Raw genomic sequence first — 56849 nt, 5'->3', positions numbered from 1 at the left:
GCGCTTTGATCGGTCTTGTTTTGCCGCGTGACAGGCCGGCCGCTATCTTCGACCTCGGCAGCGTCAAGGGGCATGACAAGGAGGGTTCGATCGTGAACCGGCGGAATTTTCTGATTTTTGGCGGGACACTAAGCGTGATCGCGATCGCGGCGGCAAAGGGGTTTCCGCTGGCGGCGCGCCCAGCCTCGGCCGAAACGTTCGAGGTCACGAAGACCGATGCCGAATGGCGGGCGATCCTGACCGACGAACAGTATCGGATACTGCGCCAGGAGGACACCGAGCGTCCGTTTACCAGCGCGCTCAACAATGAAAAGCGCAAGGGCACGTTTCAATGCGCCGGTTGCGCGCTCCCTGTCTATTCCTCCGAAGCCAAATATGACAGCGGCACCGGTTGGCCGAGTTTCTGGCAGTCCCTGCCGGGCGGCGTGGCAACGCGCGAGGACAACGCACTGTTCATGACGCGAACGGAATGCCACTGCCATCGCTGCGGCGGACATCTCGGCCACGTCTTCGACGATGGCCCGCCGCCAACCGGCAAACGCCATTGCATCAATGGTTTCGCGCTGACATTCGTTGCGGCGAGCGCCTAGGAGCACTTCCAGGAGAAGTGCGTATCGGTTTTCCGGCAGGAAATGCGCGAAAACAAAAAGATGGTAGTTCTGCGACTCCGTTTAAGCCGAACGCACTAGCGCCCGTTCCTGCGGTCGACGATGCGCCCGCAGGAAGATCGCGCTGATGCGGCTCAGAACGTTCCGGCTTGCGGCGAAGGCGTCTGGGCGTCGGAGAGCGCCGCCTGGAGCTTCTGCTCCTGCTCGGGCGACAGCGATGTTTTCAGCACGCGGCCGCGCAGGCCTGAGAATTCGGCCAGGACCTTTTCCGGCTGCACCTTGCGCACCAGGACGAACAGCGCCGACGAGTTGTTCGGGATGGTGTTGCCGAGCGACTTGATGAATTCGTCGTCGATGCCGTAGTCGGTCAGCGAGCCGGAGAGCGCACCGGCGCCGGCGCCGAGCGCGCCGCCGATGGCAAAGCCAGCGAGTGGATTGAGGAACAGCAACCCGACGAGCCCGCCCCAGATGGAGCCGGACAAGAGACCGGAGGTCGCCCCGATCGCGGTCAGGTTGAGGCTCTGCTTGAGGTGGACCTTGCCTTCTGCGTCGCGCACGACGACGACGGCGTCCTCGAGATCGATCAAATATTCCTTCTTGAGGCCGGCGAGCTTGACGAGAACCTTGTCGGCCTCTTCAGGCGTGTCGAATCCCACAACGATCAAATCGGACATGTGTCTCTCCTATCCTTGACGCTATCGCGCAAGGAAACGCGCGACCGCACGGCAGAGATAGAGCGGTTTGCATGTCAGAGTAGTGACGGAGATCAAAGACTTTCGGGCGATCGTCGCTCTCAGCGCGAAAGCGCAAGCTCGATCGTCGCGCGAAGCTCATCGATGCCCTCTCCCTTTTCCGAGGAGGTGGAGAGGATTTCGGGAAATGCGGCGGGGTGCTTCTTGATCTTCTCGAGCGTCTCGGCGATCAGCCGCGGCACGCCGGCGGCCTTGATCTTGTCCGTCTTGGTCAGGATGATCTGGTAAGAGACGGCCGCCTTGTCGAGCAGCGACAGCACGTCCTCGTCGTTCTTCTTGATGCCGTGGCGGGAGTCGATCAGCACGTAGACGCGCTTCAGCGTCGCGCGGCCGCGCAGATAGTCGAACACCAGTTTGGTCCAGGCATCCACCTGTTCCTTCGGCGCCTGGGCATAGCCGTAGCCGGGCATGTCGACCAGCGCCATCGGCGGCAGATCGCCCGCTTCACCGGAATAGCCGTCGGGCACGAAGTAGTTGAGTTCCTGGGTGCGTCCGGGCGTGTTGGATGTGCGCGCCAAGCCCTTCTGGCCGACCAGCGCATTGATCAGCGACGACTTGCCGACATTCGATCTGCCGGCAAAGGCAATTTCGGTCGGTCCTTCCGGCGGCAGGAACTTCATCGCCGGGACGCCGCGAATGAAAATCCACGGCCGGCCGAACAGCGGCTTGTCGTCTTTTGTCTTTGTGTCGGCCATCGATGTTCATTCCTTCGTCAAGATTGGCTTTGGCTTCACGGTTTTGGCCGGCGATGTCAAGCTTTCGGCTCGGCGCAGCTATCGAACCGGCGGGATTTGCTGGCGCAGCCCCTCGACGGTGAGCTTAGAGCGGCCGAACGAAAAAGCCCCGGACCGAGGTCCGGGGCCTTGTGAAGGCTCTGTCTGCCGGCGTCACTCCGCCGGCTTGGGTTTCTTCGAGAACAGGTTCTTCAGATTGTCGAACAGCTCGATCTTCACGCCCTGGCGCTTCATGATGATCGACTGCTGCAGCACCGAAAGCGTGTTGTTCCAGGCCCAATAGATCACCAGACCGGCCGGGAACGAGGCCAGCATGAAGGTGAAGACAACGGGCATCCAGGTGAACAGCATCGCCTGGGTCGGATCGGGCGGCGTCGGGTTCATGCGCATCTGCACGAACATGGTGATGCCCATGATGATCGGCCAGACGCCGAGGTGCAGGAAGGACGGCGCGTCGAACGGCAAGAGGCCGAAGAGGTTGAAGATCGTCGTCGGATCCGGCGCGGACAGGTCGTGGATCCAGCCGAAGAACGGTGCGTGGCGCATCTCGATGGTGATGTAGATCACCTTGTAGAGCGCGAAGAACACCGGGATCTGGATGAGGATCGGCCAGCAGCCCGCGAGCGGATTGATCTTCTCGTCCTTGTAGAGCTGCATCATTGCCTGCTGCAGGCCCATGCGGTCGTCGCCGAACTTCTTCTTCAGCTCTTCCATCTTCGGCTGAACCTTCTTCATGTTCGCCATCGAAGAGTACTGCTTGTTGGCAAGCGGGAAGAACAGCAGCTTGACGACGATTGTCGTCGTCAGGATGGCGATGCCGAAGTTGCCGAACAGACGGAAGAAGAAATCCATCATTTTGAACATCGGCTTGGTGATGAAGTAGAACCATCCCCAATCGATCAGCTTGTCGAAGTTAGGGATAGAATAGGCGGCCTCATAGTTGTCGACGACGGGCACTTCCTTGGCGCCGGCAAATACGAGGTTCTTGAGTTCCGAGGACTGACCGGCGGCAATGGTGATTGCGTCGCTCTTGTAGTCGCTCTGATAGCGGGCGCGGCCATCTGTGAAGTGCGAGAAGCGGGTCTCGTAAGGCGTCGCCTGCGGCGGAACGATCGTTGCGGCCCAATACTTGTCGGTGATGCCGAGCCAGCCGCCCGTCGCCTTGCCGGGTTCGATCGCCTTGTCGTCCTCGATCTTCGAATAGCCGACTTCCTGCAGGCCATGATCGCCGATGACCCCGATGAAGCCTTCATGCAGAACATAGACGCTCGGTGTCGTCGGCTTGTTGAAGCGCGTCACACGACCGTAGGAGGAGAGCGACACCGGTTCTGCGGCACCGTTCTTGATGCTGTCGACCACCTGGAACATGTAGCGTTCGTCGATCGAGATCGTCCGGTTGAAGGTGATGCCCTTCTCGTTGGTGAAGCTCAGCGTCACCGGCGTTGCGGGCGTCAGCTTGTCGCCGCCCGAAAGCGTCCACACGGTCTGCGGGCCGGGCACGCTGCCGCTTGCCGCATCGCCGACATAACCGATTTCGGTGAAGTAACCGTCGGTGGTCTCAGCCGGGCTGAACAGGGTGATGATCGGGCTCTGCTTGCTGACGGTCTCGTGATAGGCCTTGAGCTTGAGATCGTCGAAGCGCGCGCCGGTCAGGTTGATGGAGCCGGAAACCGCAGGCGTGTCGATGGCAACGCGCGCCGACTTGGCAAGCGCCTTGTCGCGGTTTTCGCCCGTCCCGGGAACTGTGCCGCCAGGCAGGGCCTGACCGGTCGCCGGCTGTTGAGCCGTGGTGCCCGGCTGCGATTGGGTCTGCTGAGCCTGCTGGGCCTGCAGCGCTTCCGCAGCGATGCGTTCCTTTTCCATCTTCGGATTGACGTAAAGGAACTGCCAGGCGACGAGGATCAGCACGGACAGGCCAATCGCCACGAAATAGTTGCGGTTTTTTTCCATCATTGTTTCCTGGAACCGGCCGGCGGCCGCTTCTGTTTCGGCTTGTTTTCGATGCGCTCGCCAAGCCCCCGGGTCAAGGCGTCGAAGGGGGCATTCAGGAGATCGCGTCGGGCGACAATCACATAGTCGTGTCCGGGTTTCATTGCAAACCCGGCGGAAAGCCGCACCGCCTCTTTCAGGCGTCGGCGCATCCGGTTTCGCTCGACGGCATTGCCGTGTTTCTTGGTAACGGTGAAGCCGACGCGGGCCTCTCCCTCCGGATCGTTGCGGTCGAGCACTTCGAGGAGAAACAGCGGGCCTCTACGGCTTTCTCCTGCCCGAACGGCCAAAAACTGCGGACGGCTTTTCAGCCGCCCGACAGTCGTTTTGTCTTTATCTGACGTCATGTGCCCGGACACTGGTTTCGGGCAACTTCGGCTTAAGCCGAAAGACGCTTGCGGCCACGAGCCCGGCGGGCTGCGAGGACCTTCTGGCCACCCGAGGTGGACATGCGTGCACGGAAGCCGTGACGGCGCTTGCGAACAAGCTTGGACGGTTGGTAAGTACGCTTCATTTATTTTAATACCGCGGTGTGCGGCCCTTCTTGGGTTTGCATGTAGCAAGGAGCGTTTACGTTCCGGACATAGCTCCGCCTGTCGGGCAGGCAGGCTTGGCCGGACGTGGGCGGCTTATAAAGGCAAATTTCCCGGAAAGTCAATCACGCGAGGCCTTCGATGGGCAAAAGTGATCGCATCCCGATATCCGGGCGACCTCGATTTCGCAGGCACAAGCCGCGACGCACTATCTCAGACTGGTAAACAGGGAGCTAACCGGCACTCCCCAGAATGCCGGCCGGCCACCGCGATCTTTATTAACCATGAATGTTTTAGCGTGACTGCGGTGCAATGAGGCCGCGACCCTTCCGATAACCGGGCAAGTCTTGCGGTGTCGTGGAGGCAGGGATGAAAATACGTGGTAAGATCAATCTGATCGTCGGGGTAATGAGCCTCCTGGCGATCGCGGTGACCGGCATGTCGCTGCTGGTGGTTTCTCAATACAACAGCCGGTTCCATCAGTACCAGAACGCTTCTGAGCGTGCCTTCAACGGCGAGCATCTCAATCGACTGGTGACCGGCGTCGTCATGGAAGCGCGCGGAATCTACGCAGCGCCCACCATCGAAAAGGCAAAGCCCTTCGCCGAAGGCATTCTGAAGAACCTCGAAAAAATCGATGCGCTGTTTGCCGAGTGGCGACCCCTGGTGCCGGCCGACAAGCTCGGCTCGTTCGATGCGCTGGTCAAGCGCGCTGAGGAGTTCAAGACGTTCCGCGTCGAAACCGCGCGTCTTGGCCAGGAGGTATCGCCGCAGGCGGCCAACGAGCAGGGCAACACCGACGCCAACCGCGCCAACCGCAAGGCCTTCCAGGGCGAGATCGACGCCGTCGTCGAAGCCAACCTGGCAACGCTCGAGACCGTCAAGGCTGACATCGCTTCGTTCGAACGTTCGGTCATCGTCATCATTCTCGGCATCGCCGGGCTCGGGCTCGCCGTCGGTATCGGCACCGCCTTCTATATCGGCACCAATCATCTGAGCCGTCCGATCCTCGATCTCACCGGCAAGATGAAGCTGCTCGCCGGCGGCGATCTTTCCGCCAACGTACCCTTTGCCGACCGCAAGGACGAAATCGGCGAGATGGCTGCGGCCGTGCAGATCTTCAAGCAGAATGGCCTTGCCGTTCGCGATCTCAACGCCCAGGAAGCGGCGCTGCGCGAAAAGAGCGCCGATCTGCAGATGAGCATCGGCGTCGTCGTCTCGGCTGCGGCCGCCGGCGATTTCACCAAGCGCATCGGCAAGGACTACGAGAACGACGATCTCAATCGTTTTGCGTCGAGCGTCAACGAACTCGTCGGCAGCGTCGATGCCGGCATTGCCGAAACGCGCCGCGTCGTCGCCAGCCTTGCCGCCGGCGACCTGACCCAGAGCATGAACGGCCAGTTCCATGGCGCCTTCGCCGAATTGCAGAAGAACGTCAACGAGACGCTGTCGACGCTGCAGAAGACGCTGCGCGAAGTGCGTGTCACCACGGACTCGATCAACGGCAATTCGTCCGAGCTTCGCTCCGCCGCCGACGATCTGTCGAAGCGCACCGAGCAGCAGGCCGCAGCACTCGAAGAGACGTCTGCGGCACTCGACGAGATCACCGTCGCCGTCAGGAGTTCGACCGAGCGGGCGCAGGAAGCGACCGTAATGGTCAACGAAGCCAAGGAAAGCGCTGCCGAATCGGCCGCAGTCGTGCGCAACGCGGTCGAGGCCATGGGCCGGATCGAGCAGGCATCGAGCGAGATCGGCCAGATCACCAATGTCATCGACGAGATCGCCTTCCAGACCAACCTGCTGGCGCTGAATGCCGGCGTCGAGGCTGCCCGTGCTGGTGATGCCGGTAAAGGCTTTGCCGTTGTCGCTCAGGAAGTTCGCGAGCTTGCTCAGCGTGCGGCCAGTGCTGCCAAGGACATCAAGGCCCTGATCTCGAAGTCGGGCTCGGAAGTCGCAACCGGCGTCCGGCTCGTGCAGGAAACCGGCGCGGCGCTTGGCGAGATCGAGGAGCGCGTGCTCAAGATCAACGATCATATCCACTCGATCGCAACGGCCGCACGCGAACAGTCGACCGGCCTCGGCGAAGTCAGCACCGCCGTCAACCAGATGGACCAGGTCACCCAGCAGAACGCCGCCATGGTGGAAGAGGCGAATGCCGCGACCCACAAGCTGTCGGCGGAAGCCAACAACCTTGCGAGCCTGATCGCCTACTTCAAGCTCGACGGCACTTCGGCGGCACGCACGATCGCACCGGCGCGGGAAACCAGCCGTCCGGTGGATTCGCCCGCCCGCCGGATGATGGGCAACGTCGCCCGCGCCTTCAGCGGCGGATCTTCGGCGGCCGTCGCCAGGGACAACTGGGAAGAGTTCTGATCCGACCAGTTTGACGGATCGCACCAATCGACGCCCGCGGACGACTGACGTCTCCGCGGGCGTTTTCCGTGGATAATCTGCAATCATCGCCCCGTCGTTGCCGCCACGCTCTCGTGTAACGGCAACGTGAGTTGTCTTGTCGGCCCGTTCACGCTGTCGTTTTGCAACGCGACCATTCGTTATTGGTCTCCGGTATGGATTGCCGATACTGCAAGGAAAGACTTTTCCAAGAAACGAAATCACATGAACCGAAGCGCCATCAACAGAGCCGGGGATGCCCGTCCAACGCCGTCGGAGGCACCGGACGAGGGCTCGCCCGAAGACCGCGGCAAGGTCGCGTGGCGTCTGGTGCTGTTGGCCCTTCTTGTCGCCGGCGGGTTTGCCTCCTATGCCTTCGGACTTCAGCGTTATCTGTCTCTGAGCGCACTCGTCCATCACCGTGAGGCGTTGCGCCTCTATGTCGAAGCCTATCCGCTTCAGGCCGCCGGTCTGTTTTTCCTGGTCTACGTAGCAGTGGTGGTCTTCTCGATCCCGGCTGCTTCGGTTCTGACGATCTTTGCCGGCTTTCTCTTCGGCTGCGCCGGTGGCGGCCTTCTCGTCGTTGCAGCCGCGACGCTCGGCTCGTGCCTGTTGTTTCTGGCGGCCCGCAGCATGTTCGGCGATCTCCTGCGGCGGCGTGCCGGGCCATTCCTCGCGCGTTTTGCCGATGGTTTCTGCCGCAATGCGTTTCTCTATCTTCTCGTCCTGCGGCTCACGCCGATCTTCCCGTTCTTCGTCGTCAACATCGCGCCCGCCTTCTTCGAGGTGAGATTGAGAACGTTTGCGATGGCAACTCTGATCGGTATCGTTCCCGCCACCTTCGCCTATGCCTGGCTCGGCGGTGGGCTCGACGAGGTGATCGCCAGTTCGGCTGCCGTTGGCCGCGAGCTGTCGGTGTCGGATTTCGCAACGCCGAAATTGACCTTGGCGCTTGTGGTATTAGCGTTGTTTGCGGCATTGCCACTCGCTTTCAAGCGGGTATGGTCGCGCCGCAAGGCTGTTTGACGGGTACGGGGCAGGCGTGGCGAAAGTCATCAATCCGGATATCTGCGTGATCGGTGGCGGTGCCGCCGGGCTTTCCGTGGCGGCGGGTGCCGCCGCCTTCGGTGTTCCCGTGGTCCTGATCGAACGCGGCACCATGGGTGGGGATTGCCTCAACCACGGATGCGTGCCGTCGAAGACGCTGATTGCCGTCGCCAGGCACGCGCAGGCGATCCGTATGGCGGGTCGCTTCGGTCTGGCCGCTGGCCAACCCGTCGTCGACTATCAACGCCTTCATGCCCGCATCCACGAGGTCATTGCCGGTATCGCTCCGCACGATAGCGTCGAGCGCTTTACCGGCCTCGGCGTCGAGGTGCTGCAATCCTCGGCCCGGTTCGTCGATGAAAATACCGTTGCCGCCGGAGACCATCTCGTCCGCGCCCGCCGTTTCGTCGTCGCCACCGGCTCGTCGCCGGCGATCCCTGATATTCCGGGCCTCGACAAAGTGTCGTTCCTGACCAACGAGACGCTGTTCGATCTGACCCGGCTTCCGGCCCATTTGATCATTGTCGGTGCGGGTCCTGTTGGCATCGAGATGGCGCAGGCCTATCGCCGGCTTGGCGCCGGCGTCACCGTCATCGAGAGCCGGCGCGCGCTTTCGGATGCCGATCCCGAGCTTTCATCGATCGCGATTGCCGCACTTCGGCACGGGGGCGTGGTCCTGCACGAGGCAACGACGATCCTTGGCGCCGAGCAGGATGGCGGGCGGGTCGTTCTGCGATGCGAGAATGGAGGCGGCGTTTTCCAGGTCGAAGGCAGCGATCTCCTGATTGCCGCCGGTCGTCGGCCGAACCACGCATCGCTCGGCCTTGCCGCCGCCGGCATCGACCACAATGCGAAAGGCATAGAGGTCGGGCCCAACCTTCGCACCAGCAATCGCCGCGTCTATGCGATCGGCGATGTCGCAGGCGGGCTGCAGTTCACCCATGTGGCGAGCTATCATGCACGGCTGGTGCTGCAGCAGATGCTGTTTCGATTGCCGGCGCGGGAAGATCGGACGATTGTGCCGAAGGTCACCTACTCCGATCCGGAAATCGCCGAGGTTGGATTGAGCGAGACGGAGGCGCGGGAAAAATTCGGCGCCGTCGACGTCATCAGGACCGATCTTGCCGCAGGCGACCGTGCCCGCACGGACGGGGTCGAGGCTGGCGTGATCAAGATCGTCGCCGGCCGCCGCGGACGCATCCTCGGTGTCGGCATTGCCGCCCCAGGTGCAGGGGAGCTGATCAACATGTGGTCGCTTGCGGTCGCCAACGGCATGACGCTGAAACAGGTCCGCGGCTATGTCGCACCCTATCCGACCCTTTCCGAGATTGGAAAACAGGCGGTCATCTCCTATTATGCGCCCTTGGCGAGGAAGGCGGTCGTGCGGTCCGCCATCAGGGCCTTGCGGTATTTCGGCTGACGGACAGGGATTTTTCGGGACGATGAGCGAAGAGGCGCAGCCGACGACGGTGAGTGAAGCGCCGCGAACCGCAGCGGGCTTCCTCCGCGGGCTCTCGGGCAAGCTGCTGTTGCTGACGATCGTTTTCGTCATGCTGGCCGAGGTGCTGATCTTCGTGCCGTCGGTCGCAAACATGCGCATCCGCTGGCTGCAGGATCGGCTGAACACCGTCGCTGCCGCCGCCGTCGTCGTCGACGGCCTGCAGAATGTCGAGCTGCCCCGAAACGTGCAGGACGACACGCTGATGGCAACGGGCACCAAGGCGATCGTCATTCGCCGCAAGGATGCCTCGCGGATGATCGCTGCCGCCGACATGCCATCAGAGATCGACGGCGAATACGACACCGCCAATTTCACCGCCTTGGCGGCGATCCGCGATGCCTTCGATACGCTGCTGTTCGGTGGCAACCGGGTGGTGCGCGTCTACGGGCCGCTCGGTGAAAGCGACGCGGTGATCGAGCTGGTCATGGCTGATGCCAGCCTGCACAAGGCGATGCTCGTCTATTCCCGCAACGTGTTCTTCCTGTCGATCATCATCTCGCTGATTACCGCGACGTTGATCTTCCTTGCGATCAACCGGATGCTGATCGTGCCGATCCGGCGAATGACGGCGAGCATGCAGGAATTCTCCAACGATCCGTCCAATCCGGCGCGCGTGCTCGTTCCGCCGGAGGGGCGCGACGAACTCGCGGTCGCCGGCCAGCATCTGGCGAGCATGCAGCGCGAGCTGCAGAAGACGCTGAAGCAGCAGAAGAGCCTTGCCGAGCTTGGCCTGGCGGTGTCGAAGATCAACCACGACATGCGCAATATCCTGTCGTCGGCGCAGCTGATCTCCGACCGTCTCGCCGATGTCGATGATCCCGTCGTCAAGCGCTTCGCACCGACGCTGCTGCGGGCGATCGACCGGGCCGTCGGCTATACCCGCGAGGTTCTTTCCTATGGCCGTACCACCGAGGCCGAACCGCACCGCCGGTTCGTCGCCCTCAAGCCGCTGGTCTCCGATGTCGCCGAGCTGCTTTCGATCGATCCGCAATCCGGCATCGAATTCCAGATCCAGGTGCAGGACGACCTTGAGGTCGACGCCGACAGCGAGCAACTGTTCCGGGTGGTGCACAATATCTGCCGCAACGCCGTCCAGGCGCTGACGAATCACGAGGCCGAGGACGGGCGGCCACGCGTCGTCAGCGTTTCGGCGATGCGCATGGGCAGTGTCGTCACCATTTCCGTCGACGATACCGGCCCAGGCATGCCGGCAAAGGCCCGCGAAAATCTTTTTGCAGCCTTCCGCGGCTCGGCGCGCTCGGGCGGCACCGGTCTTGGCCTGGCGATTGCACGCGAATTGGTGCTCGCCCATGGGGGAACGATTGCCCTTGTGGAAAAGCCTACGCCCGGAACGCTTTTTCGCATCGAATTACCGGACCGCCCGGTGCCGCTCGATGCATTTCGCTCCAAAGCCCGGCATTGAAGGGGTTCGCGGGTGAGATTGCGCGCTGATTTCGCCGTGAAAATCCACAGCTTGAAACCGCGTCGTCGTAAAAATGAAATTTTTTGCCGAGCGGCGCTTGCAATCCCCGAAAGGACCCTTTAGAGAACCGCTCACGCAAGCGGTTCGACCGCTTCAGGCAAGCACCCGTAGCTCAGCTGGATAGAGCACCAGACTACGAATCTGGGGGTCAGGAGTTCGAATCTCTTCGGGTGCGCCAACAATTTCAAAGCCTTAACTGAAGGCGCTTCTCCAGCATTCCCTACAGCGTCGCGCGTCTTATTGGACGCGCAAAGGACGCTGTAGCACTTTGACTTGCCCCCGCAGGCACCAACTCCACGTCGTCCTCTGCGAGGTGTACGATGCAGGATTGCGGCGTCTACGGCAGGTGGCTGAAGCGGGCGACCTGCGCATCCTTCATCAGGCTGCGAAAGTTAGGTCCGGTGACGTGCACCAGTGTCTTGTGGTCGCCGCCTTCGAAATAGACGTCGCTGGCGTCTTCGAGGCTTTCGTCGAGGATCACCGGTACATCGTAGGCCGATCCGATCGGCGGCACCGCGCCAATGTCGCAATCGGCGAAAAGCGAACAGACCTCCTCCTCCGAGGCGAGGCCAAGGCGTCTGTTCATAACACTCTGCAATGTGGAGAGCTCGATCCGGTGCGTACTCGGAACAACGGCGAGGACGTACCCCATTTCGTGGTGTACGACCACGGACTTGGCCAGTCTGCTGCCCGGAACATGCGCGGCGCGCGCCGACTGGCTGGTCGTTGCCGTACGATGGTGCGCGACGGTGTCGTAGGCGACACCCTCGCCGTCGATATAGTCCTGAAGTTTCCTTGCGATAGTCATCGTTGGGCGCCCCTTGTGTTACGTTGTGACGCATAAGAAGACATTTTCCTCTCATCGCCTGCGAAGTCAACGACGAGCCTATGGTCGCAAGCGTGCGCGCGCTTCGGTTGATTGAGCATCCGGCTACGTTTGCGAGGCGTTTTCGTCGGCGCTTCACTAGCGCCGCGATCAAAAAAAACCGCGCTGGTTCTCCGTTCCATCCGATCGTGATGCGCCTCGGCGGAGCCGTAAGAACAGTTGTAATAAATCTATATATTAGTATAATGTAACTTACAGGCTGCGCGCTTGCGTTGCGCCTGATGGGGGCGGAAGAGAGCGATCCGGAGGCGTCTGCGGCGGCCGGAAAAAGGGGGCATCCTCACGATCTTTTGAAGCCTGCGACTGAAAAATGGCCGGTCCGATTCCCATATAAAAGGGAGCCGTACGGCTGATGGAAGGAGGTGCCCGATGTATCGTTATATGATGAAAGAGCTGCTGGTGATCGTAGCCGGGCTTTCCGTCTGCGCTTTCGTGATCCTGTTCTTCCTCGCGAGCGCCGCGCACGGCGTCTAACGCGATCCGCGGGCTGAATGCCCCTGGCGCTTGTGCGCCGTCATGGCGAAGGCGGGCCGAGCAGGTCGAGCGTTCGTCGATCCTCTTCCCCGGCAAAATAGAAACTGAGGGCCTGCCCGAAGACGCTGCCTGTGTTTGCGGCCTTCGAAAACAGCGTCATCGACGAGCGGAATTTCATGTCATCAGGGCTTGCGAAGATTTCGTGTGCCGAACACCCGATCAGCCCGTTGACGGTCTCGGTGCATTCGACAAGCCTGGGCCCGAGGATTGGATGGGCGAGATAGGCCCTGGCCTCCGCGAGCCCGGAGATGGCGAAGCGCTGGGCCATCGGCGAATGCCCGAGGCCCGCAAGCTGGGGAAAGACGAACCACATCCAGTGGGTCTCTTTGCGGCCACGCCGCAATTCGTCGAGCGCTGCGGCATGGACGCGGCCCTGAGCGTCGACAAAGCGCTGCAGCACGAAAGGGTCTGCCATGATCGCTTCTCCCGCCCTGGCGCGCCTGTGTGCCCGCTACAGCGCCGCGCGTCTTATTAGACGTGCAAAGGTCGCTGTAGCACTTTGAATGGCTGCATGTTTTTATCCTTAAATCGAATAGGACTTAAGGAAACATGCAGTCGGGTGGTGTCCGCTGCCGCCGGTCGCGCCCATTGGCGGCGGCCCCATTGGCAGCTACGATACATCCTACCAGCGATGATGAACATGAACCTTGACCAGCCGCTCGTAAAGCGCGGCGATGGCGGCCTTGGCTTTTTCGTCGATGGCAGGCAGCGCGCTGGCAGCCGCATTGGATTGCGCCTGCGTCTCATTGCGGGCGCCAGGGATGACGACGGACACGGCATCCTGCTCCAGTATCCAGCGCAGGGCGAACTGCGCCATCGGCACGCCTGCGGGCACCAGCGGGCGAAGCTGCTCGACGGCTTCCAGTGCCGTCTCGAAGGGCACGCCTGCAAAAGTCTCGCCGACATCGAAGGCTTCACCGAAGCGGTTGAAGTTGCGATGGTCGTCGGCGGCAAACGCCGTGTCGCGGGTAATCTTGCCCGACAGCAGCCCGGAGGCGAGCGGCACGCGCACGATCACGCCGACATTCTTCTTCCTGGCTTCCGCGAAGAACAGATCCTGCGGCCGCTGGCGGAAGATGTTGTAGATGATCTGGACGGTGGCAACACCCGGATACTCGATCGCCTTCAGCGCTTCCTCGACCTTCTCGACCGAGACGCCGTAATTGCGGATCTTGCCCTTGGTGATGAGCTGGTCGAGCGCACCGAAAAACTCCGGACGGTAATAGACGTCGGTCGGCGGGCAGTGGAGCTGGACGAGATCCAGCGTTTCGATACCGAGATTGCTAAGACTGCGATCGATGAAGGCTTCGATATTGGCGCCGGTGTAGCCTTCGGTGACATGCGGGTTCAGCCTGCGTCCGGCTTTGGTGGCGACGAACGGCTTTTCGCCGCCGCGCTCCTTCAGGACGGCGGCAATGATCTTTTCAGACCGTCCGTCACCATAGACGTCGGCCGTGTCGACGAGGGTGACGCCGCTGTCGAGTGCGGCATTCAACGCGCGCTTGCCGTCCGTTTCGCTGACGTCGCCCCAGGAGCCGCCGATCTGCCAGGCGCCGAAGCCGATCTCCGAAATCGTCGCACCTGTCTTGCCCAGAACTCTCGTTTTCATGCAGATCATCTCCCTGGCGTCGAAATCGTTTTCGGATTGAATATTATTCGGTTTGCGGGTCGCTTTTATGATGGTTCGATCGGCAAGGGGAAGGCGATCAATCGTCGGTCGAAATGACCGCGCGGCCGCGGCTGAGATCGGTGACCATGGCAAGAATGCCGTCTGCTTCGTCCTTGCGCATGTCGACCGTCATTACCGGCCCCTTGTCGGTGAAGGTTTCGCCTGAGATCGTGACGTCACGGGCAAGAAGGCGGGCCTTGATCAGCGCCAGATCGGCAAAGTCGCAGGCGATGGTGGTGCGTATCGTCTCGATCATTTCGATCTTCTCGGCCGCCCGCAGGCAGAGCGCGGCGGTGCCGCCATAGGCGCGGATCAGGCCGCCGCTGCCAAGCAGGATGCCGCCGAACCAGCGGGTGACCACCACGACGACGCGGTCGAGCGACTGGCCATCGATCGCAGCGAGGATCGGCTTGCCCGCGGTCCCGCTCGGCTCGCCGTCGTCGTTGAAGCGATAGGCCTGGCCGATGCGCCACGCCCAGCAATTGTGGTTGGCGGTGGGATCGGAATGCTCAGCAAGGAAAGCCTTTGCCGCCTGCTCGTCGGGCACGGGCGCGCAGATTGCCAGAAACCGGCTCTTCTTGATTTCCTGCGTCGAGGTTTCTGTGTGCTTGAGGGTGAACATCCGCTGCTTCCGTTTGTTCAACGCTGATAGCGGATTGCTGCCAAATGCGCCATCCGGCGCACGCAGGTAGCGCGGTCGGCAAAGTCCGAAGCGGCGGACCGGAGCAATGAGAACTGATTTATCCCTCTCCCCCGTGGGGGAGAGGGCCGTACTTGTTGATGCAGGCCGGCTCAGCCGATCGCCATCAGGCTGGCATTGCCGCCGGCAGCGGCGGTGTTGATCGAGGTAGACACCTCTTCCAAGAGCCAGTTGAGGCAATAGGCGTCGGGGTTGCGGCCGATCTCGTCAGTCGAGGCGGCCTGGACCAGAACCAGCGGACCCGGCAGGCCGGCGATCACCTTGTTCACCTCACGCACACGCTCGCCGTCGCCTTCGACCAGTGCACCGGCGAAGGGGCCGTCCGCCGACCAATCCTTCGACCAGGACAGGCGGGTGGAAACACTTGCCGGCAAGGTCTTCAGCGAGGACTGCAGGCCCGACGCCGCGTCGATGACGACGGTGTTGCCGGTCGCCAGTGCCGCGCCGAGCTGGCGATAGAGGCCGGTCTCGGTGGCTGGCACCAGGAGCACGCGGCCGCGAGGATGCAGCGCATAGAGGTTACGCTCGCCAACCGGGCCTGGAAGCTCGGAGATGAGGCCGAGGGCCGAGTTGCTGCCGGCTGTGCGGGCGGCTTCGGCTTCCGCCTTGACACCCTTGCCGTCGAGCCATTTGGCGAAGTCGAGCAGCGCCGGATCGGTGTGGACGGAGCTGTGCTGCGGCGGCACCGGGGCGGTGGCGACGAGGCGGCCGAGATAGAGCGGACCGCCTGCTTTCGGGCCGGTGCCCGAGAGGCCACGACCGCCGAAGGGCTGTACGCCGACGACAGCGCCGATGACGTTGCGGTTGACGTAGAGGTTGCCGGCCTTCACGCGAGACGTGACGTGGGCAATCGTCTCGTCGAGGCGGGTGTGCAGGCCGAAGGTCAGGCCGTAGCCCGTCGCGTTGATATCGTCGATCAACCGGTCGAGATCGTCACGGCGGTAGCGGATGACGTGGAGAACGGGACCGAAGACCTCGCGCTTGAGGTCGGAGAGCTTTTCGAGCTCGACAATCGTCGGCGGCACGAAGGTACCGAGTTCGGTACCGGACGCGAGGCCGATCTGCTCGACCTTGCGACCCATGCCGCGCATGGTTTCGATGTGCTTCTCGATGATCCCCTGCGCTTCCGCGGTGATGACAGGGCCGACGTCGACGGAAAGCTTGTCCGTGCGGCCGATCTTCAGTTCGTGCAGCGCGCCCTTCAGCATCGCGAGGATGCGGTCGGCGACATCTTCCTGCAGGCACAAGACGCGCAGCGCCGAGCAGCGCTGGCCGGCGCTGTCGAAGGCCGAGGCGATCACGTCGCCGACGACCTGTTCGGCGAGCGCCGAACTGTCGACGATCATGGCGTTCTGGCCGCCGGTTTCGGCGATCAGCGGGATCGGCCGGCCCGACGGCGACAGCCGGTCGGCCAGCTGCGCCTGGATGAGGCGTGCGACTTCGGTCGAGCCGGTGAACATCACGCCGGCGATTTCAGGCGCGGCAACCAGTGCCGCACCGATGCGACCGTCACCGGGCAGGAGCTGCAGCGCGTCGGCCGGAATGCCGGCTTCGTGCAGGATGCGCACGCCCTCGGCGGCGATCAGTGGCGTTTCTTCCGCCGGCTTTGCCAGCACCGGGTTACCTGCGACGAGTGCTGCGGCAATCTGGCCGGCAAAGATCGCGAGCGGGAAGTTCCACGGGCTGATGCAGACGATTGGTCCGAGCGCCTTATGAGCAGGACCGAGTGTGCGGCGGGTCTGTTCGGCATAGTAGCGCAGGAAGTCGATCGCTTCGCGCACTTCGGCGATGGCGTTCGGCAGCGACTTGCCGGCTTCGCGCACGATCAGGCCGAGCAAAGTCGGCATGCGGGCTTGCATGATGTCGGCTGCACGCACGAGGCAGGCTGCACGCTCTGCCGGTGAAACCGCCGACCAGCTCGAGGCGGCCTTCGCGGCAAGGCTTGCGGCCTGGCGGGCGTCCGCTTCCGATGTCTCGGTGACGGCGCCGACGATATCGCGGTGGTCGCCGGGGTTGACGACCGGGCGGGTCTCGCCCGATGCAGGACCGGTTGCCAGTTGCGGCACCGCGCGCCAGTCGATGGCAGCACTGGCCTTGAGCGCTTCGGTTAGCGATGCGAGCGAGGTTTCGTTGGAAAGGTCGAGACCACCGGAGTTCGGGCGTGCATCGCCGAACAAACCGACCGGCAGGGCGATCTGCGCGTGCGTCGCGCCGACGACAGGCATGGCGCGCACGATGTCGACCGGATCGGCAACCAGTTCGTCGATTGAGACCTTCGGGTCGGCGATGCGGTTGACGAAGGAAGAGTTGGCGCCGTTTTCAAGCAGGCGGCGCACCAGGTAGGCCAGCAGCGTCTCGTGCGTGCCCACGGGCGCATAGATGCGGCACGGCCGGTCGAGATTGCCCTTGCCGACGACTTCGTCGTAGAGCGGTTCGCCCATGCCGTGCAGGCACTGGAACTCGTACTTGCCGACCTGGAAGTCCTTGCCGGCCAGTTCGTAGATGGTGGCGAGCGACTGAGCGTTGTGGGTGGCAAACTGCGGGAAGATCACGTCGGTTGCTGCCAGCAGCTTGCGGGCGCAGGCGATGTAGGAAACGTCGGTGTAGATCTTGCGGGTGTAGACGGGGAAGTCTTCCAGGCCGTCGAGCTGCGCGCGCTTGATCTCGGCGTCCCAATAGGCGCCCTTGACCAGCCGGACCATGATGCGGCGGCTCGCGCGGCGGGCGAGGTCGATGATGAAGTCGAGCACGAAGGGGCAACGCTTGCCATAGGCCTGGACCACGAAGCCCATGCCGTCCCAGCCGGCGAGATCCTTGTCGAGGCACAGTTCTTCGAGCAGGTCGAGCGAAAGCTCCAGCCGGTCGGCTTCCTCGGCGTCGATGTTGAGGCCGATGTCGTACTTCTTGGCAATGACCGCGAGTGCCTTCACCTTCGGCAGAAGCTCTTCCATGACGCGGGCCGACTGCGCGCGCACGTAGCGCGGATGCAGCGCCGAAAGCTTGATGGAGATGCCGGGGCCTTCGTAGATGCCGCGTCCGGCCGATGCCTTGCCGATGGCATGGATCGCCGTTTCGTAGTCCTTGTAATAGCGCTCGGCGTCTTCAGCCGTGGTCGCGGCTTCGCCCAGCATGTCGTAGGAGTAGCGGAAACCCTTCTGCTCGAGCGCGCGCGAGCGGCGCAGCGCCTCGTCGATGGTTTCGCCGGTGACGAATTGTTCGCCCATCATCCGCATCGCCATGTCGACGCCGCGGCGGATCACCGGTTCGCCGCAGCGGGCGATCAGGCGCGTCAGCGCGGCCGAAAGGCTGCGGTCGTTGACCGTCGACGTCAGCTTGCCGGTCACGACCAGACCCCAGGTCGCGGCGTTGACGAACAGCGAGCGGCCACCGCCCAGATGCGACTTCCAGTCACCGTCGGAAATCTTGTCGCGGATCAGCGCGTCGCGCGTTGCCGTGTCGGGAATGCGCAGCAGCGCCTCGGCCAGGCACATCAGCGCCACACCTTCCTGGCTCGACAGCGAGTATTCGTGCACCAGTCCTTCGACGCCGGAACCTTTATGTTTTGCGCGCAGGGCCTCGATCAGCTTGCGGGCGGTTCTGGCGGCTGCCTTCTGTGTCTCGGCCGGAAGCGTTGCTGCTTCGACGAGCGGCGGCAGCGCTTCGGTTTCCGGCCGGCGGTACGCGGCGGTGATCGCCTGGCGCAGCGTGCCTTGCGCGCGGATCGGCGGTGCGAAGTCGGCAAAGGGGGCCGGGGCCGCATCGGCCTTTGGGCTGGATTTTTGAAGCTGGGTCTGGCTCATCGAACGCGGTCCTCCGGAAGGCGGTGACAAGGCGCAATGCGCCTTGGATTTCGTGGGCAGAAAATACGCGTCGTCCCGCCGAACATCCATCCGGCAAATTTCGTCATTCTCGGAATGTTTCACTATCGCAGTGCCGGCAAACCGATGGGGATACGGAATGTAGGCTTGAGTGCCGGATGATCCGAAGTTCTACGCGGCCTGCCCGAAGTGCCGTTCGCGCGCCATCAGACACTCGTCGTCACCGGGCATGCAGGTGCGACAGACGATCGGCCTCACAGCGTAGATCTTGCAGGCGACATGCACCCCGAGCTTGCCGCCGAGTGCCGTGCAACGGTTGTCTTCGCAGCGCATGCCGCCGAGGTCGGCGGCGACGTACTCTTCCGGTATCAGGTCGAGTTCCTCGTCCGTCTCCATCGAGAATCGCGGCCAGTCGGAGGAGTAGGCGCAGCAGGCGCCGCAGCTCTGACAGTCGAGGATTTCATCGGTGGCGGTGGTTTGGGTCATGGGCCAACCTAGCATGAAGGCCCGGCGGCCGGAATGCCCCTCATACCAACCTGCACGGATATTGGCCCACTGCGTGGGACCGTCTGCGGTCGTCCGGGAAGGAGCGGACCTTAGAGCGATGCCTGGACATCGGTCGAGGATTGCGAGGCTGCCGGTGGCCGACAGGCGGCCCATCCGAAGGGCCGGGCGCTTTTGGCCTCCTGATAGCGTCGACAATCCTCACCGGACCGCGTGGTCCGGCTCCGGTTTTCTCCTTACAGGAAACCAAAATCGCGCCGGCTCAATGGGTCAATATCCGTGCAGGTTGGTATCAGGCGAAGGCAGCGTCCCGGCGGGCGATTTCGTAATCCTCGGTATGAACGAGAACGCCATCCTTCGTCACCACGGCAATGCCGTAGGCTGCTGGTTCATCGACTGAGAGCGAGGCATCCGGCGCATCGAACGGCATCGGCTGCTGGTGCACCGGGCTCTTGAAGACAGAGAAGGGTATGCCGCGGCTGGAACCGCTGATCGTGCGGTGCACATGGCCGGCGAAGATGTGGCGCACATTGCCGTGGTTCTTCACGAGCGCATAAAATTCCACTTCGTTGACGAGGCGGATCATGTCCATGCCGGTGAAGCCGGTGGCGTGCGGGGGATGATGCATGAAGATGAGCACCGGCCTGTCGCCGGCTTCTGCCAATTGGCGATCGAGCCAGGTAAGGCGTTTCTGGCACAGGAGCCCGGCATGGCTGTTGGGGTAGTCGTAGGGCGGCGCAAACAGCGTGTCGAGCAGGATCGCCCGGCAATCGCCAAAGTCGACCACTTGCTGCACGAAGCCATCGTCGTCCGTTACGGCGTCTGCAAAGACGTCGAGAAACACGTCGCGCCGGTCGTGGTTGCCGATCATGATGGCGGCCGGAGGCAGCAATTGATCGGTCAGCGTTTTCAGCCGCTCGTAGGAGGCGCGGTCGGCATGATGCGCGAGGTCGCCGGTGAAGATCACCCGGTCGGCATCCGCGTGGTAGCGGTTCACATGTGCGATACCGTTGGCCAGGCGCTGGTAGGGATCGAGGCCGATGATCGTCGTGCCCTCGGGCACCATGTGCAGGTCGGTAAAGATAATCAGTTTCGTCATTACATTTCCAGGCGAGGGGTGTCTTCCCGCCACGCTGTAGTGCGCCCGGCTGCACGTCAAGCTGCATCTTTGGGGGGAACCTGTCGGGACATAACGCGGACCGACCGGTTGAGGTCGGCTCGCAATGCGTCACTTGATGCGGCTGGTCTTGTCGAGCATGGCCGTCTCGAAATTGCTGCCGCCGCTGAGTTCGGCGAACTTGCGCTCAGCAAAGGCGTCGCCCTCGGCCGCGGCTTTGCGGAAGATGGCGCGCGCGGCCGATGAATCCTTGGTTACGCCTTCGCCGGTCTCCAGCATCAGGCCGAGATTGACCATCGCGTCGACATTGCCGCGCTCGACGGCGAGGCGATAGAAGCGCGCGGCCCTGGCGTTGTCTTCCGGCACCAGCTTGCCTTCATCCAGGATGACCGCGAGGTTGAATGCGGCGATGTCATCGCCGGCGAGCGTCGCCCGCTCGAACCATTCGATGGCGAGCTTGCCGTTGGCGGCGGTGCCCATGCCGTCGCGGTAGGCGACGCCGAGATTATAGGCAGCGAGGATATTGCCGGCTGCGGCGGCTTTCTGGTTGAGCGCGAATTCGGTCTTGATGTCGCCCTGTTCGCCGACAAGCACCGCATAGTTGGTCATCGCCAGCGCATGGCCGTGTTCGGCCGCTTCGCTGAGGATGCGCAGCGACTGGATCTTCTGGCCGGCCTTGTCGAGCACGCGGGCCAACTGGAACTCGATGCGGGCGCCGGCATGCTGGTTATAGGCCTCGCGGCAGGCCGAAAGGGCGATACCGATCTTCATGTCCTCGGTCGCAACTGCCGGGAAGGCCTGGTTGCGCTGCAGGTCGAAGATGCTGCCCGCCTCGCGGTCGCAGATGTCGACGGCCGAAAGTTCTGCCGCACGGGCGGGAGGAAGCGCGATTGCCGCAAGCGCCAGGAAGCTGACGATGGCGAGAAGCAATGCGTTGAAGATGCGAATGCCTGTTTTGCGCTGATTTTCCATGATGCTCTCCCCGTCTCTTGACGCGAACTTAGCCCGGTGGGTTCGCACTGCCTGTTCCGGCGGTAACAGCCGGATTGCTGGGGCTCTGGCGAAGTGGAGAGGTGGCAAGGAACGCACCATTGCGCGTTCGGCTTGTTTCCGCTGATATCGGGGATATCCTTTGGGAAAGCCGGACGCTCGAGGGCTCGAACGCGTCGAACAGGGAGAAGGACCATGATGGACCGGGAGCTGGTGCGGCAGATGCTGGTGAGCAGGCGCGTCGTCGTTGGTGGCCTGTTGTTGGCGGCCATGGGCGGCGGCGTGGCAACGACCATGGCGAGCCCGGTGATCGGCAAGGCAACGGAAATCCGCGGCGACGTTCGTCGTCGACAGACTGAGCAGGAAGAGGCTCTGGCTGTCGGTGCGCAGATCTTCGACAACGATCATGTGCGCACCGAGGCCGAAAGTTTCGCAACCCTGGCGCTTGGTGCCGACACCCGCGTCCTCTTGGGTGCTGAGACCGATCTGCTGGTCGACAGCTTCATTGCCGGCCAGGGCGGTACGCTCGAACTCGGCATCGGCCGAATGGTATTCGACCGCCCCGAGGGGCTGCCCAAGGTCGATGTTGCCGTCAGGACCGCTTTCGGCATGATCGGCGTGCGCGGCACCAAGTTCTTTTGCGGCCCGAGCCGTGTCGCCTTCGCCGTCTTCGTCGAGCATGGCAGCGTTGCGGTCGCCGCGGGCGGCGTAACGCAGATTGTCGCTGCGGGGCAGGGCGTCGAGTTCCGACAGCGAGGCGACGCGCCGAGCGACCCCGTCAACTGGGGACAGGCGCGGATCCGGGAAGCCTATGCCAGTGTTGGCCAACAGTAGCGTCGGCAGCACCACGAGGAGCAATTCTCTGCCTCAATCGATGCCGACCATGGAATTCTGCAGTGGCGCTACACCTGTTCAGGGTCGGCGACTGTGAAGAGTTCCATCGTGGCAAAGCCGCGGATTTCATGGCTGCCGAGCGAGCGAAGCCGTTGCTTGCTTTCAGCTGCTGCAGCCGGGCCGACGCAGATGGCCGTGCCCAGAAATTTGTTTGCCTCCTGCAGTCGCGCTGCAAGGTTGATGGCGTCGCCATGGGCGGTGTAGTCGAGCTTGCCGCCGGCGCCGACTTCGCCAAGCACCGCCTGACCCGTCTCGACCCCGATGCGCGTGCGCCCGAAATCCCGTGCGGCAAACTGCGGTCGCCTGCGCATTTCTTCGGTCAACGCATGGATTGCCTTGGCGCATTCGATTGCCTTGTCGACATGATCGGCCAGATCCTCCGGCGCGTTGAAGAAGGCGTGCACGGCGTCGCCGACCACCTTGTCGACCATGCCGCCATATTGCGCTACCAGCCCGTTGACCTCGGTAAAATAGATATCGAGCAGGGCGATGAGGTCGCGCGGCCCGAGTTTTTGCGAAAGCGTCGAAAAGCTCTCGATGTCGGTGAACAGCGCCGTCACCGCCCGTTCCTCGCCCGCAACCCGGGCAGCACCTGGATTGTCGATGTAGCGCGCGACGACGGATTGCGGCAGGTATTGCGAGAATTTTTCCCGCGCCGTCGCTTCCGCCCGCCTGACATGGGCGAACTGCAGCGTGCTGGTCACTGCCAGCACGGCAGCAAGTGCGACTGAAATGCTCACTGCATCGACGAGCCAGCCGCTGGTGCGGTAGATCGCGGCAGTCGCCGCGACGACGACGGCAACCGCGACGATGCCGAGCACGGCCGATGTCATCGGCCGGAGCCTTGCCGCGCCATAGGCGGCGGCAATGCCCGCTGCCAGCGAGAACAGGGCCTCGATGACGGGAAGCCGCGCGTCACGCCGTGGAATGAAACCGGTGGCGATCGCATTGGCGATATCGGCATGGATCTGAACCGAGGGCTCGAGCGGCATTGAGGCGCTCGGCCGGAGGCCGCCGAGATTGGGCAGGCTGCTGCCGATGAAGACGAGTTTGCCCGCAAACCTGTCGCTGCCTGCTTTCCCTGAGAGAACGTCGGCTGCCGAAATGGTCCGGGCGGCGATCAAGTCAGGGGTGCTCGCGACGAAGCGCAGGCTGCCGGTATCGTCGAGTGTGATCACCTGCCTGTCGAGCCGCAGCCAGGCTGGGTCGCCGCCGAGTATCGGCGTTCCTGCACCCATCATCAGCCGCGTCGCCTCGATCGCAAGCGTCGGATAGGCCTCTTCGCCGAGAACAGCGAAAGCCTGCACCCGTCGGATACGGGCATCCTCGTCGCCGACAAGAAATGATGCGGCCGCCGCCTTGGCGTGATCCATGAAGGAAGGGCAGGAGGTTTCCGCGCCGTCGAGGAACCAGAGTTCCGGTGCTGCGAAGGGGCGGCTCAACGCCAGTGGCGGAGCCGGGCGAGGGCGCTCCTGCAGCGTATCGGCAATGAGAAAGCCGAGAACGACGGGGGTCTTCGAAAGCGCTTGCGAAAGCGATGTATTGCCTGGCAGCTCTGCCGCACAATCGGAACTGAAGACGAAGTCGACGGCGATGACCTTGGCGCCGGCCACGGTCAGTCCGGATAGGAGTTCGGCGGTTGCCGCCCTGTCCCAGTCTCCATCAGGCCGGGATTGGTAGGCCGCCCGGTCGATATCGACGACGACGATGTCGGGCGATTGCGGTGACGGCACCCATTGCATCAGGCGGTCGAAGAACAGCTCCCGCTGCGTTTCGAATACCGGTTCCGCATAGAAATAGAGTGCCAATGCGACGATCAGGCTCGTCAGGATCCCGCCGGCGAGCGGAGTGAAGCGAAATTGCCGGCGAGGTTGCACGGTCATGCCGCCTAATCCTCTTCAGGATCGGCGATGCTCAGCAGCCGGCCGACCTTGCAGGCGATGATCCCTTCTCCCCGCTTGATGGCGCCGCTCTCCTCTAGCCACAGAATGGCCCGGTTGACCTTGGGGCGACTGGCGCCGAGAACGCCGGCGATATCCGTCTGGCTCATCGTCAGCCGCAGATTGGCGCTTTCGGGAAGCTCGTTGCCGTGGATCTGCCGGAGTGTGGCCAGGAAGAACCGCGCAACGCGGGCGTTGAGGTCATAGAGCGCGATGGTTTCCAGCCGCTCGGTGGTGTCGCGCAGCTGGGCGCAGAGAAAGCGGATGACGGACTCAGCTGCCGCCGGCCGGGTAGTGACCATATCGAGAAACGCCTTCTTGCCGATCACGTAGCCTTCGGACGCCGTCTGCGCCGTGGCGTCTGCCGACCGCGTCTGGCCGTCGAGCACCGCCATCTCGCCGAAGATCGCGCCGGCTTCATGCTGGCGCAGCATCAGTTCGCGGCCCTGCGGTGTGATCAGAGAAAGCTTGATGCGGCCCGATATGACCACGATCATATAGTTGCCTTCGTCGCCACGCTGGAAGATCACCGTGCCGGCCGGCCACTTTCGATAGGTGGCGATATCGGCGAGATCCTCGATCGTTTTCTTGTCGAACCCTTCGAAGATCGCGAATGAGTGCCAGAAGGCCGGGCTCCTGTTGATTTCGTTCATGAGATGCCCCCGCGCGGCGTCCCCTGCCGCGCCTGAATTTCACCCAGCAGCCCCGTCCTTGCAACAGAAAAGAACACTTGTGGCCGAACCAGCGCTCGCTAGGACGAAAAGCACTGCACAGACTGGGCCGCGGCTCAAATGTCGGTTGACGATAAATCCCGGTTGTCTCTACGTTGTGAACGATCTGTCGCCGGGCGTGCGGCTAGATGAATTTGAAAATGCTGATACTTCTGCTGCCAACACTCGTTTCTCACAGGAGCCTCGCATGTCTCAGAATGTCGTCGTCCTCATCGGGCGCATTCTCCTTTCGATCATGTTCATCACCGCTGGCTTCGGCAAGCTGACTGATCCCGCCGGCACCGCCGGAATGATTGCTAATGCCGGCTGGCCGGCAGCAACCGCGCTTGCCTATCTCGCCGGCGCTTTCGAGCTGATCGGCGGTCTTGCCGTTCTGGTCGGCTTCCAGACGAAGATTGCAGCCTACCTGCTGGCTCTGTTCTGCCTGGTCACCGCCTTCGTCTTCCACAGCGGCGCAATCAACATTCCGACGTTCCCGCCGGAAGCCAACGGCCTGCTGAGCGTCTTCAACGGCCTGATGATGATGAAGAACATCTCGGTTGCCGGCGGCTTCCTGGTGCTTGCCGCCTTCGGCCCGGGCGCACTGTCGATCGACGCACGTCGCGCCTAAGACATTCCAGACATGAAACGAAAAAACCCGCCGGTTCCGCCGGCGGGTTTTTCGTTTTGTCGCCCGATCCGTCAGGGATAGATCACGCCCTTGCGCAGGATGACGTTGCCGTAAAGCCGCGGTTCGCTGGTCTGCACCACCGTGTGCGCCGCTTGCACCCGCGGATAGAATTCCGGGCCGAGCAGGGGCACGACCGTTCGTGCCGGCTCATGCCTGCCGCAGCAATCAATGATCTCCCGGTGGACGGGATCTAGCGCGTCCCGGTCCTGCTTGACTGTAGCGCGGAAGATCGCCGCCGGCACGAAATCGTCGATCGGCATCACGCTGAGAATGGCGTCCAGCACCGGGATCAGCCCGTGGCCGTCGAGCCGAACCAGCCGGCGAGCATGTTCCTGGCCGGGATAGTTGCCGTCGACCAGCGCAATCTCGTCGCCATGGCCCATTGCCCTAAGCGTCGCCAGCAATTCGGGGCTGAGGATCGGGTCTATGCCTTTCAGCATCAGCTGAGCTCCTTGAAGAGGACGTTGGTGTCGAGCAGGTAGCGGGAGAACAACGGCAGGCTCGCGCCGCCGATGGCGCGGGCATGGCTGCCGACCAAACCTTCGACCAGTTCCGGGATCGTCACGCCCTGCAGGTCGAGGTCGTAGAGCGCCTTGCGCGTTGCCGTCAAAAGCCGGGCGCGGACCCAGGGCGGGAAGCCGCCGTCGATGACAACGGCGGAGAAGTCGATGATCGAGGCGGCGGAGACGACCGCCTGGGCAAGGGCTGCCGCACTGTCGTCGATCCAGATCGTGAGTGGCTCACCGAAATCGATCCAGTCGTCGGCCGAATACCACAGCGGCTTCGGATCGATGCCGCGTTCGCGCAGCAGGTTTTCGAGCACGAAGACCGAGGCGATCTTCAGGAGCTGGATGGTCTTGCCGTCCTTGCCGGAAACCGGCAGCGGGCCGACGGCGCCGGCGGTGCCGGTGCGGCCGGAAAAGAGCGCGGAATTGATGACGATGCCGCCGCCGATGAACGAGCCGATGTAGAAATAGACGAAGTCGGGATAGCTGGCGCCGACGCCGAAGGCGAGTTCGGCGCCGCAGGCGCTGGTGCCGTCATTCTGCAGGAACACCGGGTGGCGGGTGCGTTGGGCCACGATCGCCTGCAGGTTCACCTCGCGCCACCGGTTCATTTCTTCCCGCGGGGCGCCGACTTCTTCCGCCCAGTTCCACAGTTCGAAGGGCGTGGCGATACCGACCCCAGCGATGCGCTTGCGCTCCTCTGGGCTCAGTTGCGCCTCGAGTTTCTCGATGCCGCCGACGATGAAGTCGACCAGTTCGCCGGGCAGCGGATAGGCATGGATCTGGTGCAGGTGCAGGCGGATATTGCCGACGAAATCCATCAGCACCAGGTCGGCACTTCGACGCCCGATCTTCACCCCAAAGGAAAACACCGCATCCGGGTTGAGCCGCATCGGCGTCGACGGCTGGCCGACACGGCCGCGCACCGGCGCGCCGCGCACCAAGAGGCCATCGCTTTCGAGCGCCCGCATGATGACGGAAACGGTCTGCGCCGAAAGGCCGGAGCGTCTGGCGATATCCGCCTTCGACAGCTCGCCGTGACGCCGCACCAGCGACATCACCAGCCTCTCGTTGTAGGCGCGCACGCGCGTCTGGTTCGCCCCGCCGCTCGGGTCGATGACCTCAGGTTGTATCGGTCCCCTGTCGGGGCCGTCTGTCAATGACATGCCACCGTCTCCTCCCGTTGGCATTGGTGCCCGCTTGGCGCGGGTCTGTTGTTTCCGCTCTGGGCGGACCTGTCAATTTGCGCGACGGCCCGGATGGCCTCGGATCGCTGTTATCCAGAGAATGCCACATCGAAATAATAATTCAATTTGATTTATTTATTGACACCCCCGAAATTTAATGTTTGTTTTTGATCCGGAAGCGCCTGCTGCAGCAGAGGAGAATGCTGTGGCGGCGAGGCCTGGGCCGGTCCACCGGCACGTTTTTCATCCTTGGGAGGATTACATGAAGAAGACTGTTCTCTCCGCCGCGTTCGGCGTGCTGTCGCTCGGCGTCGTTTTTGCCGCTCCGGCACAGGCCGCCGATATCGGCGCCTGCCTGATTACAAAGACCGATACCAACCCCTTCTTCGTCAAGATGAAGGAAGGCGCTACCGCCAAGGCCCAGGAACTCGGCGTCACGCTGAAGTCCTATGCCGGCAAGATCGACGGCGACCATGACAGCCAGGTGGCTGCGATCGAATCCTGCATCGCCGATGGCGCCAAGGGCATCCTGATCGCCGCTTCCGACACGAAGGCAATCGTCGACCAGGTGAAGAAGGCGCAGGAGGCCGGTCTTCTGGTGATCGCGCTCGATACGCCGCTTGATCCGGCCACCGCCGCCGACGCGACGTTCGCTACAGACAACCTGCTCGCCGGCAAGCTGATCGGCCAATGGGCCGCCGCCACGATGGGCGAGGGCGCCAAGACCGCCAAGGTCGGCTTCCTCGATCTGATACCGTCGCAGCCGACCGTTGACGTCCTGCGCGACCAGGGCTTCATGATCGGCTTCGGCATCGACCCGAAAGATCCTAACAAGATCGGCGACGAGGATGATGCCCGCATCGTCGGCCACGACGTCACCAACGGCAACGAAGAAGGTGGCCGCAAGGCGATGGAAAACCTTCTGCAGAAGGATCCTGATATCAACGTGATCCACACCATCAATGAGCCGGCCGCCGTCGGCGCCTACCAGGCGCTGAAAGCCGTTGGCAAGGAAAAGGACGTGCTGATCGTATCGGTTGACGGCGGTTGCCCCGGCGTCAAGTCGGTGGCCGAAGGCGTCATCGGCGCGACCTCGCAGCAGTATCCGCTGATGATGGCGGCGCTCGGCATCGAGGCGATCAAGAAGTTCGCCGACAGCGGCGAAAAGCCGAAGCCGACCGAAGGCAAGGACTTCTTCGACACCGGCGTTTCGCTCGTCACCGACAAGCCGGCTGCCGGCGTCGAATCGATCGACGTCAAGGTCGGCACGGAGAAGTGCTGGGGCTGATCGCTCCCGTTCTTCGAACGCATGAGCAGCAACGGAAGGGCGGCCCGGGCCGCCCTTCGCGTAAGCGTCGATGTCTTTGACAAGGCGACGAAAACCGCGCAGCTTCTTGAATGAGTGCTGATGCCCGCCACATGGTGGGCGGGCTGTGCACCAGATTGCATCGCAACCCCTTGGGAGTGGGGTTCACCGGAGGAAGGTCCATGGGCGAGCCCAACGCAGCCGCACAGCCATCCCAGGAATTCGAAAAGGTCCTGGTCAACAGTTCGACGCAGGTCGCGTCGTTCGACACACATGACAAGACGCTGATCCAGAAGATCCAGCATTTCCTGCATTCGACGCCGGCGGCTGTGCCGTTCATCGTGCTCGTTGCAGCGATCCTGATCTTCGGTCTGACGATCGGTGGAAAGTTCTTCTCGTCCTATACGCTGACGCTGATCCTGCAGCAGATCGCCATCGTCGGCATCCTGGGGGCCGCGCAGACCCTGGTCATCCTGACGGCCGGCATCGACCTTTCGATCGGTGTGATCATGGTGCTTTCGGCTGTCATCATGGGCAATTGCGCCGTGACTTACGGCCTTCCGGCGCCGATCGCGATCTTCATCGGCTTCGTCGTCGGCGGTGCCTGCGGCTTCCTCAACGGCTTCCTCGTCTCCAGGGTCAAGCTTCCGCCGTTCATCGTCACGCTCGGCACCTGGTACGTCATCATGTCGACGAACTTCATCTACTCGGCAAATGCGACGATCCGCGAGGCCGATGTAGCGGCCGTCACCAAGATGCTTCACCTCTTTGGCGTCAGCTTCAAGGTGGGATCCGCCGTCTTCACGCTCGGTGTGGTGATGATGGTCGTGCTGGTCCTTGGCCTCTGGTACGCGCTCAACCATACGGCCTGGGGACGCCACCTTTATGCCGTCGGCGACGATCCTGAGGCAGCGAAGCTTTCCGGTATCCGCACCAGCCGCGTGCTGCTCAGCGCCTATACGCTCGCCGGCCTGATTGCGGCACTCGCCGCCTGGGTCTCGATCGGCCGCAACGGCTCGATCTCGCCTTCGGCAGCGGTCACCGACTACAATCTTCAGGCCATCACCGCGGCCGTAATCGGCGGCATCTCACTCTTCGGCGGGCGTGGATCGATCCTTGGAACGCTGATCGGCGCGATGATCGTCGGCGTGGTCTCCATGGGGCTCAACATGTTGGGCGCCGATCCGCAATGGAAAGTCTTCCTCACCGGCGTGCTGATCATCACCGCCGTCGCAATCGACCAATGGATCAGAAAGGTAGCAGGCTGATGGCTCAGGAACCCATTCTCACCGCGCGCGGCCTGGTCAAGCGTTATGGCCGAGTTACGGCTCTCGACTATGCCGATTTCGACCTCTACCCGGGCGAGATCCTGGCCGTCATCGGCGACAACGGCGCCGGAAAGTCCTCGATGATCAAGGCGATCTCCGGCGCCATCACGCCGGATGAGGGGGAAATCCGGCTCGAGGGCCAGCAGATCAACTTCCGCTCGCCGATGGAGGCGCGCACGGCCGGCATCGAGACCGTCTATCAGAACCTGGCGCTGTCACCGGCGCTCTCGATCGCCGACAACATGTTTCTCGGCCGCGAAATCCGTAAACCCGGCATCATGGGCAAGCTTTTCCGCACGCTCGACCGTGCGGAGATGGAGAAGCGGGCGCGGGCAAAGCTGTCCGAGCTCGGCCTGATGACCATCCAGAACATCAACCAGGCGGTGGAAACGCTTTCGGGCGGCCAGCGCCAGGGCGTGGCGGTGGCGCGAGCCGCAGCCTTCGGTTCCAAGGTGGTGATCATGGACGAGCCGACGGCAGCCCTCGGCGTCAAGGAAAGCCGGCGGGTGCTGGAGTTGATCCTCGACGTGCGTTCGCGCGGCCTGCCGATCGTGCTCATCTCGCACAACATGCCGCATGTGTTCGAGGTGGCCGATCGCATCCACATCCACAGGCTTGGCAAACGCCTCTGCGTCATCAATCCGAAGGAACACACGATGTCTGATGCCGTCGCCTTCATGACCGGCGCGAAGGAGCCGCCGCGCGAGGCGCTCGCCGCATGAATGTCGGGCCGGTGGTTGATCAGATCCTCGAACGGGCGGCTGGAGCCGCCCGTTTCGTCGTGGCGATTGCCGGCCCGCCGGGTGCCGGAAAATCCACCCTGTCCGACGCGCTTGCCGAAGCGCTGGTAGCTGAAGGAGAAATGGCGGCGGTGCTGCCGATGGACGGCTTTCACATGGACAATGCCGTGCTCGAAGAGAAGGGCCTGCTTGCCCGCAAAGGTGCGCCGGAAACCTTTGATGTCAGGTCGTTCCTGGCGACGATCGCTGCGGTCAGGGCCAATGACGGCGAGGTGCTGGTGCCGGTCTTCGATCGCTCGCGCGAACTGGCGATCGCCTCGGCGCGTGTTGTAGCGGCCGATACCCGCATTATTCTCGCCGAGGGCAACTATCTGCTGCTCGACGAGGCGCCCTGGAACAAGCTTGCCGGTGCCTTCGATTTCTCCATCTTCATCAATCCCGGCATCGAGGAACTGGAGCGGCGGCTTTTGAAGCGCTGGTTCGACCACGGCTACGACGAGGAGGCGGCGAAGCGAAAAGCCCATGGCAACGACATCCCCAACGCGCATCGTGTGGTCGAGCATCAGCGACGCGCAGATGTCGTGCTTGCGGATTTCTGAGCGATGGTCGGATTGCGGATTGTGTTTGCGGGCGCATTGGTGATATCGAGACGCGGTTTCACCACATGAGTAACCGCCCAACACCCGCACCTGCCGGCTGCAAAGCTGCGCGCGCGGATCGGGCGCGAGCACCGGGAGGGGGATCAGGAAAAGTGTACGCGGTTTTCCGCCTGCATCCCGCCCTGACTTAGGAGAACGCTGACCATGCAAGACCTCGTTATCCGCCGGCCGGATGATTGGCACCTTCACCTGCGCGACGGCGACATGCTGAAGGGCGTCATCGCCGACACCAGCCGCCATTTCGCCCGCGCGATCATCATGCCCAACCTCGTGCCGCCGGTCGTCACCGCGGCCGACGCTGCTGCCTATCGCGAGCGCATCCTCGCGGCCATCCCGGCAGGCGACCGGTTCGAGCCGCTGATGACGCTTTATCTCACCGAGGGCACGAACCCCGACGACGTCGAGGCCGGCCACAGGAGCGGCCTCGTCAAGGCAGTCAAGCTCTATCCGGCTGGCGCGACGACGAATTCGCACAGCGGCGTGCGCAACATCGATGAGGCGATGCCGGTGCTCGAGCGCATGGCGAAGATCGGCCTGCCGCTCTGCGTGCATGGCGAGGTCACGACATCGGACGTCGACATCTTCGACCGCGAGGCCGTGTTCATCGACACCGTGCTTGATCCCTTGCGCCAGCGCCTGCCGGAACTGAAGGTCACGATGGAGCACGTCACCACCAAGGACGGCATCGACTACATCAAGGCGTCGAAGGCCAATCTTGCCGGCTCGATCACCACCCATCACCTGATCATCAACCGCAACGCCATTCTCGTCGGCGGCATCAAGCCGCACTACTACTGCCTGCCGGTTGCCAAGCGCGAAAACCACCGTCTGGCGCTGCGCGCTGCCGCCGTCTCGGGCGACAAGCGCTTCTTCCTCGGCACCGACTCAGCACCGCATGTCGATCCGCTGAAGGAATGCGCCTGCGGCTGCGCCGGCATCTACACCTCGATCAACACCATGAGTTGCCTGGCGCATGTGTTCGAAGAGGAGGGCGCGCTCGACAAGCTCGAAGCCTTCGCCTCGCTGAACGGTCCCACCTGGTATGGCCTGCCGGTCAACGAGGAGACGATCACGCTCAGGAAGCAGGCAGAAGCCGTGACCTATCCCAAGAAGATCGAGACCGGTGCCGGTCCGGTCACCGTTTTCGATCCGATGTTCCCGCTGCACTGGGCCGTCGCCTGATCGTTTGGAATTTTGAAGGAGAGTTTGATGTTTTCCAATGCGTTCACCGACAAGGCCGTGATGGCCGAGCTGGTCGCCAAGATGCTCTGGGAGATCAAGGCGGTGCATTTCAGCGCCGACAAGCCCTATAAGCTCTCGTCCGGAATGGCGAGCCCGGTTTATATCGACTGCCGCAAGCTGATCTCCTATCCGCGCATCCGTTCGGCCGTTATGGATTTTGCCGCGGCATCAATCCTGCGCGAGGCGGGCTTCGAGCAGTTCGACGTCGTCGCCGGTGGCGAGACGGCGGGTATTCCCTTCGCGGCGATGCTGGCCGAGCGCCTGGGCCTGCCGATGATCTACGTGCGCAAGGCGCCGAAGGGTCATGGCCGCAACGCCCAGATCGAGGGCCACATGCCGGAGGGCGCCCGTGTTCTTGTTATCGAGGACCTGACGACCGCCGGCGGCTCGATGTTCAAGTTCATCGATGCGATCCGCGCAGCCGGCGGCATCGTCGACCACGGCATCGCGCTCTTCTATTACGATATCTTCCCGGAGGCCGTCGGCGAGATGAAGGGCAAGGGTGTCGACCTGCACTGGATCGCCACATGGCGCAACGTGCTTGCCGTTGCCCGCGAGCAGGCGCTGTTCGACGACGAGACGCTTGGCGAAGTCGAGGCCTTCCTCAACGACCCGCTGGCCTGGTCTGGCCGCAATGGCGGCGTCAGCGCGCTTGCCGCCCAATAGTCGGCGACACTCTGGGATTTCGTCGAAAGTCATTGAAATCAGTTGAAATGTCTTCAGGGGAGAAATGCCGATGATCGTATGTTGTGGTGAAGCGCTGATCGACATGCTGCCGCGGGACACGACCGCGGGCGAAAGTGCATTTGCGCCCTATGCCGGCGGGGCGATCTTCAATACGGCGATCGCGCTCGGTCGGCTCGGCATTCCCACCGGCTTCTTCACCGGCCTTTCCGATGACATGTTCGGCGATGTCCTCCGCGAAACGCTGAAGGCGGCGAATGTCGACTTCGCTCCCTGCGCGACCCTGTCGCTGCATACAACGCTTGCCTTCGTCAAGCTCGTCAACGGCCATGCCACCTACGCCTTCTTCGACGAGAACACGTCGGGTCGGATGATTACGAAAGATCATCTGCCGGCGCTCGGCGACTTCTGCGAGGCGCTGCATTTCGGCGCGATCAGCCTCATCCCCGAGCCCTGCGGCTCGACATATGAGGCGCTGATGACCCGCGAACACGAAAAGCGGATCATCTCCTTCGACCCGAACATCCGGCCCGGCTTCATCAAGGATCGGGAAGCCCATCTCGCCCGGATGAACCGCATGGCGGCGATGTCTGACATCATCAAGTTCTCGGATGAAGATCTCGACTGGTTCGGCATGACCGGCAGCCACGACGATCTGGCGGCCGAATGGCTGAAGCGCGGTCCGAAGCTGGTTCTGATCACCAAGGGCGCCGATGGGGCCGTCGGCTACACCGGGCGTCACAAGGTCGACGTTGCCGGTGAGCGCGTCACGGTCGTCGACACGGTCGGTGCCGGCGATACCTTCGATGCCGGCGTGCTCGCATCGCTGAAGCTGAGCGGTCTCCTGACCAAGGACGCCGTCGCAAACCTCTCGGAAAGCGCTGTTCGCGACGCCCTGGCCCTCGGCGCCAGGGCCGCCGCCGTCACCGTTTCGCGTGCCGGCGCCAACCCGCCCTGGAAGCATGAAATCGGGCTCTGAGAAGAGCCCGCACGAAACTCAATCCTTTTCCTCCGGGCGATATTCGAGAATGTCACCCGGCTGGCAATCGAGAACGGCGCAGATCTTCTCCAACGTGTCGAAGCGCACGCCTTTGACCTTGCCCGATTTTAACAGCGATATGTTCTGCTCGGTAATGCCGACCTGTTCCGCAAGATCGCGCGAGCGCACCTTGCGTTTCGCCAGCATGACGTCGAGGTTTACGACAATCGGCATCCGTTAAACGAAGCTCCTGTTCTCGGCTTCGATCCCCGATGCGATGACCATGACATGGCCGAGCACCAGAAGCAGCCCGGCCATCAGCATAACGATAATCGTTCCCCCATTGATGTCGATGAAGACGGAGTGCCCGGTCGTACTGGGATTGTCGTAGGTGACAGCCATGATGCCGATTGCGTTGCTGACAGTCATGCACAAGGAACCGACGATGGCGATGATGCCGATCCGCTTCAGCAGGACACCATTGCGGCTGGAAAGGATCTCACCGCGTTCGAAACCGTCGAAAAGTTGCCAGGCAAAGGCGAGGCCGGCAATAACAAGCGCATTGTTCATCGCAGTGAGAAACATGACGGTTATTATCGCGCGATAGGAGAGCGTGATGGCGGAGACCTTCGGGAAGACCACGTCGCGAATACCCTGCTCGAAGCCGGCCCGGTCGAAGAAAATCTGCCAGTGCCCGTAGACGACGGCCGAGCAGAACACTGCGCCGCACAATACGACCATCAGTTTCATGATGCGGCTCAGCTTGCGCAGCCGCTCGGGAGATCCGTTCATTAAAAAGTTCCTTATCGGCTCACTTGTTTTTTTATTGTAAAACGATAATTATTTCGCGTCAATTATGATTTTGGTGCGTTTCATGACTTTCCGTATTTTGATGAACCCATGCCTTTTCCTGTCCCTCAACGTGCTGGCCGCCTGTGCAGCGCTCAATGTCGGCTCGTTTGAAAAACTGTCTGGCGTCGATCCGCTCACGTCCGATCCGGCAGAACTGCGTGTTGCCCTTTTGGTGCCCGAAGCGCTGTCGCTCAGGCGCGGCGACGCAACACTCGGCATTTCGTGGAAGGCGGATGGTGCGCCCCTCGACACCCACCGTTTTGCCCTTCAGATCCAATCCGGAAATGTCGGGGCGCCGGGGCTGACCGAGGGGATGCGGGAGGGGCAGACGCTCTATGTCCTGACGCTGACGCCCGCCGATGCGGAGCGCCTGCGCGATATGCAGGAGAAGATCGCGGCGACCAAAGGCACGGAGGCCAAGGGTCGCGGAAGCCTTACGGTCGGTTTTTCCGGTGGCTGCTGGAGCGGTGCGTTTCCTGCTGACCAGAAAGTCACGGTCGATGCCTGGATCCGTACGCGTTCCGACGAAAACTACTTCCAGCTCCTTTCGGGACTGGATCTGATGGATATGCTCCGCCAGTCCGGCGTCAAGGCGCTGCCGGCCTGCGCGGCCTGAACGGCCAGGGCACGCCGGGCGCGCCCTGGCCTCGCATTCTTAGCGAGAAGCCTTGAGCAGCACGGCCACAAGGCCCGCCGTCGACGAATCGTGACCGGCAGCACTTTCCTTGCCTTCGACCACGGGCAGCAGGCCCGTTGCCAGCTCCTTGCCGAGCTCGACGCCCCACTGATCGAACGAATTGATGTTGAAGAGCGCGCCTTCGACGAAGACGCGGTGCTCGTAGAGCGCGATCAGCCGGCCGAAGGCGAAAGGATCGAGCTGGTCGTAGACCAGCGTCAGCGACGGGCGGTTGCCGGCAAAGACGCGGTGCGGCGCGATCTTGTCTGCCTTGGCATCCGCCATGCCCTTGGAGGTCAGCTGTGCCTTCGCCTCGGCAAGCGTGCGCCCCTTCATCAGGGCTTCAGACTGGGCGAGGCAATTGGCAATCAGCAGTTCGTGCTGGTGGCGCAGGTTCTTCTCGTGGCCGTTGGCGGCGATCATGAACTCGGCCGGGATGACGTCCGTGCCCTGGTGGATCAGCTGGTAGAAGGCGTGCTGGCCATTGGTGCCCGGCTCGCCCCAGACGACCGGACCCGTCGAATATTCGACCGGTTTGCTGTCGAGCGTGACCGCCTTGCCGTTCGATTCCATGTCGAGCTGCTGCAGGTAAGCCGGAAAGCGCGACAGGCGCTGGTCATAGGGCAGGATCGCCCGCGAGGGATAGCCGAGAACATTGCGGTGATAGAAGCCGAGGAGGCCCAGCAGCATCGGCAGGTTCTGGCGGATCGGCGCAGTGCGGAAGTGCTCGTCGATGGCATGGCCGCCATCGAGGAAGCGGCCGAAATTCTCCTTGCCGATGGCGATCATCAGCGGCAGGCCAATGGCCGACCAGATCGAATAGCGCCCACCGACCCAATCCCAGAAGCCGAACACGCGCGCCTGGTCGATGCCGAAAGCTGCGACCTTGTCGAGTGCCGTCGAGACGGCGGCAAAGTGGTGGCCGACTGCGGCTTCGCCGAGCTTGCCGGCGATGAAGGCGCGGGCAGTCGCCGCATTGGTCATCGTCTCGATGGTCGTGAAGGTCTTGGAGGCGACGATGAAGAGCGTCGTTTCCGGATCGACGGGCTTCAGCGTATCGGCGATATGCGCGCCATCGATGTTGGAGACGAAATGCAGGCGCGGGCCGTCATGGAACGGCGCGAGCGCCAGCGTCGCCATCACTGGGCCGAGATCCGAGCCGCCGATGCCGATATTGACCACATCGGTGATCTTCTTGCCGGTCGCACCTTTGAGCGCGCCCGAGCGGATGCCATCGGCAAAGGCGCCCATGGTTTCAAGCACGCCGTTGACGTCGGGCATCACGTCCTTGCCGTCGACCATGACAGGACGATTGCCGCGGTTGCGCAGCGCCGTGTGCAGCACGGCCCGTTCTTCGGTAATGTTGATGATGTCGCCGCGGAACATCGCGTCGCGCTTCTCTTCGACCTTGGCCGCTTTCGCCAGCGCCTCAAGACCGTCGAGCACCTGTTCGTTCACTGCGCATTTCGAATAATCGAGCAGCAGATCGTCGAGCGAGGTGCTGAAGCGCGAGAAGCGCTGGGCATCGCTCGCGAAGGCGGCGCGGATATCGGTCGCATTGGTCTGCGCGGCGGTTGCTTTGAGTTGATCGACAAGCGCTTTCATCGCGGGGCTCCTTGTGTCGGACATTCGCCTGCGTAGCTATTCGCTTTGCATTGTCCAAATCAAGCCCGCAAAACCGCCGGGATGGCGGTTTTCAGGATTTTTTAAATCGTTTTAAGTCGAGGCTGGCCCTAGCCCCGGAGGTCCTTGCGCAGGATCTTGCCGACATTGGTTTTCGGCAACTCGGTGCGGAACTCGACGAAGCGCGGCCGCTTGTAGTTGGTGAGATTGGCCGCGCAATGCCGCTTGACGTCCTCTTCGGTCAGGTCAGGATCCTTGCGCACGACGAACAGCTTGACGGCTTCGCCCGAATGTTCGTCCGGAACGCCGATCGCCGCGCATTCGAGAATGCCGGGATGGGTCATCGCCACTTCCTCGATCTCGTTAGGGAAGACGTTGAAGCCCGAAACCAGGATCATGTCCTTCTTGCGGTCGACGATCTTGACGAGGCCGGCGGGGTTTATGAAGCCGATATCGCCGGAGCGGAAGAAACCGTCGGGCGAAATCGCCTTGGCGGTTTCGTCCGGACGCTGCCAGTAACCGGCCATGACCTGCGGCCCGCGAATGCAGATTTCGCCGACGTCGCCGATCGCCAGGGTGTTGCCCTGGTCGTCGCGGATCTCAACCTCGGTCGAAGGGATCGGAAAGCCGATCGTGCCGGTGAACTCGGTCGAGTCGAGAAGGTTGGCGGTGGCGACCGGCGACGTCTCGGAAAGCCCGTAGCCTTCGGCGATCGGGCACCCCGTCATCTTCTGCCAGCGCTCTGCCACCGGTCTTTGGATGGCCATGCCGCCGCCGAAGGTGAGCATCAGCGACGAGAAGTCGAGCTTCTGGAATTCGGGGTTGTTCATCAGCGCATTGAACAGCGTGTTGAGACCCGGGAAGATGTTGGTCTTGTACTTGCCGAGCTCCTTGACGAAGCCGGGAATGTCGCGTGGGTTGGGGATCAGGATGTTGTTGCCGCCGGTGGCAAGGCCCATCAGCGAGTTCACCGTCAGCGCGAAGATATGGTAGAGCGGCAGAGCGCACATGAAGACGAGACTGTCCGGCCGCGGACGCGAGCGGAACGCCGTGTCGAACCAGATTTCCATCTGCGCCATGTTCGACAAAAGGTTGGAATGGGTGAGCGTCGCCCCTTTGGAAATACCCGTGGTGCCGCCGGTATATTGCAGGAAAGCGACATCGCTCGGCGCCACATTGGGTTTGGTCAGCTTCAGGCGGCCACCTTCGGCGAGCACGGACTTGAAGGAATGATGGCCGGGGATCGACCAGGCGGGCACGAGCTTCTTCACCCGGCGCACGATCAGATTGACGATCGTGCCCTTGAAGCCGAGCATGTCGCCCATCGTGGCGACCACCACATGCTTGATGCTGGTCTTGGCCGCAACCTGCTGGACCGTATGAGCGAAGTTCTCAAGCACGAAGATCGCCTTGGCGCCGGAATCGACGAGCTGATGTTCCAGTTCGCGCGGCGTGTAGAGCGGGTTGACGTTCACGACCGTGAATCCTGCCCTCAGAATGCCGAAAACGATAACAGGGTTCTGCAGGATGTTCGGCATCATCACCGCGACGCGGTCGCCCTTCGACAGCCCGCGCGCCTGCAGCCAGGCGCCGATCTTGGCGGATTCGGCATTGAGCTCGGAGAAGGTCAGCGATTTGCCCATGCAGGTAAAGGCGAAGCGGCGCGAGTAGCGCGCGACGGCATGGTCGAAGAAGTCGCCGATCGATTTGTAGGGCAGAGGGCCGATTTCGGCGGCAATGCCCGGCGGATAGGACTTCAGCCAGATCTTCTCCGGGCTGATGCCTGTTGGTTGCGTGTTGAGTTCCGCCATGACCTCTCTCCCTCTGGTCGCCACAGGCTAGCCTTGCTTGCGGCCAAAGAAGTAACCCTCCCGGTCTTCTCTTGCCGATGAAGATGATGCTTTTACGACACCTCTTCAAGCCGAGATTCGGGATTATATAACTTTGACGTAAACGTCAACTCAGCGAACAGTTAGCCGGTCTGCTTCACCAGCGTGTGAAAAAGTATGATGAGTGCCGCAAAGCCTTTGCCAGCCGGGTTTAAAGCCTGTATTGCATTGCAGCATATCCCCGTCGGAAACCGTCCGATACCACGCCGCCAGCACCCCACAGATTTGTTCCGCTGTTCGAGGCCGAACGACACAGGTCATTGCTCATGTGTGACGAAGCCTATTCTTCTGCCGTCGATTCGCGCCGAAGCCGCATCTCTGTTGCCGAGGTTGCGCTCGCCGTTGGCGGGTTCGGCATCGGTACGGGCGAATTCGCCATCATGGGCCTGCTGCCGCAAGTGGCCGATGACGTCGGCGTTTCGGTGCCGCGCGCCGGCGCCGTCATCAGCGCCTATGCACTCGGCGTCGTCGTCGGCGCACCGTTGATCGCGGTGCTTGCGGCGCGGTTTTCCCGCTTTCGGGTGCTCTTGGTGCTGATGCTGCTGTTTGCGATCGGCAATTTCGCAAGCGCCATCGCACCGGATTTCTACACGCTGGTTGCCGCGCGCTTCTTTGCCGGTCTTCCGCACGGTGCCTATTTCGGTGTGGCGGCGCTCGTGGCTGCAGGGCTGGCTGCACCCAACCAGCGGGCGCGTGCCGTCGGGCGCGTGATGATGGGCCTGACGATCGCGACCCTGTTCGGAACGCCGCTCGTTGCCTGGTTCGGTCAGGCGCTCGGATGGCGGTCGGCCTTCGCCATTGTCGGCGGCATCAGCCTTCTGACCATTGCGCTCACCTGGTCCTACGTGCCGCGCGACAAGGGCAATCCGCAGGCGACGCCGCTGCGCGAGCTTGGCGCCCTGGGCAAGCTGCAGGTGTGGCTGATGCTCGGCATCTGCGCCATCGGCTGCGGCGGCATGTTCGCCGTCTTCAGCTACATCGCTCCGGCATTGACGGACGTCGCAGGCGTTTCCGTGGCGAACGTGCCGATCATGCTGTCGGTGTTTGGCGCCGGGATGATCCTCGGCAACATCGTCGGCTCCAGGCTCGCCGATTGGGCGCTGCTGCCGGCGATCGGCATCGCGCTTGCCTTCAATATCTTCGCTTATGTGCTGTTCTATTTCACCATGGGCAATCCGTGGATCGCCATCGTCAACGTCTTGTTCATCGGCGGCGGCTTTGCCGTCGTACCGGGTGTGCAGACCCGACTTATGGACGTGTCGGGCGAGGCGCAGACACTTGCCGCAGCACTCAGCCATTCCGCCTTCAACCTCGCCAATGCGCTCGGCGCCTGGCTTGGCGGCTGGTCCATTGCCGCTGGCTATGGTTGGACTTCGACTGGTCTGGTCGGTGCCGTCATGGGGGTTGCCGGTTTCGGTATCTTCCTCGCATCGGTTTTCGTCGATCGCGCCGAGACGACCAAGCGGGCGGCGATACGTGCGGCAGAATGACTTCTGCCATCAAATGAAGCCTGAGAGCTTGCGCGCCGCTAAATTTTTCTGTCATGTCCCGCCGCTAGCGTCGGCTGTGGCCCCGAAACTACCGTAAACCGGGGGCATGGGGGCGGCACTGCATAATTTTGCGCTTAAATCGGATCGATTTAAGCGCAAAATTATGCATCAGATCCTGGTACAGCGACCTTTGCACGTCTTTGTGGGAGACGCGCGGCACTGTACAGGCTGGCAAGGCCTCGGGTTTGTTGTAAGGTCGTCTGGAGACGGAGGAATGTTGGTGCAGTTGGGCAATCGCGAACGAGAAAACCTTCCCGTAGAGCCGCGACTCTTCGGGCATGCGGCGGCGTCGCGCTCGGCTCTGGTTGGTCCGATCACCGCTGCGCGCTGGATGCTCGTCTTCGTGCTTCTGGCCGGCGTCTATTTCTTCCACGGCTTCCTCGTCCCGGTTCTGGCTGCTGTCGTCATCGGTTTTGCCAGCTGGCCGATTTATCGCCGCCTGCTGGCGGCCGTCGGCGGCAACCGCACACTGGCGGCGACCATTGCCATTATCTGCGTCGTCGCCTTCATCGTCGTGCCGATCTCGGTCGCTGCCGTCTACGCGGTCGACGAAGTGCGCGACTGGCTGGTCTGGGCGGTTGAAACCAATGCCAACGGCGCCGGCGTGCCCGTCTGGCTGACCTCGATCCCCGTCGCCGGTGCCTGGCTCGGCGAGCAATGGGTCAAATATGTCGGCCATCCCGGAGCGCTCGGCGAACTGGTGCAGCTCGTCAGCGGCTCCAACATCGGCAATATCTATCGCGGCGTGCTGGTCATCGGCGCGTCGGCGTTTCACGCCTTCCTGACGCTGCTCTTCATGCTGATCACGCTGTTCTTCGTCTATCGCGACGGACACTCCTTCTCCAAGCAGCTCGATCATCTCGGCGAACGCATCTTCCCGATGCGCTGGGAACGGCTGTCGCGCGTGGTGCCGCTGACGATCAGCTCGACGGTGACGGGCATGGGCATCATCGCCATCGGCGAGGGCATCGTGCTCGGCGTCGCCTATTGGCTGGCCGGCGTTCCCTCGCCGGTCACGCTCGGCATCATCACCGGCCTGATGGCGCTGATCCCCGGCGGTGCGCCGCTCTGCTTCACGCTGGTTTCCGTCTATCTCGTCGCCAGCGGCTCGCCGGTCCAGGGCATTGCGCTGTTTGCCTGGGGCACGACCGAACTCTTCATCGTCGACAAGACGTTGCGTCCGCGCCTTGTCGGCGGCCCGATCAAGCTGCCGTTCCTGCCGACCTTCTTCGGCCTCGTCGGCGGCGTGAAGACCATGGGCTTTCTCGGTCTGTTCGTCGGTCCGGTGCTGATGGCACTGCTCGTCGCCATCTGGCGCGAGTGGATGCGCGAAGTGACCACCGAAGCGGCACCCACCGTAAGCCCGATCATCAAGGGCTAGGGTTTTTCCAGCAAAGATGCGAAGCGGTTTTTCGCCAGGAAATGCGTAAAAACAAAGAGCTAAAGCGTTTCTGTTACTCAGTTTAAGTTGGAAACGCTCTGACGCCACCAATCCGCCAGCCGCCTTCGGACGGTGGCAGTATCCTTATCTTTTCCTTATGCGCGCGCGAAACCATCGCAATCGATAATTGACCCGCTGAGGGTGCATCATCCGGCCATAAACAGTTCCGGAGAATGCACATGTCCGATTTCCTTTTTCTTGCCGCCGGTCTCGGCGGCCTTGTCGTGTTTGCGCTCTACGCGCGCACGCTCAGCCGGCTCTAGGAGGCGTCGATGTTCGAAGCCTTCATTGGCCTCGCCGTCGCCTTTGCGCTCGCGGCCTATCTCATCGTGACCCTCGTTCGACCGGAACGGTTCTGATCGTTCAGCCGTATTTTGCGGAGAATTCCTCATGTCTATTATCGGGTGGCTGCAGATCGGCCTCCTCTTTCTCGCCGTCTTCCTCGCGATCAAGCCATTGGGCCTTTACATGGCCCGGGTTTTCGCTGGCGAGCGCAACTTCCTCTCTCCGGTTCTCGGACCCGTCGAGCGTGGGCTCTATCTCGCGGCTGGCGTCGATGCTAGGAAGGAGCAGGGCTGGCTCGCCTATACACTGTCGATGCTCGCCTTCAGCGCGGCCGGCTTCGCGCTTCTCTACGTCATCCTGCGCTTCCAGGGGTCGATGCCGCTGAACCCGCAGGGGTTTGCCAACGTCCCGCCAGACCTCGCCTTCAACACGGCGGTCAGCTTCCTCACCAACACCAACTGGCAGTCCTATGGCGGCGAGACCACCATGAGCCATTTCAGCCAGATGGCCGGCCTGACGGTGCAGAACTTCGTGTCGGCTGCAACGGGCATCGCCATCGCGCTTGCCGTCACCCGCGCCTTTGCCCGCTCCGGCGCCGCGACACTCGGCAATTTCTGGGTCGATCTGACCCACTCGACCCTCTATGTGCTGCTGCCGCTGGCAGTTCTCGTTGCACTCGCTTTCGTCGCGATGGGTATGCCGCAGACGTTCCACGCTTCCGTCAGCGCCACCACGCTCGAGGGCGTGCAGCAGACGATCGCGCTTGGTCCGGTCGCAAGCCAGGAGGCGATCAAGCAGCTCGGCACCAATGGCGGCGGCTTCTTCAACGCCAATGCGGCGCACCCGTTCGAAAACCCGAGCGCGCTCAGCAACTACCTGTCGATCTTCGCGATGCTGTCGATCACCTCGGCGCTGGTCTACACCTTCGGCCAGATAGTCGGTGACCGCCGCCAGGGCTGGGCCTTCATCGCTGCCATGGCAACGTTGCTGATCGCCGGTATCGGCGTCATCTACTGGGCCGAAAGCTACGGCAACCCGATCCTGCACAGCCTCGGCCTCGAGGCGTCTCTCGGCAATATGGAAGGCAAGGAAGTCCGCTTCGGCCAAGCGATGTCGGCGGCTTATGCCGGCGTGACCACAGGCATTTCGACCGGTGCGGTCAACGGCATGCACGGCTCCTTCACCGGCATTGGCGGCCTTGTCCCCATGCTGCTGATCCAGCTTGGCGAAGTGCTGCCGGGCGGCGTCGGCTCCGGCCTTTACGGTATGGTCGTCTTCGCGATCCTCGCCGTCTTCGTCGCCGGCCTGATGGTCGGGCGCACGCCCGAACTGCTCGGTAAGAAGATCGAAGGCCGCGAGATGAAATACGCGATGCTGGCGATCCTCATCCTGCCCGCCTCGATCCTCGGCTTCACCGCGATTTCTGCCGTCATGCCCTCGGCTGTCGCCAGCATCGGCACGTCAGGTCCGCATGGCCTGTCGGAAATCCTCTACGCCTATACCTCTGCTACCGGCAACAACGGCTCCGCGTTTGGCGGCCTCTCGGCCAACACGCCCTGGTACAACACGACGCTCGGCTTCGCGATGCTGCTCGGCCGTTTCGCCTACGCGATACCGGTGCTGGCGATAGCCGGCTCAATCGCCGCCAAGACCCGCGTTCCGGCTTCCCAGGGAACCTTCCCGACGCACACGCCGCTCTTCGTCGGCCTGCTCATCGGCGTCATCCTCATCCTCGGCGGGCTGCAATATTTCCCGGCCCTCGCGCTTGGTCCCATCGTCGAGCAGTTCGCCATGCTCTCGGGCCAGACCTTCTGAAGGAACAGACAATGTCTTCGAAACCCGTCGCCCCAAGCCTTCTCGACCCGGCGATCCTGCTACCGGCCTTCAAGGCCGCATTCACCAAGCTCGACCCGCGCCAGCTTGTCCGCAACCCGGTGATCTTCGTCACCGAGGTGGTGGCAGCCATGGTCACGGTCTTCTTCATTCGCGATCTTGCGACTGGAACCGGCACGCCGCTGTTTTCGGGCCAGATTGCCGCCTGGCTGTGGTTCACGGTGCTGTTTGCCACCTTCGCCGAAGCGGTCGCCGAAGGACGCGGCAAGGCGCAGGCCGACAGCCTGCGCCGCACCAAGTCCGAACTGACGGCCCGCAAGCTTGTCTCGGCCGAAGGCAGGGAAACGCAGACCATTCCGGCGACATCGCTGAAGGTCGGCGATCTCGTGCTGGTCGAAGCCGGGGAACTGATCCCCGGCGACGGCGACGTCGTCGAGGGTGTCGCCTCGGTCAACGAAAGCGCCATCACCGGCGAATCCGCACCCGTCATCCGTGAGTCCGGCGGCGACCGCTCCGCCGTCACCGGCGGCACGCAGGTGCTGTCCGACTGGATCAAGATGCGCATCGGCACGGCGCCCGGCGACACCTTCGTCGACCGCATGATCGCGCTCATCGAAGGCGCGCAGCGCCAGAAGACCCCGAACGAGATCGCGCTCTCTATCCTGCTCTCGGGCCTGACGCTGGTCTTCCTGGTCGCCGTCGTGACACTCTGGGGTCTTGCCGGCTACTCCGGCACGGTTCTGTCGGTCACGGTTCTTGCAGCCCTGCTCGTCACGCTGATCCCGACCACCATCGGCGGCCTGCTGTCGGCCATCGGCATCGCCGGTATGGACCGGCTGGTGCGGTTCAACGTCATCGCCACATCCGGCCGCGCCGTCGAGGCGGCTGGCGACGTCGATACGCTGCTGCTCGACAAGACAGGCACGATCACCTTCGGCAACCGCATGGCCGCCAACTTCATGCCGGTCCCCGGCGTGACGGATGCCGAGCTTGCCGATGCCGCGCTGCTGGCAAGCCTTGCCGATGAGACCCCCGAGGGCCGCTCGATTGCCGCCCTTGCGACCGGCGAATTCGGTCGTCAGACGCCAGCCGTATCGCTGCCAGCTTCCGACAAGCAGACGAGCCGCGAGGTTGTGGCTCTGGCTGTCGGTGGCGGCTCGGTTCAAACAGGTGCCTTGGCAATTGATGCCGTCGTGCCCTTTGCCGCCGAAACGAGACTGTCGGGCGTCGATTTCGGCGGACGCCGGCTGCGCAAGGGCGCCGTGGATTCGATCCTGAAGTTTGCAGGCGTTCGCGACGAGAACGTGCCGGCCGAATTCCGCCGTGCCGTCGACCAGGTCGCGCGCACCGGCGGCACGCCGCTTGCCGTTGCGGACGGCAATCGCCTGCTCGGCGTCATCCACCTCAAGGACGTGGTCAAGCCTGGCATCAAGGAGCGCTTCGCGGCACTGCGTGCCATGGGGATACGCACCGTGATGGTGACCGGCGATAACCCGGTAACGGCAGCGGCAATCGCCTCGGAAGCCGGCGTCGACGATTTCCTCGCCGAAGCGACACCGGAAGACAAGCTCGGCTATATCCGCAAGGAACAGCAGGGCGGCCGATTGATTGCCATGTGCGGCGACGGCACCAACGACGCGCCGGCGCTGGCCCAGGCCGATGTCGGCGTGGCGATGCAGACCGGCACGCAGGCGGCGCGCGAGGCGGCCAACATGGTCGATCTCGATTCCAGCCCGACAAAGCTCATCGAGATCGTCGAGATCGGCAAGCAACTGTTGATGACGCGCGGCTCGCTGACGACCTTCTCGGTCGCCAACGACGTGGCAAAATACTTCGCCATCATCCCGGCGCTGTTCATCACCACCTATCCGGCGCTGGCCGCGCTCAACATCATGGGGCTGTCGTCACCGCAATCGGCAATCCTGTCAGCGGTCATCTTCAATGCCTTGATCATCGTCGCGCTCATCCCGCTGGCGCTGAAGGGCGTCAAGTATCGCCCGGTCGGCGCCGCAGCACTCCTGCGCCGCAACCTGCTGGTCTATGGCCTCGGCGGCCTCCTGCTGCCCTTTGCCGGCATCAAGCTCGTCGACGTCGTCGTCTCTGCTCTCAATCTGGTGTAATCATGTTGAACCAACTTCGTCCCGCAATCGTCATGGCCTTGTTGCTGACTGCGATCACCGGCCTTGCATATCCCTTCGCGATCACCGGCGTTGCCCAGGCATTGATGCCGGCGCAGGCCAATGGCAGCCTGATCCGCATCGATGGCGCGATCGTCGGCTCCGATCTGATCGGGCAGAACTTCACCGCCGACAAATATTTCTGGCCGCGCCCCTCCGCGACCGGGCCCGAAGCCTACAACGCCGGCGGCTCGACCGGATCCAACCTCGGCCCGACCTCGGTCAAACTGAAGGACCGGGTTGCCGCCGACGTCGAGAAGCTGCGCGCCAGCGGTATAACAGGCGAGATCGCCGCCGATGGCGGCACCGCGTCCGGCTCCGGCCTCGATCCGCATATTTCGCCGGCTTTCGCCCGCGAGCAGGTGTCCCGTGTTGCCAAGGCCCGCGGGTTTGCGGAAGCCGACGTGGCGAGCCTGGTCGAACAGGCGACGGAAGGTCGTCTGCTCGGGATCATAGGCGAGCCGCGCGTCAATGTGCTAGAACTCAACCTCGCTCTGGATGCCCGGAGAAGCTGAGTGTGAAGCCTGAGATGCGGCCAGAGACGCTGCCAGAGACCCTGAATGCCTGAAACCGACCGCGAATCGAAAAGCCGTCCGGACCCGGACGCACTGCTGGCGCTGGCCGGGCAGGGGCGAAAGGGGAAGCTCACGGTTTTTCTCGGCGCAGCCCCCGGCGTCGGCAAGACCTACACGATGCTGACGCGGGCGCGTCGGTTGAAGGCCGATGGCGTCGACATCGTCATCGGTCTGGTGGAAACCCACGGGCGCGGCGAGACCGCCGCGCTCGTCGAAGGGCTGGAGATACTGCCGCGCCGCGATGTCAACCATCGCGGCCGTGTGCTTTCCGAATTCGATCTCGACGCGGCGCTCGCCCGCCGTCCGCGGATCATCGTCGTCGACGAACTGGCGCACAGCAACCCCGAGGACAGCCGCCATCCGAAGCGCTACCAGGATGTCGAAGAGTTGATTGCCGCCGGCATCGACGTCTGGACGGCACTCAACATCCAGCATCTGGAAAGCCTGTCCGATGTCGTTGCCCAGATCACCGGCGTTCCGGTGCGCGAGCGGGTGCCCGACACGGTTCTCAGCCGTGCCGATGACGTGCTGCTCGTCGACCTGCCGCCGGCCGAACTGATCGAGCGGCTGAACCAAGGCAAGGTCTATCTGCCTGACAGCGCCAAGCGCGCGATCGAGCGCTTCTTCCGCCTCGGCAATCTGACGGCGCTACGCGAGCTGGCGCTGCGGCGGACGGCCGACCGCGTCGACGACCAGATGGTCGACTATCTCAAGCAGAACGCCATCGAAGGCCCCTGGGCGAGCGGCGAACGTCTGCTGGTGTGCATCGGGCCCGACCCGCTGTCGGAAAAGGTCGTGCGCACCGCCAGCCGCCTGGCCTCGGGGCTGAATGCGCCATGGATCGTCGTCTTCATCGAGCGGGCCGACCGCGAAAGCGGCGATGGCGAAGCGGCGCGACGGCTTGACGAGACTTTTCGCCTGGCCGAACAGCTCGGCGCCGAAACCCGCCGCATCGTCGGCAACGATTTCGTCGAGGAGATCCTCAAGCTCGCCCGTCGCGAGCATGCGACGCAGATAGTCATCGGCATCAGGCGCCAGCGGTTCCCGCTACGGCTGTTCCGGCAATCGCTTCCCGACGCGCTGGCCGAACGCATCACCGGCGTCGGCATTCATCTGGTTACCGACAAGGAGCAGCCGCGTCCGAAAAGTCGCCTGAGCGTCAAGCGGCAAATGCCGGAGGGCTTCGGGCGGGCGCTCGCGATCGCGGCCGTCACCGTGGCGGCGGCGACTGCACTTGGCGTCCTGATCGAGCGCTTCATCATCCTGCCGAATATATCGCTGCTGTTCCTGCTGGCGGTGCTGGCGTCGGCGACCTATGCCGGCCACGTCGCGGCGATCGCGGCTGCCCTGTTTTCGGTTCTTGCCTACAACTTCTTCTTCATCGATCCGGTCGGCACCTTCACGGTCGCCGAACCGCACGAAGTCTTCGCGCTGTTCATTTTCCTGGTCGCGGCTGCGCTTGCCGGTAGTCTGGCCTCCCGGGTGCGCGAACAGGCGAAATCAGCGCGACGCCGTGCCGCGGCGACGCAGGCGCTCTACGATTTCTCCCGCAAGCTCTCGGGTACCGCCAATGTCGACGATGTGCTCTGGGCGGCGGTGACCCAGATGCAGACGACGCTGAAGCGCAATGTCGCGCTGCTGTTGCCGGAGGAGGGCGATCTGCAGCTCAAGGCCGCGTGGCCTCCGGACACCGAGCTCGATGTCACCGATACCATGGCAGCGCGCTGGGCGATGGACAAGCAGGAGGCGGCCGGCAACGGCACCGGTACGCTGCCGAACAGCCCCTTCCATTTCCGACCGTTGACCAGCCCGCATGGCGTCGTCGGCGTCTGCGGTTTCGCCCAGGCCGGCAAGCCGCTGGAGATCAACGAAGAGCGGGCGCTCGCCGCCATCCTCGACCAGACGGCGATCGCCATCGACCGGGCGCGCCTTTCGCGCGAGAGCCTCGATCACGCCGCCAAGCTGGAGGGCGAGCGGTTTCGCGCTGCCTTGCTGTCATCGATCTCGCACGATCTGCGCACGCCGCTTGCCACCATCACCGGCGCCGTCACCAGCCTGCGCCAGCTGGGCGACCGCATGCCGCCGGAAAGCCGCGACGACCTGCTGCAATCGATCGAGGAGGAGGGCGCACGGTTGACGCGTTTCGTCGCCAACCTCTTGGACATGACCCGCATCGAAGCGGGGACAGTCAATGCCAAGCGCGACTGGGTGGATGTCGCCGACGCCGTGCGGGCAGCCGTCGATCGGGCGCGTAAGTATTTTCCGGACCGTGAGATCGAAACCAGCATCGCGCCCGAACTACCGTTGATGCGCGGCGACAGCGTGCTTCTCGGCCAGGTGCTCTTCAACCTGCTCGACAACGCCAACAAATACGGCGGCGAGGAGCCGGTCAGCATCTATGCCAGGCGGGACGGCAACGAGATTGTGCTGTCGGTCACCGATCTCGGCAAGGGGATTGCTCACGGTGATCTCGAACACGTATTCGAAAAATTCTTCCGGCGGGGCAAGGTGGATGGCCGCACGCCGGGCACCGGCCTCGGACTGTCGATCGCCAAAGGCTTCGTCGAGGCCATGGGCGGCCGCATCAAGGCTGAGAGCCCGGCTTTGAGGCGTCGCGGAACGCGCATTTCCATGCGTTTTCCCGCCGCCGAAGCAGAAATTTCTGAAAAGGACCGTGCATGAGCGTGGAGCGCATCCTCGTTGTCGACGACGAACCCCAGATCCAGCGTTTTCTGCGACCGGCGTTGAGTGCCGCTGGCTATGACGTGCTTGAGGCGCTGACGGGCACCGAGGCGCTGAAGGCGGCGGCGACCACCGCGCCCGATGTGGTGATTCTCGATCTCGGCCTGCCCGACATGGACGGCAAGGATGTGATCGCCAACATCCGCGCCTGGTCGCAGGTGCCGATCATCATCCTGTCGGCTCGCGACCGCGAGAGCGAAAAGATCGCTGCCCTCGATCTCGGCGCCGACGACTATATCGAAAAACCTTTCGGCATCGGCGAGCTGACGGCGCGCATCCGGGCAGCGCTTCGCCACCGCATCCAGATGGAGGGCGGCCACACCCAGCTCTCGGCCGATGGCGTGGCGATCGATACGATCAAGCGGCTGGTGACGCGCGACGGCGAGCCGGTGCGTCTGACGCCGAAGGAGTATGATCTGCTCGTCATGCTGGCGCACCATGCCGGACGCGTCGTCACCCACAAGACGCTGCTGACCTCGGTCTGGGGCGCGGCGCATGGAGAGGACCTGCATTATCTGCGCGTCTTCATCGGCCAGTTGCGCGGCAAGATCGAGCGCGATCCGGCCGACCCGAAGATTATCCGCACCGAGCCTGGTGTCGGTTACCGCTTCGTCGGCGACGACGACTGAGGCCGACCGGTTTTTCCGGTCGGCCCTCGAAACGTCCACTCAGTTGATCACCAGCGGCTTCGGTTGGTCTTCGGACAGCGTGTCGCCGACCACCTGCCGCTTTTTCGTCGGGCGTGGATTCTCGATGATGCTGACCGGCGCGGACAGCGTTGTCGCAGCGACGTTGCCGACGCCTCTGGCTGTGCCGGCGACGACGGCCGCAATGCCCGTGCCGACCGAAATGTTGGAATCGGTCAGAGTCTGGCCCTTGATCAGCCGCTGGCCGATCAATTGCACGATCTCCGGGCTTTCGGCGAACTTGCCGTGATGCAGCCCGTCATCGGTCTCAACCTTGGTCAGGTCGATGGCGGTGATGCCGGATTTCTCCAGGTCCGTGCGATAGGGTTCCTTCGATGGGTCGATGGCGCCGAGCCTAGAAACGTCACCGGAAATGAAACTCGAAAGCGCGAGCGCACGGTCGTCCTGCGAGACGAAGATCGTGAACTTCGGTTTCTTCTTGCCCATCTCCACCCATTGCTTGGCAAAGACGTCGAGGTCGATATCGGGAGAGGCTAGGATCACGTTCTGGATCTTCGAGGGGACGTTGCCGTCGCGAATACCCATCTGCCTGAGCGATTCCATCGTCAGCCAGGTGCCCACGGAATGGGCCAGGATGGTGATGTCCTTGACATCAGGCGCGTCGGCGAGGATGCGCAGCGTATCCTCGAGTGCGGTGCGCGAGTAGTTCGTGCTTTCCTTGTCGTAATTGTATTCGAACACATTGGCGCGCGACGGCCAGGTGAACAGGATCGGCGTTGTCTGGGCGCCGGAATCATGGATGATCTGCGCAAGCCGGAAGACGGAATCCTCGTAGCGGTTGTTGAAGCCGTGAACGAAAACGAAGGTGTGGCCGCCGACACTGTGCTGCCTGAACCAGGCCTTGCCGTCGGCAAGTGTGTCGAGTTCCCGCACCCGCGTTACCGCAAAGTCGGTCGCCGGATTGGGCGGCAGCTTGCGCGGCCATTGCACGGTGCCGGGCTTGCGCACCGAATCCGGAGGGATCGATACCGAAACATCGGTCATGAAGGTGTTGACGTCTCTTTCGCCTGAAAACAGAGTCGCAGGATCGCCGGAAGGCTGCCGGGTCGTTGCGACCAGCATGTCCACCTGTGAGGTTTTCGGTGTTTGTGCCGTCAGGGCGACCGGCGTCATCACGCCCTTGGGCTTGCCACCGCACCCGGCAAGCCCCAGCGAGAGGACAACGGGGAGGATGATCGTCATCATTGCCGGCATCCGCGCCGTCGAGATCTTAATACGCGCATTCTCAATCATCGGCGCCCCACGCAGAAACAAAACGAGCCGCATCAGACTGTGCTTTCGCGACGGCGCGATGACAGCATTCCGGGCCGGCGGATGCAAGCGGGTACTTCCCGGGTTCTCGCGTTATGGTGGCGCTGTGCAGATAGCGGCTGCTTAGGCGGCGGCCCAGCCGGCGGACCTTGGCGCTTCTCGCAGGCGCCGATCCGTGCTAGGAGCGCGGTCAAAGGGATAACCGAAGCTCTGCCTCGAAACCCGGTGTGCAACCAGTCGCCACACCGGGAAGACCTTTTCCGATCGTGGCGTCCACCGATCGGGAAAGGCAACATGAACATCCCCCTTCTTCTCCTCGCATTGGCGACCTTCGCCACCGGCACGGCGGAAAATCTCGTCATCGGCATCCTGCCCGATGTGGCGTCAGGGCTCGGCGTCTCGATCGGCCTCGCCGGGCAGCTGACGTCGGTCTTCTCCGTGACATTCGCGTTGGCGGCGCCGGCAGCCCTCATGCTGACGGCGCGCCTGGAGCGCAGGACCCTGCTTTTAGTGACGCTGGGGCTCTTCATCACAAGCAACGTCGTGGCCGCTGCCAGCCCGAATTACGGCGTCCTGGTTGCCGCCCGCATCGGCATGGCGGCCGCGAGCGCAGCGTCTTTATCGGCCTTGAGCTGTTTGCGGCCTGCGTGATGTTGGCATGTGGCTGGTTCGTACCGGGGGGCGGTCGGTCGAAGCCGGCGCACGGTGGCTCCTATGCCGGCCATCTGCGCTCGCTACCCTGCGTCTGCGCGCAGCTCGTGTCGGTGCTGATGATCGGCGGTCACTTCATCCTGTTCGCCTATCTCGCACCCTATCTGGCCGAGATCGTCGGGATGCGGGGCGATGAGGTCGTCACAGCCTTTTTCGCCTTCGGCGTGGCCGGCGTCTGCGGTGGATATCTCGGCGGCCGGTTCAGCGATGCCGTTCCGCCGCGGCTGGCGATCCGGTTGACGCCGCTCGCCTACCTGCTTGCGCTGATCGCCGTACCCTTCATGTCCGAGATGCGCCTGCTGTTCCTAGTGGTGATGATGCTGTGGGGCTGCATCAGCTGGATGATTTCGCCCGTGGTGCAGAGCTTTCTGATCAGCCAGAGCCCCGAGACGGCGGAAGCCGGCATCGGTCTCAACCTGTCGGCGATGCATGTCGGCGTCGGGCTGGGCACGGGCATCGGCGGTCTGCTTGTCGAAGCGGCCTCGCCATCTGTGCTTCCGGCCGCAGCCGCGATTCTGGCGGGCCTTGCCGTGGTCGCGGCATTCGCGCGACATGGCGTGTGCCAGCGCCGGAAGGGGCCGATCGCCAGCCGGCGGCGTGAGCGAGCGGTCGACAGCGCCGCGCGTCTTATTAGACGCGCAAAGGTCGCTGTAGCACTTTGAATTGCTGCATGTCTTTTGTCCTTAAATCGAATAGGATTTAAGGAAACATGCAGTAGGCTGTCGTTTGACTGCAGATCAGGATGTGGCGCCGGGTAGCGGCAGGTTGAGCGCCGGGCCGGGGCTGACGCCGTGCTGTCGGCGGACCTGCCGCGATGCGCTGCCGTCGAACAGCGACATTGGCAACGTCCCTGTCAGGATCCAGCGATAGGGCGAGCCGGCATCCGGTTCGCGCGATTGATGCGGTATCGACGCCAACGGCAGCACGTATTCCGGACGGCGCAGGCCCGCGTCCTTGTTTCCGAGCCAGGTGAGCACGACAAACACCTCGCCGCCGATCTCCAGCGCCGACAAGGAACAGGTCCGGCCGGAGACATTGGCCTGGACGGCATCCTCGTGAACTTGAAAACGGCTGACTTTAAGCGACATCGATCGGCTTCCTCGAAATGGACCTCTTGCCGGCCGCTCATGCGTGGCAAGACGAGCTGACCTTCGGCCAGCTTCAGACTTTCATCCCGCTACAGTGCTCATTTCTTTGAAGGAAAATGGTGCCGCTTAGCAGACTCGAACTGCTGACCCCATCATTACGAATGATGTGCTCTACCAACTGAGCTAAAGCGGCCCTGAGGCGGTTCCGCGAAAAGTCCGCGGAACGAAGTGTGAGGCGCTGATAAACGCAAAGCGCCAAGATTTCAAGCCATCAGTTTCGAGAACTTGAAAATTCCTTGTTGGCGGCGATCGTGGGGGCGGGGCGGAGCCCGAGGCGGGCGCGCGCGGCGTCGTATTCGCGCTCCCACCGATCGACCATATGCGCGACCGAAGTGACCTCGCGGACCGCGCCGATGCCCTGGCCGCAGCCCCAGATGTCCTTCCAGGCCTTGGCGCCCTCGGTGGCCTGGGCGAAGTCCATCTTCGACGGGTCGGCTTCCGGCAGGCTTTCCGGGTCCATGCCAGCCGCCAAGATCGATGGCTTCAGGTAGTTGCCGTGAATGCCGGTGAAGTAGTTGGAATAGACGATGTCGGCGGCATTGCTGTCGACGATCATCTGCTTGTAGGCGTCGCTGGCGCGCGCTTCTTGCGTGGCGATGAAGGGCGAGCCGATATAGGCCATGTCGGCGCCCATCGCCTGGGCTGCCAGGATGGCGCCGCCATTGGCGATCGCGCCGGAGAGAAGCAAGGGGCCGTCGAACCAGGAACGGATTTCCTGGACGAGGGCGAAAGGCGAGAGCGTGCCCGCATGGCCGCCCGCGCCCGCTGCAACGGCGATCAGGCCGTCGGCGCCCTTGCGGATCGCCGAATTGGCGTGGCGGTTGTTGATCACGTCGTGCAGCACGATGCCGCCGTAGGAATGAATGGCGGCGTTGACCTCGGGCACGGCACCGAGCGATGATATCACCACCGGCACCTTATACTTGATGCAGAGCATCAGGTCCTGTTCGAGGCGGGTGTTGGACTTGTGGACGATCTGGTTGACGGCAAAGGGGGCAGCCGGACGGCCGGGGTTCTTGGCGTCGTGGTCGGCCAGCGTTTCGGTGATTTCGGCAAGCCACTCGTCGAGCTGCGATTGCGGGCGGGCGTTCAATGCCGGGAAGGACCCGACCACTCCTGCCTTGCACTGCGCGATCGTCAGTTTGGGATGCGAGACGATGAACAAGGGTGCGCCGACAACAGGCAGTCTCGTCGTTCCGGAAAGAATTGGCGGCAGCGACATCGAGTTCTCCATCCCATGAAATTTTTGACGTTTGCGTAAACGTCAAAATAGATAGCAGCAAGTTGCGCGCTTGCAAAGATGCGGATTTTCGAAGCGAAGCGACGGTTCGGAAGCAGTTTTCCCCGCCGTTGCCGGGGCTGCCGGCGCGTCGGACTTGCGGATTTTGAAAGCAGCGGTTACGCAATTGTTAACAAAACCAACGGCGTGCATCCGGAATTAACCGATAAGAGCTTGCGGATGATGAAAAAGGCACCGATCGAATGCCGAGCGCCGGCGGGGGCTACTGCATAATCCTTTAAATCGGATCCGATTCAGGGATAGGATTATGCAGCAGATTTAAGGCGTTACAGCGTCCTTTACGCGTCATATTTGACGCGCGGCGCTGTAAGGCCCGGTGTGCACAGAAGGATTTGACGTGAGCGGACTCGAAACTGCAATCCGAAATGCGCTGGAGCGCTCCGACAGAACCAACGCCGAAACGCGGGCGCGCATCTATCAATCTGCGCGACAGGCGCTGGAAACCGGGCTGCAGAAGCAGGGAATCGAGGATCAGAACGTCGTCGCCCAGCAGCGCCATCGGCTGGAAGCGGTCATCCATGCGATCGAAACCGAGGAGCGCGCGGCGTTGAAGGCACGCCCGGCGCCGACCCCTTCGGTCAGCCTCGACGACGCGGTCACGCCACGCGATACAGCAACGAGCAGGCCCGAGCTGCAGCCGTCCGCGCCCGCTAGCGGCCGCCGCGAGCCGGCTTTCGCCGGCCAGGCACCGCGCGATGCGCCGAATGACGGTGGGCTTGGCAGCCTTCGCGCCGACCGCGATGGCCCCGTTGTCTCGACGGCAGCGGCCGGCGAGGTCGCGGCCAGGCAGTCGCATGAAGGCCGAGGCGCAGTTGCGCCGGAAGCGCGCGCGACGGACGGTCGCAAGCGTCGACGCAAGCGGGGGCGTCTGCTTTCGCTCGCCATGGTCGTTGCGACGCTTGCCGCCGCGGTCGTGGCTGCCGTCTGGTGGGTCGAGACCAACAATCTGCTGCAGTCGCCGGCCGCGCGCGATACCAATGTCGCCAACCCGCCGGCAACAGTGGCATCGCAGGATTTCGACGGTGCCGCCGGTCTGCAGACCCTCGGTGCCCAGGAAGGCTTCACCGGCGACTGGGTCGAGGTGTATGCGCCCGGCAAGACAGGCGCGATCACGCCCGGCCCGCAGGCGACCGCCGAACAGGTCAACGACGATGGCGGACCGCGCGCCCTGCTGACATCTGGGAATGCCGATGCCGACGGTGACGTGACCATCGAGATCCCGGCCGCGATCCTGGCCGAGCTTTCAGGCAAGACGTCGACACTGGCGTTGACCGTCCAGGCCGCACCTGGCAAGTCGACCGAGTTTGCGGTGGAGTGCAACTTCTCTTCGCTGGGCGAGTGCGGTCGCCACCGTTTCACCCTGCATGACGAACGGGTCGACATGCTGTTCAAGGTCACCTTCGATCGCAGCCTTGCGCCGAGTGCTGCCGGGCAGATCGTCATCAACAGCGACATCAGCGGCGGCGGCAAGGGCATGAACCTTTACGCCATCCGCGTCCTGCCGGGTCAATAATCCCAACGCAGGTGGGTATAGACCGACGGGCGGCCGGCTGACGCTAAAGCGCGTCCCGATCTCAAGTGTTCTCTTGTTGCGCTTTACAGCGCCGCGCGTCTTTTCTTGCGCATGTCGTTGTCGCAAAATCGCTGCGCACTTTTGCGCGACAGGCCGCGGGCCTATTTCAGGAAGCCGGGGCCCGAGCCGATGATCTTGTCATCGACCTCGCCGATGGCGTCCTTGTCCTTGCCCTCATAATCGAGCTTGGAAAGCATGTGCCGAATGAGGTTGAGACGGGCGCGCCGCTTGTCGTTGCCACGCACCACGGTCCATGGCGCCTGGTCCGTATGGGTCTCTTTCAGCATCTGGTTGCGCTTATCGGTATAATCGTCCCATTTGTTGAGTGCGGCGATATCCATCGGCGACAGCTTCCAGATTTTCAGAGGATCATGGCAGCGGTCGTGAAAGCGCT

Annotated in this window: 50 protein-coding genes, 2 tRNA genes and 1 pseudogene (1 of these 53 cut by a window edge); 26 read left to right on the top strand and 27 right to left on the bottom strand. The window is 62.9% G+C overall.

Going from position 1 to position 56849, the window contains the following annotated elements; genetic code table 11:
• Positions 1 to 89: 89 nt before the first annotated feature.
• Complete coding sequence (msrB, locus tag ASD03_RS04785; protein ID WP_025425746.1) at positions 90 to 590, top strand: peptide-methionine (R)-S-oxide reductase MsrB; 501 nt, start codon at positions 90 to 92, stop codon at positions 588 to 590.
• A gap of 152 nt (positions 591 to 742) precedes the next feature.
• Here msrB and ASD03_RS04780 read toward each other — a convergent pair whose 3' ends face one another.
• The 5 genes from ASD03_RS04780 to rpmH all read right to left on the bottom strand — a co-directional run bounded on the left by ASD03_RS04780 (position 743) and on the right by rpmH (position 4597).
• A complete protein-coding gene (locus ASD03_RS04780) occupies positions 743 to 1282 on the bottom strand; it encodes a DUF1269 domain-containing protein (protein WP_025425747.1) in 540 nt (179 codons plus the stop codon).
• 119 nt (positions 1283 to 1401) lie between these two features.
• On the bottom strand, positions 1402 to 2055 hold the full coding sequence (gene yihA / locus ASD03_RS04775; protein ID WP_025425748.1) for a ribosome biogenesis GTP-binding protein YihA/YsxC: 654 nt from the start codon (positions 2053 to 2055) through the stop codon (positions 1402 to 1404).
• Between the two features lie 192 nt (positions 2056 to 2247).
• Positions 2248 to 4044, bottom strand: coding sequence for a membrane protein insertase YidC (gene yidC, locus ASD03_RS04770; protein WP_025425749.1), 1797 nt, complete (start codon positions 4042 to 4044; stop codon positions 2248 to 2250).
• Positions 4044 to 4442 carry a ribonuclease P protein component gene (rnpA, locus tag ASD03_RS04765; RefSeq protein WP_025425750.1) on the bottom strand — a complete coding sequence of 133 codons (399 nt, stop codon included), beginning with the start codon at positions 4440 to 4442 and terminating at the stop codon, positions 4044 to 4046. The genes yidC and rnpA overlap by 1 nt, the downstream gene beginning before the upstream one ends.
• Positions 4443 to 4462: 20 nt before the next feature.
• The gene (gene rpmH, locus ASD03_RS37340; protein ID WP_081788836.1) at positions 4463 to 4597 is read right to left on the bottom strand and encodes a 50S ribosomal protein L34; all 135 of its coding nucleotides are present in this window, start codon (positions 4595 to 4597) and stop codon (positions 4463 to 4465) included.
• Between the two features lie 388 nt (positions 4598 to 4985).
• Between rpmH and ASD03_RS04760 the strand changes: the two genes are divergently transcribed.
• The 5 genes from ASD03_RS04760 to ASD03_RS04740 all read left to right on the top strand — a co-directional run bounded on the left by ASD03_RS04760 (position 4986) and on the right by ASD03_RS04740 (position 11216).
• Entirely contained in the window at positions 4986 to 6989 is a 2004-nt protein-coding gene (locus tag ASD03_RS04760; RefSeq protein WP_025425751.1) for a methyl-accepting chemotaxis protein, read from the top strand.
• Positions 6990 to 7232: 243 nt separating this feature from the next.
• Positions 7233 to 8033, top strand: coding sequence for a TVP38/TMEM64 family protein (locus ASD03_RS04755; protein ID WP_025425752.1), 801 nt, complete (start codon positions 7233 to 7235; stop codon positions 8031 to 8033).
• A gap of 16 nt (positions 8034 to 8049) precedes the next feature.
• Positions 8050 to 9474 (top strand): FAD-dependent oxidoreductase, encoded by a 1425-nt coding sequence (locus tag ASD03_RS04750; protein WP_025425753.1) that lies wholly within the window; start codon positions 8050 to 8052, stop codon positions 9472 to 9474.
• Between the two features lie 22 nt (positions 9475 to 9496).
• Entirely contained in the window at positions 9497 to 10978 is a 1482-nt protein-coding gene (locus ASD03_RS04745; RefSeq protein ID WP_025425754.1) for a HAMP domain-containing sensor histidine kinase, read from the top strand.
• A gap of 161 nt (positions 10979 to 11139) precedes the next feature.
• Positions 11140 to 11216, top strand: a tRNA-Arg gene (locus tag ASD03_RS04740).
• Positions 11217 to 11375: 159 nt separating this feature from the next.
• On the opposite strand, the gene ASD03_RS04735 is transcribed toward ASD03_RS04740, so the two are convergent.
• The 9 genes and pseudogenes from ASD03_RS04735 to ASD03_RS41225 all read right to left on the bottom strand — a co-directional run.
• Positions 11376 to 11846 carry an aminoacyl-tRNA deacylase gene (locus tag ASD03_RS04735; RefSeq protein ID WP_025425755.1) on the bottom strand — a complete coding sequence of 157 codons (471 nt, stop codon included), beginning with the start codon at positions 11844 to 11846 and terminating at the stop codon, positions 11376 to 11378.
• A 592-nt stretch (positions 11847 to 12438) separates the two neighbouring features.
• Positions 12439 to 12876 carry a DUF1810 domain-containing protein gene (locus ASD03_RS04730; RefSeq protein ID WP_198956827.1) on the bottom strand — a complete coding sequence of 146 codons (438 nt, stop codon included), beginning with the start codon at positions 12874 to 12876 and terminating at the stop codon, positions 12439 to 12441.
• Positions 12877 to 13080: 204 nt separating this feature from the next.
• Positions 13081 to 14067, bottom strand: a complete 987-nt coding sequence (locus tag ASD03_RS04725; RefSeq protein ID WP_025425758.1) for an aldo/keto reductase — start codon at positions 14065 to 14067, stop codon at positions 13081 to 13083.
• Between the two features lie 97 nt (positions 14068 to 14164).
• The gene (locus tag ASD03_RS04720; protein ID WP_025425759.1) at positions 14165 to 14749 is read right to left on the bottom strand and encodes a YigZ family protein; all 585 of its coding nucleotides are present in this window, start codon (positions 14747 to 14749) and stop codon (positions 14165 to 14167) included.
• Positions 14750 to 14919: 170 nt separating this feature from the next.
• Positions 14920 to 18627, bottom strand: coding sequence for a trifunctional transcriptional regulator/proline dehydrogenase/L-glutamate gamma-semialdehyde dehydrogenase (putA, locus tag ASD03_RS04715; RefSeq protein WP_025425760.1), 3708 nt, complete (start codon positions 18625 to 18627; stop codon positions 14920 to 14922).
• Positions 18628 to 18816: 189 nt separating this feature from the next.
• Positions 18817 to 19131, bottom strand: a complete 315-nt coding sequence (locus ASD03_RS04710; protein ID WP_025425761.1) for a YkgJ family cysteine cluster protein — start codon at positions 19129 to 19131, stop codon at positions 18817 to 18819.
• 310 nt (positions 19132 to 19441) lie between these two features.
• Positions 19442 to 20248 (bottom strand): phosphodiesterase, encoded by an 807-nt coding sequence (locus ASD03_RS04705; protein WP_025425762.1) that lies wholly within the window; start codon positions 20246 to 20248, stop codon positions 19442 to 19444.
• A 129-nt stretch (positions 20249 to 20377) separates the two neighbouring features.
• Positions 20378 to 20677 (bottom strand): hypothetical protein, encoded by a 300-nt coding sequence (locus tag ASD03_RS41230; RefSeq protein WP_337797695.1) that lies wholly within the window; start codon positions 20675 to 20677, stop codon positions 20378 to 20380.
• Between the two features lie 15 nt (positions 20678 to 20692).
• Positions 20693 to 21238 (bottom strand): annotated as a pseudogene (locus ASD03_RS41225) (sel1 repeat family protein); the annotation flags it as partial.
• A gap of 231 nt (positions 21239 to 21469) precedes the next feature.
• Between ASD03_RS41225 and ASD03_RS04695 the strand changes: the two are divergent.
• The gene (locus tag ASD03_RS04695; RefSeq protein ID WP_025425764.1) at positions 21470 to 22090 is read left to right on the top strand and encodes a FecR domain-containing protein; all 621 of its coding nucleotides are present in this window, start codon (positions 21470 to 21472) and stop codon (positions 22088 to 22090) included.
• A 68-nt stretch (positions 22091 to 22158) separates the two neighbouring features.
• Here the strand turns inward: ASD03_RS04695 and ASD03_RS04690 are convergent, their stop codons facing one another.
• Both ASD03_RS04690 and ASD03_RS04685 read right to left on the bottom strand, forming a co-directional pair.
• A complete protein-coding gene (locus tag ASD03_RS04690; RefSeq protein ID WP_025425765.1) occupies positions 22159 to 24033 on the bottom strand; it encodes a CHASE2 domain-containing protein in 1875 nt (624 codons plus the stop codon).
• A 5-nt stretch (positions 24034 to 24038) separates the two neighbouring features.
• Entirely contained in the window at positions 24039 to 24743 is a 705-nt protein-coding gene (locus ASD03_RS04685; RefSeq protein WP_025425766.1) for a Crp/Fnr family transcriptional regulator, read from the bottom strand.
• 265 nt (positions 24744 to 25008) lie between these two features.
• Between ASD03_RS04685 and ASD03_RS04680 the strand changes: the two genes are divergently transcribed.
• Positions 25009 to 25431 (top strand): DoxX family protein, encoded by a 423-nt coding sequence (locus ASD03_RS04680; protein WP_025425767.1) that lies wholly within the window; start codon positions 25009 to 25011, stop codon positions 25429 to 25431.
• 71 nt (positions 25432 to 25502) lie between these two features.
• Here ASD03_RS04680 and ASD03_RS04675 read toward each other — a convergent pair whose 3' ends face one another.
• Entirely contained in the window at positions 25503 to 25931 is a 429-nt protein-coding gene (locus tag ASD03_RS04675; RefSeq protein ID WP_025425768.1) for an RbsD/FucU family protein, read from the bottom strand.
• Positions 25931 to 27163, bottom strand: coding sequence for an ROK family transcriptional regulator (locus ASD03_RS04670; RefSeq protein WP_057212507.1), 1233 nt, complete (start codon positions 27161 to 27163; stop codon positions 25931 to 25933). Before ASD03_RS04670 ends, ASD03_RS04675 begins: the two co-directional genes overlap by 1 nt.
• 283 nt (positions 27164 to 27446) lie before the next feature.
• Here ASD03_RS04670 and ASD03_RS04665 point away from each other — a divergent pair, with 283 nt between their 5' ends.
• The 7 genes from ASD03_RS04665 to ASD03_RS04635 all read left to right on the top strand — a co-directional run bounded on the left by ASD03_RS04665 (position 27447) and on the right by ASD03_RS04635 (position 34122).
• Positions 27447 to 28472, top strand: coding sequence for a sugar ABC transporter substrate-binding protein (locus ASD03_RS04665; protein WP_025425770.1), 1026 nt, complete (start codon positions 27447 to 27449; stop codon positions 28470 to 28472).
• Between the two features lie 200 nt (positions 28473 to 28672).
• Complete coding sequence (locus ASD03_RS04660; RefSeq protein WP_025425771.1) at positions 28673 to 29758, top strand: ABC transporter permease; 1086 nt, start codon at positions 28673 to 28675, stop codon at positions 29756 to 29758.
• Positions 29758 to 30540 (top strand): ATP-binding cassette domain-containing protein, encoded by a 783-nt coding sequence (locus ASD03_RS04655; protein ID WP_025425772.1) that lies wholly within the window; start codon positions 29758 to 29760, stop codon positions 30538 to 30540. Before ASD03_RS04660 ends, ASD03_RS04655 begins: the two co-directional genes overlap by 1 nt.
• Complete coding sequence (locus ASD03_RS04650; protein WP_057212505.1) at positions 30537 to 31157, top strand: nucleoside triphosphate hydrolase; 621 nt, start codon at positions 30537 to 30539, stop codon at positions 31155 to 31157. Before ASD03_RS04655 ends, ASD03_RS04650 begins: the two co-directional genes overlap by 4 nt.
• Positions 31158 to 31361: 204 nt before the next feature.
• Positions 31362 to 32399: a dihydroorotase gene (gene pyrC / locus ASD03_RS04645; RefSeq protein ID WP_025425774.1), complete on the top strand. Its 1038-nt coding sequence runs from the start codon at positions 31362 to 31364 to the stop codon at positions 32397 to 32399.
• A 27-nt stretch (positions 32400 to 32426) separates the two neighbouring features.
• The gene (locus ASD03_RS04640; protein WP_025425775.1) at positions 32427 to 33125 is read left to right on the top strand and encodes an orotate phosphoribosyltransferase; all 699 of its coding nucleotides are present in this window, start codon (positions 32427 to 32429) and stop codon (positions 33123 to 33125) included.
• 70 nt (positions 33126 to 33195) lie between these two features.
• Positions 33196 to 34122, top strand: a complete 927-nt coding sequence (locus ASD03_RS04635) for a carbohydrate kinase (protein ID WP_057212502.1) — start codon at positions 33196 to 33198, stop codon at positions 34120 to 34122.
• Between the two features lie 18 nt (positions 34123 to 34140).
• On the opposite strand, the gene ASD03_RS04630 is transcribed toward ASD03_RS04635, so the two are convergent.
• Both ASD03_RS04630 and ASD03_RS04625 read right to left on the bottom strand, forming a co-directional pair.
• A complete protein-coding gene (locus ASD03_RS04630) occupies positions 34141 to 34356 on the bottom strand; it encodes a helix-turn-helix transcriptional regulator (protein ID WP_025425777.1) in 216 nt (71 codons plus the stop codon).
• A gap of 3 nt (positions 34357 to 34359) precedes the next feature.
• A complete protein-coding gene (locus tag ASD03_RS04625; RefSeq protein WP_025425778.1) occupies positions 34360 to 34914 on the bottom strand; it encodes a DUF2975 domain-containing protein in 555 nt (184 codons plus the stop codon).
• A gap of 82 nt (positions 34915 to 34996) precedes the next feature.
• Here ASD03_RS04625 and ASD03_RS04620 point away from each other — a divergent pair, with 82 nt between their 5' ends.
• On the top strand, positions 34997 to 35590 hold the full coding sequence (locus tag ASD03_RS04620; RefSeq protein ID WP_128090391.1) for a hypothetical protein: 594 nt from the start codon (positions 34997 to 34999) through the stop codon (positions 35588 to 35590).
• Positions 35591 to 35629: 39 nt separating this feature from the next.
• On the opposite strand, the gene pgi is transcribed toward ASD03_RS04620, so the two are convergent.
• Together pgi and ASD03_RS04610 are read right to left on the bottom strand one after the other, a co-directional pair.
• Positions 35630 to 37255 carry a glucose-6-phosphate isomerase gene (gene pgi, locus ASD03_RS04615; protein ID WP_057212500.1) on the bottom strand — a complete coding sequence of 542 codons (1626 nt, stop codon included), beginning with the start codon at positions 37253 to 37255 and terminating at the stop codon, positions 35630 to 35632.
• Between the two features lie 128 nt (positions 37256 to 37383).
• On the bottom strand, positions 37384 to 39084 hold the full coding sequence (locus ASD03_RS04610; RefSeq protein ID WP_025425781.1) for a long-chain fatty acid--CoA ligase: 1701 nt from the start codon (positions 39082 to 39084) through the stop codon (positions 37384 to 37386).
• A gap of 344 nt (positions 39085 to 39428) precedes the next feature.
• On the opposite strand from ASD03_RS04610, the gene ASD03_RS04605 reads away from it, so the two are divergent.
• The 7 genes from ASD03_RS04605 to ASD03_RS04575 all read left to right on the top strand — a co-directional run bounded on the left by ASD03_RS04605 (position 39429) and on the right by ASD03_RS04575 (position 50394).
• Entirely contained in the window at positions 39429 to 40652 is a 1224-nt protein-coding gene (locus ASD03_RS04605) for an MFS transporter (RefSeq protein ID WP_025425782.1), read from the top strand.
• A 280-nt stretch (positions 40653 to 40932) separates the two neighbouring features.
• Positions 40933 to 42093 (top strand): AI-2E family transporter, encoded by a 1161-nt coding sequence (locus ASD03_RS04600; protein WP_025425783.1) that lies wholly within the window; start codon positions 40933 to 40935, stop codon positions 42091 to 42093.
• A gap of 450 nt (positions 42094 to 42543) precedes the next feature.
• Positions 42544 to 44253, top strand: a complete 1710-nt coding sequence (gene kdpA / locus ASD03_RS04595) for a potassium-transporting ATPase subunit KdpA (protein WP_025425784.1) — start codon at positions 42544 to 42546, stop codon at positions 44251 to 44253.
• An 11-nt stretch (positions 44254 to 44264) separates the two neighbouring features.
• A complete protein-coding gene (kdpB, locus tag ASD03_RS04590) occupies positions 44265 to 46391 on the top strand; it encodes a potassium-transporting ATPase subunit KdpB (RefSeq protein WP_025425785.1) in 2127 nt (708 codons plus the stop codon).
• Between the two features lie 2 nt (positions 46392 to 46393).
• Entirely contained in the window at positions 46394 to 46963 is a 570-nt protein-coding gene (kdpC, locus tag ASD03_RS04585; protein ID WP_025425786.1) for a potassium-transporting ATPase subunit KdpC, read from the top strand.
• Between the two features lie 45 nt (positions 46964 to 47008).
• Positions 47009 to 49705, top strand: coding sequence for a sensor histidine kinase KdpD (locus tag ASD03_RS04580; protein ID WP_025425787.1), 2697 nt, complete (start codon positions 47009 to 47011; stop codon positions 49703 to 49705).
• Complete coding sequence (locus tag ASD03_RS04575) at positions 49702 to 50394, top strand: response regulator (RefSeq protein WP_025425788.1); 693 nt, start codon at positions 49702 to 49704, stop codon at positions 50392 to 50394. The genes ASD03_RS04580 and ASD03_RS04575 overlap by 4 nt, the downstream gene beginning before the upstream one ends.
• Positions 50395 to 50433: 39 nt before the next feature.
• On the opposite strand, the gene ASD03_RS04570 is transcribed toward ASD03_RS04575, so the two are convergent.
• Positions 50434 to 51657, bottom strand: coding sequence for an alpha/beta hydrolase (locus ASD03_RS04570; protein WP_225906200.1), 1224 nt, complete (start codon positions 51655 to 51657; stop codon positions 50434 to 50436).
• 360 nt (positions 51658 to 52017) lie between these two features.
• Here ASD03_RS04570 and ASD03_RS40300 point away from each other — a divergent pair, with 360 nt between their 5' ends.
• Both ASD03_RS40300 and ASD03_RS40295 read left to right on the top strand, forming a co-directional pair.
• Positions 52018 to 52374, top strand: coding sequence for an MFS transporter (locus ASD03_RS40300; protein WP_051509151.1), 357 nt, complete (start codon positions 52018 to 52020; stop codon positions 52372 to 52374).
• A complete protein-coding gene (locus ASD03_RS40295) occupies positions 52374 to 53096 on the top strand; it encodes an MFS transporter (RefSeq protein ID WP_051509152.1) in 723 nt (240 codons plus the stop codon). The genes ASD03_RS40300 and ASD03_RS40295 overlap by 1 nt, the downstream gene beginning before the upstream one ends.
• A gap of 75 nt (positions 53097 to 53171) precedes the next feature.
• Here the strand turns inward: ASD03_RS40295 and ASD03_RS04555 are convergent, their stop codons facing one another.
• From ASD03_RS04555 to ASD03_RS04545, 3 genes are all read right to left on the bottom strand, one after another.
• Positions 53172 to 53522 (bottom strand): hypothetical protein, encoded by a 351-nt coding sequence (locus ASD03_RS04555; RefSeq protein WP_025425790.1) that lies wholly within the window; start codon positions 53520 to 53522, stop codon positions 53172 to 53174.
• 117 nt (positions 53523 to 53639) lie between these two features.
• Positions 53640 to 53715, bottom strand: a tRNA-Thr gene (locus ASD03_RS04550).
• 78 nt (positions 53716 to 53793) lie between these two features.
• The gene (locus ASD03_RS04545; RefSeq protein WP_025425791.1) at positions 53794 to 54804 is read right to left on the bottom strand and encodes a nitronate monooxygenase family protein; all 1011 of its coding nucleotides are present in this window, start codon (positions 54802 to 54804) and stop codon (positions 53794 to 53796) included.
• A 415-nt stretch (positions 54805 to 55219) separates the two neighbouring features.
• Between ASD03_RS04545 and ASD03_RS04540 the strand changes: the two genes are divergently transcribed.
• On the top strand, positions 55220 to 56395 hold the full coding sequence (locus ASD03_RS04540; protein ID WP_025425792.1) for a hypothetical protein: 1176 nt from the start codon (positions 55220 to 55222) through the stop codon (positions 56393 to 56395).
• Between the two features lie 161 nt (positions 56396 to 56556).
• Here the strand turns inward: ASD03_RS04540 and ppk2 are convergent, their stop codons facing one another.
• Positions 56557 to 56849: the 3' end of a polyphosphate kinase 2 gene (gene ppk2 / locus ASD03_RS04535; RefSeq protein ID WP_025425793.1), read on the bottom strand. It continues 604 nt past the right edge of the window; the window shows 293 of its 897 coding nt (coding positions 605–897); the start codon falls outside the window, past its right edge; it ends in the stop codon at positions 56557 to 56559.

Source organism: Ensifer sp. Root127, from assembly GCF_001425225.1.
Classification (GTDB): domain Bacteria; phylum Pseudomonadota; class Alphaproteobacteria; order Rhizobiales; family Rhizobiaceae; genus Ensifer; species Ensifer canadensis.
Note: the sequence above shows the minus strand (reverse complement) of the source record. Positions and strands in the feature narration are given on the sequence as shown.

Excerpts from the sequence above, each read along its gene's own strand:
- yidC (WP_025425749.1), bottom strand. The coding sequence starts at position 4,044 with ATGGAAAAAAACCGCAACTATTTCGTGGCGATTGGCCTGTCCGTGCTG.
- ASD03_RS04655 (WP_025425772.1), top strand. The coding sequence starts at position 29,758 with ATGGCTCAGGAACCCATTCTCACCGCGCGCGGCCTGGTCAAGCGTTAT.
- ASD03_RS04755 (WP_025425752.1), top strand. The coding sequence starts at position 7,233 with ATGAACCGAAGCGCCATCAACAGAGCCGGGGATGCCCGTCCAACGCCG.
- ASD03_RS04625 (WP_025425778.1), bottom strand. The coding sequence starts at position 34,914 with ATGAACGGATCTCCCGAGCGGCTGCGCAAGCTGAGCCGCATCATGAAA.
- ASD03_RS04640 (WP_025425775.1), top strand. The coding sequence starts at position 32,427 with ATGTTTTCCAATGCGTTCACCGACAAGGCCGTGATGGCCGAGCTGGTC.
- ASD03_RS04745 (WP_025425754.1), top strand. The coding sequence starts at position 9,497 with ATGAGCGAAGAGGCGCAGCCGACGACGGTGAGTGAAGCGCCGCGAACC.
- ASD03_RS04725 (WP_025425758.1), bottom strand. The coding sequence starts at position 14,067 with ATGAAAACGAGAGTTCTGGGCAAGACAGGTGCGACGATTTCGGAGATC.
- ASD03_RS04690 (WP_025425765.1), bottom strand. The coding sequence starts at position 24,033 with ATGACCGTGCAACCTCGCCGGCAATTTCGCTTCACTCCGCTCGCCGGC.
- ASD03_RS04760 (WP_025425751.1), top strand. The coding sequence starts at position 4,986 with ATGAAAATACGTGGTAAGATCAATCTGATCGTCGGGGTAATGAGCCTC.
- ASD03_RS04670 (WP_057212507.1), bottom strand. The coding sequence starts at position 27,163 with ATGTCATTGACAGACGGCCCCGACAGGGGACCGATACAACCTGAGGTC.
- kdpB (WP_025425785.1), top strand. The coding sequence starts at position 44,265 with ATGTCTTCGAAACCCGTCGCCCCAAGCCTTCTCGACCCGGCGATCCTG.
- rpmH (WP_081788836.1), bottom strand. The coding sequence starts at position 4,597 with ATGAAGCGTACTTACCAACCGTCCAAGCTTGTTCGCAAGCGCCGTCAC.
- ASD03_RS04720 (WP_025425759.1), bottom strand. The coding sequence starts at position 14,749 with ATGTTCACCCTCAAGCACACAGAAACCTCGACGCAGGAAATCAAGAAG.
- ASD03_RS04620 (WP_128090391.1), top strand. The coding sequence starts at position 34,997 with ATGACTTTCCGTATTTTGATGAACCCATGCCTTTTCCTGTCCCTCAAC.
- ASD03_RS04575 (WP_025425788.1), top strand. The coding sequence starts at position 49,702 with ATGAGCGTGGAGCGCATCCTCGTTGTCGACGACGAACCCCAGATCCAG.
- ASD03_RS40300 (WP_051509151.1), top strand. The coding sequence starts at position 52,018 with ATGAACATCCCCCTTCTTCTCCTCGCATTGGCGACCTTCGCCACCGGC.
- ASD03_RS04635 (WP_057212502.1), top strand. The coding sequence starts at position 33,196 with ATGATCGTATGTTGTGGTGAAGCGCTGATCGACATGCTGCCGCGGGAC.
- ASD03_RS04555 (WP_025425790.1), bottom strand. The coding sequence starts at position 53,522 with ATGTCGCTTAAAGTCAGCCGTTTTCAAGTTCACGAGGATGCCGTCCAG.
- yihA (WP_025425748.1), bottom strand. The coding sequence starts at position 2,055 with ATGGCCGACACAAAGACAAAAGACGACAAGCCGCTGTTCGGCCGGCCG.
- ASD03_RS04685 (WP_025425766.1), bottom strand. The coding sequence starts at position 24,743 with ATGAACGAAATCAACAGGAGCCCGGCCTTCTGGCACTCATTCGCGATC.
- ASD03_RS04735 (WP_025425755.1), bottom strand. The coding sequence starts at position 11,846 with ATGACTATCGCAAGGAAACTTCAGGACTATATCGACGGCGAGGGTGTC.
- ASD03_RS04665 (WP_025425770.1), top strand. The coding sequence starts at position 27,447 with ATGAAGAAGACTGTTCTCTCCGCCGCGTTCGGCGTGCTGTCGCTCGGC.
- ASD03_RS04545 (WP_025425791.1), bottom strand. The coding sequence starts at position 54,804 with ATGTCGCTGCCGCCAATTCTTTCCGGAACGACGAGACTGCCTGTTGTC.
- pyrC (WP_025425774.1), top strand. The coding sequence starts at position 31,362 with ATGCAAGACCTCGTTATCCGCCGGCCGGATGATTGGCACCTTCACCTG.
- putA (WP_025425760.1), bottom strand. The coding sequence starts at position 18,627 with ATGAGCCAGACCCAGCTTCAAAAATCCAGCCCAAAGGCCGATGCGGCC.
- ASD03_RS04630 (WP_025425777.1), bottom strand. The coding sequence starts at position 34,356 with ATGCCGATTGTCGTAAACCTCGACGTCATGCTGGCGAAACGCAAGGTG.
- ASD03_RS04650 (WP_057212505.1), top strand. The coding sequence starts at position 30,537 with ATGAATGTCGGGCCGGTGGTTGATCAGATCCTCGAACGGGCGGCTGGA.
- pgi (WP_057212500.1), bottom strand. The coding sequence starts at position 37,255 with ATGAAAGCGCTTGTCGATCAACTCAAAGCAACCGCCGCGCAGACCAAT.
- ASD03_RS40295 (WP_051509152.1), top strand. The coding sequence starts at position 52,374 with ATGTTGGCATGTGGCTGGTTCGTACCGGGGGGCGGTCGGTCGAAGCCG.
- kdpC (WP_025425786.1), top strand. The coding sequence starts at position 46,394 with ATGTTGAACCAACTTCGTCCCGCAATCGTCATGGCCTTGTTGCTGACT.
- ASD03_RS04610 (WP_025425781.1), bottom strand. The coding sequence starts at position 39,084 with ATGGCGGAACTCAACACGCAACCAACAGGCATCAGCCCGGAGAAGATC.
- ASD03_RS04710 (WP_025425761.1), bottom strand. The coding sequence starts at position 19,131 with ATGACCCAAACCACCGCCACCGATGAAATCCTCGACTGTCAGAGCTGC.
- ASD03_RS04705 (WP_025425762.1), bottom strand. The coding sequence starts at position 20,248 with ATGACGAAACTGATTATCTTTACCGACCTGCACATGGTGCCCGAGGGC.
- ASD03_RS04675 (WP_025425768.1), bottom strand. The coding sequence starts at position 25,931 with ATGCTGAAAGGCATAGACCCGATCCTCAGCCCCGAATTGCTGGCGACG.
- kdpA (WP_025425784.1), top strand. The coding sequence starts at position 42,544 with ATGTCTATTATCGGGTGGCTGCAGATCGGCCTCCTCTTTCTCGCCGTC.
- ASD03_RS04605 (WP_025425782.1), top strand. The coding sequence starts at position 39,429 with ATGTGTGACGAAGCCTATTCTTCTGCCGTCGATTCGCGCCGAAGCCGC.
- ASD03_RS04780 (WP_025425747.1), bottom strand. The coding sequence starts at position 1,282 with ATGTCCGATTTGATCGTTGTGGGATTCGACACGCCTGAAGAGGCCGAC.
- ASD03_RS04660 (WP_025425771.1), top strand. The coding sequence starts at position 28,673 with ATGGGCGAGCCCAACGCAGCCGCACAGCCATCCCAGGAATTCGAAAAG.
- ASD03_RS04570 (WP_225906200.1), bottom strand. The coding sequence starts at position 51,657 with ATGATGACGATCATCCTCCCCGTTGTCCTCTCGCTGGGGCTTGCCGGG.
- ASD03_RS04680 (WP_025425767.1), top strand. The coding sequence starts at position 25,009 with ATGTCTCAGAATGTCGTCGTCCTCATCGGGCGCATTCTCCTTTCGATC.
- ASD03_RS04580 (WP_025425787.1), top strand. The coding sequence starts at position 47,009 with ATGCCTGAAACCGACCGCGAATCGAAAAGCCGTCCGGACCCGGACGCA.